This is a genomic window from Sphingomonas sp. (assembly GCF_024508665.1).
Lineage (GTDB): Bacteria > Pseudomonadota > Alphaproteobacteria > Sphingomonadales > Sphingomonadaceae > Sphingomonas.
Map to the genome: position 1 here is coordinate 342,925 of NZ_JANINP010000003.1, position 54,963 is coordinate 397,887.

The 54,963-nt window shown below is 64.4% G+C and carries 61 protein-coding genes (2 of these 61 cut by a window edge); 29 read left to right on the forward strand and 32 right to left on the reverse strand.

Annotation, left to right across the window (positions count from 1 at the left end; genetic code table 11):
- Window positions 1-691: the 5' end (the start) of a glycine--tRNA ligase subunit beta gene (gene glyS / locus Q0L25_RS06845; protein ID WP_296612752.1), read on the reverse strand. Its footprint begins 1,451 nt before the window's first position; only the first 691 of its 2,142 coding nucleotides appear in the window; the start codon lies at window positions 689-691; the stop codon falls past the left edge of the window.
- 44 nt (window positions 692-735) lie between these two features.
- Window positions 736-1,590, reverse strand: coding sequence for a glycine--tRNA ligase subunit alpha (locus Q0L25_RS06850; RefSeq protein WP_296612897.1), 855 nt, complete (start codon window positions 1,588-1,590; stop codon window positions 736-738).
- 217 nt (window positions 1,591-1,807) lie between these two features.
- Between Q0L25_RS06850 and Q0L25_RS06855 the strand changes: the two genes are divergently transcribed.
- Complete coding sequence (locus Q0L25_RS06855) at window positions 1,808-2,710, forward strand: TraB/GumN family protein (protein ID WP_296612754.1); 903 nt, start codon at window positions 1,808-1,810, stop codon at window positions 2,708-2,710.
- A 92-nt stretch (window positions 2,711-2,802) separates the two neighbouring features.
- Window positions 2,803-3,552: a TraB/GumN family protein gene (locus tag Q0L25_RS06860; protein ID WP_296612899.1), complete on the forward strand. Its 750-nt coding sequence runs from the start codon at window positions 2,803-2,805 to the stop codon at window positions 3,550-3,552.
- A gap of 52 nt (window positions 3,553-3,604) precedes the next feature.
- On the opposite strand, the gene Q0L25_RS06865 is transcribed toward Q0L25_RS06860, so the two are convergent.
- Entirely contained in the window at window positions 3,605-3,757 is a 153-nt protein-coding gene (locus Q0L25_RS06865; protein WP_157082297.1) for a ribosome modulation factor, read from the reverse strand.
- Window positions 3,758-3,956: 199 nt separating this feature from the next.
- On the opposite strand from Q0L25_RS06865, the gene Q0L25_RS06870 reads away from it, so the two are divergent.
- The 4 genes from Q0L25_RS06870 (at window position 3,957) to Q0L25_RS06885 (ending at window position 6,523) form a co-directional block, all read left to right on the forward strand.
- Window positions 3,957-4,637: a 50S ribosomal protein L25/general stress protein Ctc gene (locus Q0L25_RS06870; RefSeq protein ID WP_296612757.1), complete on the forward strand. Its 681-nt coding sequence runs from the start codon at window positions 3,957-3,959 to the stop codon at window positions 4,635-4,637.
- A 79-nt stretch (window positions 4,638-4,716) separates the two neighbouring features.
- Entirely contained in the window at window positions 4,717-5,286 is a 570-nt protein-coding gene (gene pth / locus Q0L25_RS06875; RefSeq protein WP_296612759.1) for an aminoacyl-tRNA hydrolase, read from the forward strand.
- 254 nt (window positions 5,287-5,540) lie between these two features.
- Window positions 5,541-6,119: a TIGR02466 family protein gene (locus Q0L25_RS06880; RefSeq protein WP_296612760.1), complete on the forward strand. Its 579-nt coding sequence runs from the start codon at window positions 5,541-5,543 to the stop codon at window positions 6,117-6,119.
- 20 nt (window positions 6,120-6,139) lie between these two features.
- The gene (locus Q0L25_RS06885; protein ID WP_296612761.1) at window positions 6,140-6,523 is read left to right on the forward strand and encodes a putative quinol monooxygenase; all 384 of its coding nucleotides are present in this window, start codon (window positions 6,140-6,142) and stop codon (window positions 6,521-6,523) included.
- On the opposite strand, the gene Q0L25_RS06890 is transcribed toward Q0L25_RS06885, so the two are convergent.
- A complete protein-coding gene (locus tag Q0L25_RS06890; RefSeq protein WP_296612763.1) occupies window positions 6,524-7,117 on the reverse strand; it encodes a hypothetical protein in 594 nt (197 codons plus the stop codon).
- Window positions 7,118-7,369: 252 nt separating this feature from the next.
- Between Q0L25_RS06890 and Q0L25_RS06895 the strand changes: the two genes are divergently transcribed.
- Window positions 7,370-9,070, forward strand: a complete 1,701-nt coding sequence (locus Q0L25_RS06895) for a hypothetical protein (RefSeq protein WP_296612764.1) — start codon at window positions 7,370-7,372, stop codon at window positions 9,068-9,070.
- Window positions 9,071-9,217: 147 nt separating this feature from the next.
- The gene (gene ychF / locus Q0L25_RS06900; RefSeq protein ID WP_296612766.1) at window positions 9,218-10,315 is read left to right on the forward strand and encodes a redox-regulated ATPase YchF; all 1,098 of its coding nucleotides are present in this window, start codon (window positions 9,218-9,220) and stop codon (window positions 10,313-10,315) included.
- Between the two features lie 9 nt (window positions 10,316-10,324).
- On the opposite strand, the gene Q0L25_RS06905 is transcribed toward ychF, so the two are convergent.
- Both Q0L25_RS06905 and Q0L25_RS06910 read right to left on the reverse strand, forming a co-directional pair.
- Entirely contained in the window at window positions 10,325-11,866 is a 1,542-nt protein-coding gene (locus tag Q0L25_RS06905; protein WP_296612768.1) for a DUF6438 domain-containing protein, read from the reverse strand.
- 138 nt (window positions 11,867-12,004) lie between these two features.
- Window positions 12,005-12,403 carry a MerR family transcriptional regulator gene (locus Q0L25_RS06910; RefSeq protein ID WP_296612769.1) on the reverse strand — a complete coding sequence of 133 codons (399 nt, stop codon included), beginning with the start codon at window positions 12,401-12,403 and terminating at the stop codon, window positions 12,005-12,007.
- 43 nt (window positions 12,404-12,446) lie between these two features.
- On the opposite strand from Q0L25_RS06910, the gene Q0L25_RS06915 reads away from it, so the two are divergent.
- The 5 genes from Q0L25_RS06915 to Q0L25_RS06935 are packed head-to-tail and all read left to right on the forward strand — an operon-like array spanning window position 12,447 to window position 16,952.
- Window positions 12,447-13,184: a glutaredoxin gene (locus Q0L25_RS06915; RefSeq protein WP_296612771.1), complete on the forward strand. Its 738-nt coding sequence runs from the start codon at window positions 12,447-12,449 to the stop codon at window positions 13,182-13,184.
- A 9-nt stretch (window positions 13,185-13,193) separates the two neighbouring features.
- Window positions 13,194-13,493, forward strand: coding sequence for a hypothetical protein (locus Q0L25_RS06920; protein ID WP_296612772.1), 300 nt, complete (start codon window positions 13,194-13,196; stop codon window positions 13,491-13,493).
- A 37-nt stretch (window positions 13,494-13,530) separates the two neighbouring features.
- Window positions 13,531-15,144 (forward strand): hypothetical protein, encoded by a 1,614-nt coding sequence (locus Q0L25_RS06925; RefSeq protein ID WP_296612774.1) that lies wholly within the window; start codon window positions 13,531-13,533, stop codon window positions 15,142-15,144.
- Window positions 15,145-15,201: 57 nt separating this feature from the next.
- Entirely contained in the window at window positions 15,202-16,491 is a 1,290-nt protein-coding gene (locus Q0L25_RS06930; RefSeq protein WP_296612776.1) for a nucleotide pyrophosphatase/phosphodiesterase family protein, read from the forward strand.
- A gap of 8 nt (window positions 16,492-16,499) precedes the next feature.
- On the forward strand, window positions 16,500-16,952 hold the full coding sequence (locus Q0L25_RS06935) for a MaoC family dehydratase (RefSeq protein WP_296612900.1): 453 nt from the start codon (window positions 16,500-16,502) through the stop codon (window positions 16,950-16,952).
- 54 nt (window positions 16,953-17,006) lie between these two features.
- On the opposite strand, the gene Q0L25_RS06940 is transcribed toward Q0L25_RS06935, so the two are convergent.
- The 5 genes from Q0L25_RS06940 to petA all read right to left on the reverse strand — a co-directional run bounded on the left by Q0L25_RS06940 (window position 17,007) and on the right by petA (window position 20,917).
- Entirely contained in the window at window positions 17,007-17,435 is a 429-nt protein-coding gene (locus Q0L25_RS06940) for a hypothetical protein (protein WP_296612779.1), read from the reverse strand.
- Between the two features lie 116 nt (window positions 17,436-17,551).
- Complete coding sequence (locus tag Q0L25_RS06945; RefSeq protein ID WP_296612780.1) at window positions 17,552-18,091, reverse strand: adenine phosphoribosyltransferase; 540 nt, start codon at window positions 18,089-18,091, stop codon at window positions 17,552-17,554.
- Between the two features lie 60 nt (window positions 18,092-18,151).
- Window positions 18,152-19,012 (reverse strand): cytochrome c1, encoded by an 861-nt coding sequence (locus Q0L25_RS06950; protein WP_296612782.1) that lies wholly within the window; start codon window positions 19,010-19,012, stop codon window positions 18,152-18,154.
- 25 nt (window positions 19,013-19,037) lie between these two features.
- Window positions 19,038-20,327 (reverse strand): cytochrome b N-terminal domain-containing protein, encoded by a 1,290-nt coding sequence (locus Q0L25_RS06955; protein ID WP_296612783.1) that lies wholly within the window; start codon window positions 20,325-20,327, stop codon window positions 19,038-19,040.
- 14 nt (window positions 20,328-20,341) lie between these two features.
- A complete protein-coding gene (gene petA / locus Q0L25_RS06960) occupies window positions 20,342-20,917 on the reverse strand; it encodes a ubiquinol-cytochrome c reductase iron-sulfur subunit (protein ID WP_296612785.1) in 576 nt (191 codons plus the stop codon).
- Window positions 20,918-21,062: 145 nt separating this feature from the next.
- Here petA and Q0L25_RS06965 point away from each other — a divergent pair, with 145 nt between their 5' ends.
- Both Q0L25_RS06965 and hemF read left to right on the forward strand, forming a co-directional pair.
- Window positions 21,063-21,512: a tRNA (cytidine(34)-2'-O)-methyltransferase gene (locus Q0L25_RS06965; RefSeq protein ID WP_296612786.1), complete on the forward strand. Its 450-nt coding sequence runs from the start codon at window positions 21,063-21,065 to the stop codon at window positions 21,510-21,512.
- Window positions 21,509-22,351 (forward strand): oxygen-dependent coproporphyrinogen oxidase, encoded by an 843-nt coding sequence (gene hemF, locus Q0L25_RS06970; RefSeq protein ID WP_296612788.1) that lies wholly within the window; start codon window positions 21,509-21,511, stop codon window positions 22,349-22,351. The genes Q0L25_RS06965 and hemF overlap by 4 nt, the downstream gene beginning before the upstream one ends.
- Here hemF and Q0L25_RS06975 read toward each other — a convergent pair.
- On the reverse strand, window positions 22,338-23,090 hold the full coding sequence (locus Q0L25_RS06975) for a hypothetical protein (RefSeq protein ID WP_296612789.1): 753 nt from the start codon (window positions 23,088-23,090) through the stop codon (window positions 22,338-22,340). The two genes, hemF and Q0L25_RS06975, sit on opposite strands and share 14 nt — an antisense overlap.
- 20 nt (window positions 23,091-23,110) lie before the next feature.
- On the reverse strand, window positions 23,111-23,929 hold the full coding sequence (locus Q0L25_RS06980; RefSeq protein WP_296612792.1) for a hypothetical protein: 819 nt from the start codon (window positions 23,927-23,929) through the stop codon (window positions 23,111-23,113).
- 152 nt (window positions 23,930-24,081) lie between these two features.
- On the opposite strand from Q0L25_RS06980, the gene lipB reads away from it, so the two are divergent.
- From lipB to Q0L25_RS06995, 3 genes are all read left to right on the forward strand, one after another.
- The gene (lipB, locus tag Q0L25_RS06985; protein WP_296612793.1) at window positions 24,082-24,759 is read left to right on the forward strand and encodes a lipoyl(octanoyl) transferase LipB; all 678 of its coding nucleotides are present in this window, start codon (window positions 24,082-24,084) and stop codon (window positions 24,757-24,759) included.
- 67 nt (window positions 24,760-24,826) lie between these two features.
- Window positions 24,827-25,048 (forward strand): hypothetical protein, encoded by a 222-nt coding sequence (locus Q0L25_RS06990; protein ID WP_296612795.1) that lies wholly within the window; start codon window positions 24,827-24,829, stop codon window positions 25,046-25,048.
- Window positions 25,049-25,229: 181 nt separating this feature from the next.
- Window positions 25,230-25,907: a hypothetical protein gene (locus Q0L25_RS06995; RefSeq protein ID WP_296612796.1), complete on the forward strand. Its 678-nt coding sequence runs from the start codon at window positions 25,230-25,232 to the stop codon at window positions 25,905-25,907.
- Between the two features lie 10 nt (window positions 25,908-25,917).
- On the opposite strand, the gene queE is transcribed toward Q0L25_RS06995, so the two are convergent.
- The 8 genes from queE to Q0L25_RS07035 form a co-directional block, all read right to left on the reverse strand.
- Window positions 25,918-26,559 (reverse strand): 7-carboxy-7-deazaguanine synthase, encoded by a 642-nt coding sequence (queE, locus tag Q0L25_RS07000; RefSeq protein ID WP_296612798.1) that lies wholly within the window; start codon window positions 26,557-26,559, stop codon window positions 25,918-25,920.
- A gap of 2 nt (window positions 26,560-26,561) precedes the next feature.
- Complete coding sequence (gene queC, locus Q0L25_RS07005; protein ID WP_296612800.1) at window positions 26,562-27,245, reverse strand: 7-cyano-7-deazaguanine synthase QueC; 684 nt, start codon at window positions 27,243-27,245, stop codon at window positions 26,562-26,564.
- A gap of 186 nt (window positions 27,246-27,431) precedes the next feature.
- Window positions 27,432-27,848, reverse strand: a complete 417-nt coding sequence (locus Q0L25_RS07010) for a hypothetical protein (RefSeq protein ID WP_296612801.1) — start codon at window positions 27,846-27,848, stop codon at window positions 27,432-27,434.
- Between the two features lie 49 nt (window positions 27,849-27,897).
- Window positions 27,898-28,806, reverse strand: coding sequence for an Hsp33 family molecular chaperone HslO (locus tag Q0L25_RS07015; protein ID WP_296612803.1), 909 nt, complete (start codon window positions 28,804-28,806; stop codon window positions 27,898-27,900).
- A 117-nt stretch (window positions 28,807-28,923) separates the two neighbouring features.
- Window positions 28,924-29,841 (reverse strand): ornithine carbamoyltransferase, encoded by a 918-nt coding sequence (argF, locus tag Q0L25_RS07020; protein ID WP_296612804.1) that lies wholly within the window; start codon window positions 29,839-29,841, stop codon window positions 28,924-28,926.
- A 158-nt stretch (window positions 29,842-29,999) separates the two neighbouring features.
- Window positions 30,000-31,199 carry an aspartate aminotransferase family protein gene (locus tag Q0L25_RS07025; RefSeq protein ID WP_296612806.1) on the reverse strand — a complete coding sequence of 400 codons (1,200 nt, stop codon included), beginning with the start codon at window positions 31,197-31,199 and terminating at the stop codon, window positions 30,000-30,002.
- Window positions 31,200-31,433: 234 nt separating this feature from the next.
- On the reverse strand, window positions 31,434-32,138 hold the full coding sequence (locus Q0L25_RS07030) for a hypothetical protein (RefSeq protein ID WP_296612808.1): 705 nt from the start codon (window positions 32,136-32,138) through the stop codon (window positions 31,434-31,436).
- Window positions 32,139-32,260: 122 nt separating this feature from the next.
- The gene (locus Q0L25_RS07035; protein WP_296612810.1) at window positions 32,261-33,070 is read right to left on the reverse strand and encodes an ABC transporter permease; all 810 of its coding nucleotides are present in this window, start codon (window positions 33,068-33,070) and stop codon (window positions 32,261-32,263) included.
- A 106-nt stretch (window positions 33,071-33,176) separates the two neighbouring features.
- Here Q0L25_RS07035 and Q0L25_RS07040 point away from each other — a divergent pair, with 106 nt between their 5' ends.
- The 3 genes from Q0L25_RS07040 (at window position 33,177) to Q0L25_RS07050 (ending at window position 37,333) form a co-directional block, all read left to right on the forward strand.
- Window positions 33,177-33,848 carry a GcrA family cell cycle regulator gene (locus tag Q0L25_RS07040; protein WP_296612811.1) on the forward strand — a complete coding sequence of 224 codons (672 nt, stop codon included), beginning with the start codon at window positions 33,177-33,179 and terminating at the stop codon, window positions 33,846-33,848.
- A gap of 141 nt (window positions 33,849-33,989) precedes the next feature.
- Window positions 33,990-35,972 carry a DNA topoisomerase IV subunit B gene (gene parE / locus Q0L25_RS07045; protein ID WP_296612813.1) on the forward strand — a complete coding sequence of 661 codons (1,983 nt, stop codon included), beginning with the start codon at window positions 33,990-33,992 and terminating at the stop codon, window positions 35,970-35,972.
- Window positions 35,973-36,022: 50 nt separating this feature from the next.
- Window positions 36,023-37,333, forward strand: a complete 1,311-nt coding sequence (locus Q0L25_RS07050) for a serine hydrolase (protein ID WP_296612814.1) — start codon at window positions 36,023-36,025, stop codon at window positions 37,331-37,333.
- A 4-nt stretch (window positions 37,334-37,337) separates the two neighbouring features.
- Here Q0L25_RS07050 and Q0L25_RS07055 read toward each other — a convergent pair whose 3' ends face one another.
- The 6 genes from Q0L25_RS07055 to Q0L25_RS07080 all read right to left on the reverse strand — a co-directional run bounded on the left by Q0L25_RS07055 (window position 37,338) and on the right by Q0L25_RS07080 (window position 41,467).
- The gene (locus Q0L25_RS07055; RefSeq protein WP_296612817.1) at window positions 37,338-37,604 is read right to left on the reverse strand and encodes a hypothetical protein; all 267 of its coding nucleotides are present in this window, start codon (window positions 37,602-37,604) and stop codon (window positions 37,338-37,340) included.
- A complete protein-coding gene (locus Q0L25_RS07060) occupies window positions 37,577-38,164 on the reverse strand; it encodes a GNAT family protein (RefSeq protein WP_296612819.1) in 588 nt (195 codons plus the stop codon). Before Q0L25_RS07060 ends, Q0L25_RS07055 begins: the two co-directional genes overlap by 28 nt.
- Complete coding sequence (locus Q0L25_RS07065) at window positions 38,116-38,907, reverse strand: LysR family transcriptional regulator (RefSeq protein ID WP_296612821.1); 792 nt, start codon at window positions 38,905-38,907, stop codon at window positions 38,116-38,118. Before Q0L25_RS07065 ends, Q0L25_RS07060 begins: the two co-directional genes overlap by 49 nt.
- Window positions 38,908-39,013: 106 nt before the next feature.
- The gene (apaG, locus tag Q0L25_RS07070; RefSeq protein ID WP_296612902.1) at window positions 39,014-39,412 is read right to left on the reverse strand and encodes a Co2+/Mg2+ efflux protein ApaG; all 399 of its coding nucleotides are present in this window, start codon (window positions 39,410-39,412) and stop codon (window positions 39,014-39,016) included.
- A 22-nt stretch (window positions 39,413-39,434) separates the two neighbouring features.
- Window positions 39,435-40,643, reverse strand: coding sequence for an aminotransferase class I/II-fold pyridoxal phosphate-dependent enzyme (locus Q0L25_RS07075; protein ID WP_296612823.1), 1,209 nt, complete (start codon window positions 40,641-40,643; stop codon window positions 39,435-39,437).
- 212 nt (window positions 40,644-40,855) lie between these two features.
- Entirely contained in the window at window positions 40,856-41,467 is a 612-nt protein-coding gene (locus Q0L25_RS07080) for a J domain-containing protein (protein WP_296612825.1), read from the reverse strand.
- Between the two features lie 37 nt (window positions 41,468-41,504).
- Between Q0L25_RS07080 and Q0L25_RS07085 the strand changes: the two genes are divergently transcribed.
- The 6 genes from Q0L25_RS07085 (at window position 41,505) to Q0L25_RS07110 (ending at window position 45,441) form a co-directional block, all read left to right on the forward strand.
- Window positions 41,505-41,789, forward strand: coding sequence for a BolA family transcriptional regulator (locus tag Q0L25_RS07085; RefSeq protein WP_296612827.1), 285 nt, complete (start codon window positions 41,505-41,507; stop codon window positions 41,787-41,789).
- Between the two features lies 1 nt (window position 41,790).
- Window positions 41,791-42,504, forward strand: coding sequence for a glutathione S-transferase (locus Q0L25_RS07090; RefSeq protein ID WP_296612829.1), 714 nt, complete (start codon window positions 41,791-41,793; stop codon window positions 42,502-42,504).
- Between the two features lie 65 nt (window positions 42,505-42,569).
- Window positions 42,570-43,013 carry an NUDIX domain-containing protein gene (locus tag Q0L25_RS07095; protein ID WP_296612830.1) on the forward strand — a complete coding sequence of 148 codons (444 nt, stop codon included), beginning with the start codon at window positions 42,570-42,572 and terminating at the stop codon, window positions 43,011-43,013.
- Window positions 43,010-43,912, forward strand: coding sequence for a pirin family protein (locus tag Q0L25_RS07100; RefSeq protein WP_296612832.1), 903 nt, complete (start codon window positions 43,010-43,012; stop codon window positions 43,910-43,912). The genes Q0L25_RS07095 and Q0L25_RS07100 overlap by 4 nt, the downstream gene beginning before the upstream one ends.
- Before the next feature lie 60 nt (window positions 43,913-43,972).
- Window positions 43,973-44,467, forward strand: a complete 495-nt coding sequence (locus Q0L25_RS07105) for a DUF2199 domain-containing protein (RefSeq protein WP_296612834.1) — start codon at window positions 43,973-43,975, stop codon at window positions 44,465-44,467.
- Between the two features lie 74 nt (window positions 44,468-44,541).
- On the forward strand, window positions 44,542-45,441 hold the full coding sequence (locus tag Q0L25_RS07110; RefSeq protein ID WP_296612835.1) for an alpha/beta hydrolase: 900 nt from the start codon (window positions 44,542-44,544) through the stop codon (window positions 45,439-45,441).
- 33 nt (window positions 45,442-45,474) lie between these two features.
- Here the strand turns inward: Q0L25_RS07110 and Q0L25_RS07115 are convergent, their stop codons facing one another.
- Window positions 45,475-46,146 carry a TetR/AcrR family transcriptional regulator gene (locus Q0L25_RS07115; protein WP_296612837.1) on the reverse strand — a complete coding sequence of 224 codons (672 nt, stop codon included), beginning with the start codon at window positions 46,144-46,146 and terminating at the stop codon, window positions 45,475-45,477.
- A 222-nt stretch (window positions 46,147-46,368) separates the two neighbouring features.
- On the opposite strand from Q0L25_RS07115, the gene Q0L25_RS07120 reads away from it, so the two are divergent.
- The gene (locus tag Q0L25_RS07120; protein WP_296612838.1) at window positions 46,369-47,664 is read left to right on the forward strand and encodes an MFS transporter; all 1,296 of its coding nucleotides are present in this window, start codon (window positions 46,369-46,371) and stop codon (window positions 47,662-47,664) included.
- A complete protein-coding gene (locus Q0L25_RS07125; protein WP_296612840.1) occupies window positions 47,661-49,301 on the forward strand; it encodes a carboxylesterase family protein in 1,641 nt (546 codons plus the stop codon). The genes Q0L25_RS07120 and Q0L25_RS07125 overlap by 4 nt, the downstream gene beginning before the upstream one ends.
- 83 nt (window positions 49,302-49,384) lie before the next feature.
- On the opposite strand, the gene Q0L25_RS07130 is transcribed toward Q0L25_RS07125, so the two are convergent.
- From Q0L25_RS07130 to Q0L25_RS07145, 4 genes are all read right to left on the reverse strand, one after another.
- Window positions 49,385-50,983: an AMP-binding protein gene (locus tag Q0L25_RS07130; protein ID WP_296612841.1), complete on the reverse strand. Its 1,599-nt coding sequence runs from the start codon at window positions 50,981-50,983 to the stop codon at window positions 49,385-49,387.
- Between the two features lie 74 nt (window positions 50,984-51,057).
- Window positions 51,058-53,331 carry a TonB-dependent receptor gene (locus Q0L25_RS07135; RefSeq protein WP_296612843.1) on the reverse strand — a complete coding sequence of 758 codons (2,274 nt, stop codon included), beginning with the start codon at window positions 53,329-53,331 and terminating at the stop codon, window positions 51,058-51,060.
- Between the two features lie 199 nt (window positions 53,332-53,530).
- A complete protein-coding gene (locus tag Q0L25_RS07140) occupies window positions 53,531-54,496 on the reverse strand; it encodes a polysaccharide deacetylase family protein (RefSeq protein WP_296612845.1) in 966 nt (321 codons plus the stop codon).
- A 333-nt stretch (window positions 54,497-54,829) separates the two neighbouring features.
- Window positions 54,830-54,963 carry the final stretch of a helix-turn-helix domain-containing protein gene (locus Q0L25_RS07145; RefSeq protein WP_296612847.1) on the reverse strand. Its footprint extends 157 nt past the window's final position, so the window shows 134 of its 291 coding nt (coding positions 158-291); its start codon lies off the right edge, out of view; it ends in the stop codon at window positions 54,830-54,832.

Genomic DNA, 54,963 nt, shown 5'->3' on the forward strand with positions numbered 1-54,963 from the left:
CGAGCCCGGCGGCATCGGCGAGCGCGGTGGCGCGGTCGCGGATGATCGCGCGGCGCTGGTCCTGGTCGACGATGACATGGCAGGCGCGCAGCTTTTCCTCGTAATCCGCCGCCGAGCCGATCGTGATCGGACCCGGGTGGTGGAAACGATGACCAAGCGTCACCGCACCCGATTGCACGCCCGCAATCTCGGCCGGAACGATCTGGTCACCGAACAGCGCGACGATGCCGTGGAGCGGACGCACCCAGCGCAGGCTTTCGGTCGACAGCGACGCCTCACCCCAGCGCATCGACTTGGGCCAGGGAAAGGCGCGGACGATCGCCGGAATTGCCTCGGCCAGCACCTCGGCAGTCGCGCGGCCGGGCTTGTCGATCACCGCGAAGAGCACACCGTCGCGCTCGACCAATTGATCGGCGGTCAGCCCGGTCTTGCGGAGGAAGCCCTCGAGCGCCTGAGGCGGCGCGCCGGCGCGCGGGCCCTTGATCTCCTCGCTCACCGCTTCGGTCGCCTCGGGCAGATCGCGCGCGATCAGCGCCAGCCGGCGCGGCGTCGCGAACGTGACGATCGCATCGGCGCGGAGACCGGCTTTCTCCAGCTCGGCGGCGAACAGCCGGGCGAGATCGTCCCGCGCCTTGTCCTGCATCCGCGCGGGGATTTCCTCGGAGCGGAGTTCAAGGAGGAAATCGGTCATATCAAATCCTCCCCGCGAGCGGGGAGGATTTTCGGTCGCCGCCATCACGCCGCCCACCCATTCTTCTCCATCCACGCTTGGCACGACCCCTTCGCCAGGTCGCGGACACGGCCGATATAGGCCTGGCGTTCGGCGACCGAGATCACCCCGCGCGCGTTGAGCAAGTTGAAGATGTGGCTCGCCTCGATCGCCTGTTCGTACGCCGGGATCGGCAGCTTGTGGCTCAGGCAATTCTCGCACTCGGCCGCGGCCTTGCGGAACAGGTCGAACAGAGTCTCGGTATCGGCGACCTCGAAATTCCAGGTCGACATCTCGACCTCATTCTCGTGGAACACGTCGCCATAGGTCATTTGCGGCGTATTGCCCGACGCGTCGTTGAACGCGAGGTCGTACACGCTGTCCTTGTTCTGGATGTACGTCGCCAGCCGCTCGAGCCCATAGGTCAGCTCGCCCGCGACGGGCTTGCAGTCGAAGCCGCCCATCTGCTGGAAATAGGTGAACTGGGTGACTTCCATCCCATCGCACCAGACTTCCCAGCCCAGGCCCCAGGCGCCGAGCGTGGGCGATTCCCAATCGTCCTCGACGAAGCGGATGTCGTGCTTGGTGAAATCGATGCCGATCGCGGCCAGGCTGCCGAGATAGAGATCCTGCAGATCCGGCGGGCTCGGCTTCAGGATCACCTGATATTGGTAATAATGCTGCAGCCGGTTGGGATTCTCGCCGTAACGGCCATCGGTCGGGCGGCGGCACGGCTGAACGAATGCCGCGTTCCACGGATCGGGGCCCAGCGCGCGCAAGGTCGTCGCGGTGTGGAACGTCCCCGCTCCCATCCGCATGTCGTACGGCTGGAGGATCAGACAGCCGCGCTGGCTCCAATAATCATGGAGCGTCAGGATCATGCGCTGGAAACTCAGCGGAGTGCTCACGGATACCTTCGCAGCTGCGGTAGAACTTGGTCCGGGCCTTTGGCGCATGGCCACCACCCGGTCAATGGGAGCAAAGTTCGGCGCCGGTAAGCCCTTGGTCATCGCGGCATGACTACCTATTACAGAAGTGCGCGAGGGCACGGGGCTCTAAAGGATCGTTATGCTGCGTAAGCTGTTGTTTTTACTTGGCTTGACTGCTGCCGGTATGGCGGCGGCGCAAAATGCGGCGCCCAGCGTTTCTGCTCCAAGTCCGGCTCCGGCCTCGACATCCGCTCCCGCGACGGCCGATGCGGACCCGGCCTTGTGGATGGTGAAAGACAAGGACACCACCATCTATCTGTTCGGCACGATCCATGTGCTCAAGCCCGGTCTGTCGTGGTTCGATGACGGCGTGAAGAAGGCGTTCGATTCCAGCGACGAACTGGTGCTCGAAATGGTCCAGCCTGATCAGGCCACGATGCAGAATATCGTGCTGAGCAAGGCATACAGCCTCAGCGGCCCGACCCTGACCGAGCGCCTGCCCGAGACCGAGCGTGGAAATTATCTCAAAGCCATGAATTCGCTTGGGATTCCGCCCGCCGCGTTTGACCGCGCCCAGCCGTGGTTCGCCGCGACCAATTTGTCCCTGCTGCCGCTTATGAAGCTTGGCTATGATCCCAAGAGCGGGCCGGAAACGGTGCTGACGGCGGCCGCGGCAACCGAGAAGAAAGCGATCGAGGGGCTGGAAACGCCCGAGCAGCAAATCGGCTACCTCGCAGGCCTGCCCGAGAAGGTGCAATTGGCCTTCCTCGAATCCACGCTGAAAGAGCTGCCCAAGACCGAAGAGACGATGAACGGCATGGTGGCGGCCTGGTCTCGCGGCGATCCCGATGCGCTGGCCAAGTTCATGAACGATGGGCTGGACGATTCGCCCGAGCTCGCCAAGACGCTGTTGTTCGACCGCAACGCCCGCTGGGCGCAGTGGATCAAGGCGCGGCTCGACAAGCCGGGCACCGTGTTCATCGCGGTGGGCGCCGGCCATCTGGCGGGCAAGCAGAGCGTGATCGATCAGCTCAAAACATTGAAAATCAACGCGAAACGGGTCGCTTACTGATGCCAGGTCGGCGCGGGCGCCTGGCCGCGCTCGGCGCCGTTCTGCTGGCGCTCGCTGGCTGTGGCAAGCCGTCGATCGAGGCACGGCCGGCAATGTGGCGAGTCAGCGATGGCGACACGACGATCTACTTGCTCGGCAGCATCCACCTCCTGCCCCCCAATATAAGGTGGCAAACGCCGCTGATCGGCCGCGCGATCGCCACGTCCGACACGCTCGTACTCGAAAGCTCCCCGGAGGAGACCGTCGACTTTCCGGCAATCGCGCAGAGCGTCAATCTCAAGCCGGTGCGAGATCGTGTTTCCCCGGGGAAACGCGAGATCCTGGACGCGATGATCGCGCGGTCAGGAATCGCTCGGGAGACATTGGATGGCTATAAGGATTGGGCTTTGGCGACAACGCTCGCGACGGGCGACGCAATAGCGGCCGGCGCGACCGCCCGCGACGGTGTCGAGGCGAAACTTTGGAGCGCGTTTAGGTCGAGCGGGAAAACGCGGCTAGCTTTCTATCACGCAAAGGAGCAACTCGATCAGCTCGATGCCCTGCCCGACCCCGACCAAAGGAAAATGTTGGAAAACACTTTGTCAGGAAAAGAGAATTACTGGGAAACGTTGAAGACCTGGACGAACGGCGATATCGCCTCGCTTGAAAAGACGGCGCAGTGCACGCCGCTGGAGGGGAAACTCGTCGGCCAGCCCAACGATCGCTGGGCGCGGTGGATCATCGCGCGAATGAAGAAACCGGGCATTGTGCTGGTTGCGGTCGGATTGGGGCATATGGCGGGGCCGTACGCATTACCGAAACTGCTCGCCGCGCGCAGACTGAAGGTCGAGCGGATCGAGTAGGCCGCGCTATCAGGCCGACGCAAAGCCTCTTACAGTCGGCCTTATTGCGGGCCTATTTGTCGTCCCGGGCTTTCACGCCGTTCTGCCAACCCTGCTGCCAAGCGACCATGAACGCGCCCTTTTTGTATGGCGACGCGGTTTCCGGCCTGCCGCGCTTGCCCGCGGCATAGCCTTCGCTCCATGCTTTATCCTGCGGGCCGGCCATCTATTCCTCCATGTTTCAGCCGCGACAGGGCGGCCCTGAGGCCGGCGATACGGGTTCGGGCGGGCAAACTCAAACGAACCTGCGCGAGAACCTGCCCTTGCCTTCCCCGCCCCTTCCGGCTACAGGCGCGCGCTTCCGTGCATGGTCATCCCTGGAGGCGTGCGCGGAAATCCAAGCAAACCGCATATCGGAGATTACCATGAGCGACCAAATGACGCTCGCCGCCGAGACGCGTGACCGTGGAGGCAAGGGAGCCTCACGTGATCTGCGCCGCAATGGCCGCGTGCCCGCCGTCATCTACGGCAACAAGCAGGACCCCGTCTCGATCCACGTGGAAGAGAAGGAGCTGGTCCGCCAGCTGATGACCGGGCATTTCATGAATTCCGTCGTGATGATCGATGTCGGCGGCAAACCCGTCCGCACGCTGCCGAAGGATGTCGCCTTCGACGTCGTTACCGATCGTCCGCTCCATGTCGACTTCCTGCGCATCGGCGAGCACAGCACGGTGCACGTCAACGTGCCGGTCGTGTTCACCGACGAGGAAGATTCGCAGGGTATCAAGAAGGGTGGCGTGCTCAACGTCGTCCGTCACGAACTCGAACTGGTGGTCGACGCCGCCGACATCCCCGCCGAGATTCAGATCTCGCTGGCCGGGCTGGAGGTCGGTGATTCGGTGCACATCTCGAACGTCAAGCTGCCCAAGGGCGCGAAGTCGGCGATCGACGATCGCGACTTCACCATCGCCACGATCGTCGCGCCGTCGGCGCTGAAGTCGGCCGAGGGCGACAACGAGACCGAAGCCGCCGAAGCGCCGGCCGAGGCCGTCGAAGGCGAAGCGGCTGCCGAAGAAGCTCCGGCCGCGGAAGGCGACGCCGAGTAAGCAATCGCTTCTTGGTCGAAATAACGGGGGCGCCGCGATCCGCTGGATCGGGCGCCCCTTTCGCGTCTAGGGATATTTCATGCAACTCTGGGTCGGCCTCGGAAATCCCGGCGCGCAATATGCGATGCACCGGCACAATGTCGGCTTCATGGCGGTCGACGCCATCGCCGAGGTGCATGGCTTCGGGCCGGTCAAGAAGCAGTTCCAGGGCTGGACACAGGAAGGACGGATCGGGCCGGACAAGATCCTGCTGCTCAAGCCGGCGACCTTCATGAACGACAGTGGACGTTCGGTCGGCGAGGCGATGCGCTTCTACAAGCTCGAGCCCGAAGACGTGACCGTCTTCTACGACGAACTCGACCTCGATCCGTTCAAGGTGCGGGTGAAGCGCGGCGGCGGCGCCGCCGGGCATAACGGCATCCGATCGACCATCCAGCATATCGGCGACGCATTCCGCCGCGTGCGGATCGGCATCGGCCACCCCGGTCACAAGGATCGCGTGACCGGTCATGTGCTTGGAAATTATGCCAAAGGCGAGATCGAACCGCTGACCGACCTGCTCGGCGCACTGGCTGCCGAGGCCGAGTGGCTAGCCAAAGGCGACGACGCGCGGTTCATGAGCGACCTCGCGTTACGGCTGCAAGGATAGAAAATGTCGGCCGCCGATCCGGGGGTCGAATTCATCCAATATCAGACAAGCCTATCCGCCTATCTCGCGGCCCGAGTTCCGGGGAGGGTGAGTCGTGAAGCCAGCATTTGTCGTGACCGCGCTGGCGAGCGGCCTGTTGATCGGGGGCGCCCTGGTCATGACGACGGGCAACGTTCTCCCCGCGACCGTCCCGGCCACCGCCGCCGCCCGATAGGCGCTTGCATCGCCCGGCGGCGCGTGCTTCGCCGTGCGGCGTGACTATCCGCGACCTCTTCGCCACCCGCTTCTATGACGCGCCGCTCGGCGACGACGCGCTGATCGCCGAACTCGGCGAGGCCTGCCGCGGTCTCGCCGACCAGGATCGCGCCGGACGCGGCTGGTCGAAGGAGCATGGTTATCGCGGCTACACCTCCTACGCCTCGCTCAACGACCTGCCGCTCAGGGATCCGCGGTTCGCCGATCTGGTCAAGCTGCTCGACCGCCACATCGCCGCCTTTGCCAAGGAATGCGGATTCGAGCTGGGCAAGAAACTCAAGCTGGACAGTTTGTGGGTCAACGTCCTCAAGCCCGGCGGCACGCATTCTGGGCATATCCACCCGCATTCGATCGTGTCCGGCACGGTCTATGTCGCGGTGCCACCGGGATCGGGCGCGCTCAAGCTCGAGGATCCGCGCTTGCCGCTGATGATGGCGGCGCCCTCACGGCCGGGCACGTTCGTCTATGCCGAGCCGAGCGAGGGCAGCGTGTTCCTGTGGGAAAGCTGGCTGCGCCACGAAGTGATGCCCAACGCCGCCAGACAGGACCGGATCAGCATCAGCTTCAACTATCGCTGATCGCGCGATAAGCTGGCTACATGACAATCGATCGACGCACGATGCTGAGCGTGACCGCCGCGGCCACGATGTTGCCGAGCGCCGCCCTCGGCGCGAAAGGAACTGAGATGTACGGCATGCTGGGACGAATGAAGGCAGTGCCGGGCAAGCGCGACGAGTTGCTCGCGCTGTTGCTCGAAAGTTCGGCCGGCATGCCGGGATGCCTGAGCTATATCGTCGCCAAGGATGCGACAGATTCCGACGCGATCTGGATCACCGAGGCGTGGGACAGCAAGGAGCATCACGACGCCTCGCTGAAGCTGCCCCAGGTCCAGGCCGCGATCGCCAAGGCCCGGCCCCTGATAGCGGGGTTCGATTCGAGAGCGGAGACCGAGCCGGTCGGCGGCATCGGCCTAAAGAGCTGATCAGAAGGCGAACCGCGCGGACATCGTCGCCACGGGATTGAGGCCGAAACCGCCGTCGCGCACGCCGGCTGCGCTCCACCGTCCGGGCCGCGTCGGCATGATCGCGCGATCGCTGAGCGCGCCGCCTTCGAGGCCGAGCACTAATCCCTTCGACACTTCGCGGTCATAGCCCAAGGTCATCGCCGGCGTGGAGCGGCGGAACCCGCGCGACAAGCCGCGTCCGCCGCGAGTCATGTGAGGGTCGTAGAGCAGTCCGTCGGTCGCCCGTTCGGCCGCAATCCAGAAGTTGGATTGCGCGAAATAGCGCGTGCCGACCGACAGGCGGATGCCCGATCGCTCAGTCGGATAGAGATCGATCATACCGCCGATGAAGCGCGGACGGAGCATCTCGTCCAGCGGTGTATTGCCGCCGCGATAGGCGATCTGCGGCCCCAGTCGGGGTGACCTGGTTGGCAGCAGCCCCAGCCTTACCCGAGCCAGGATTTTGGGTGCGGGCTTCAGCGCCGCGGGTCGCGTGTTGCGGGCATGGGCCGGCTGTAGTGTGCACGCCAGCGCGCCGATTACGAAACCGGCACAGATCGCCCTGACAACCATCCTTTTATCCCCCCGAAGCACCATCCGTTTCCCCCCGGCCGGTTCTTCATGGGGAGAGTGACATGCCCTTGGTCCGAACGCAACACATCAGAATAGCTGAGTTTTTGCCGGCCGGAACAAGGGATTACGGCGCATTCGGGGTCACGCTCCAAATGTGACCCGACTCCCCGATGAACCGCGGAGCCAGCACCGATTAAGGAACGCGGCAATATTGTTGTCCGTTCGGGTGGGCATCGATTGGAGTATGATGCCGTGGACAATAGTATTTTCCGTCATCGCCGGCTGGCGACCGCCGCGACCATCGCGCTCGCCGCGGCGTTGTCGGCGTGCGGCAAGGGCAACGACCAGCAGATGACGGCGGCGGCCCCGCCGGCGCTACCGGCGACCCTACCGCTCGACGCGAGTCCGTCCACCGCCTGGCCGACCGCGCCCGAAGTCGCGGCACTGCCCGAGGCGCGGCCGGTGCGCACCGTCCGCGTCGCCAATCCGCGCGATTATTACGGTTATGCCGACGCTGCTTACGATTATCAGCGGGTGCTGGGCGACGCACCGCCCGATTATTATTTCGATTATGACGGCGCCGATCCCTGGGCTTGGGAAGGCTATGACCAATCGGTCGTTTTCCTCGAGCCGGTCGATGACGGCTATCGTTACTATTATTACCGCCCCGGCGCCGACGAACCCTATTTCGTTCGCGATCCTTATTATGGCTATGGCTATGACGACGGCCAATTGGCGGTGGTCTATGATAGTTACGGCGGGGTCGTGCCCTATTCGGATTACGGCGCGCGGCTCGATTATGCCGGCCGCTATCTGGCGCGCGGACGCGATCTGTATCTCGCATCCCGCCGCGGCGATCGGCGCGCGGTCAGCGCCGCCAATTGGGCGGCACGCAGCGCGGCGATTTCCGCCATGCAGGCGCGCTGGTATGCGACTCGGGATCGTCAGCCGCAATGGCGCGACTACAGCAGCCGCGTGAGCGCGACTCAGGCCAATTACTGGCGCGAGGAAGGCATTCGCCGCCAGGCTGACGCCCGCCGTTTCGCGGCATGGCGCGACGATTCGTTCCGCAGCCCGCCACCACCACGCGCCATCCCCGCGACCTGGTCCTCGGCAAGCTGGGCACGCGATCAGAAGCGTTTTCTGCCGGCCAGGGACGATCGCGTGCGTTTGGCCGACGCGCCACACGCCAATCGCGGCGCGCCCAGCATGCCGCAGGGCCTGTTCGGTGACCGCCAGCGGTTCGAGCCGGGCAACCGCGCGCCGAATGCCGTCGCGCCGCGAGCCAACGACCCTCGTCGTCAGGCGATGATCGCAGCCCGCGAGCAACAGCGCCCAGGCGCGGGTCCCATGCGCGCGCTTCGCGAACCGCAGGCCAACACGCCCGCCGGCCGCTTCGCGCCGCGGCAGCAAGGTCAGCCGAACCCGCCGCGTATGGCGGGTCCGCAAGGTAATCCCGATCGCGCCCAGCTCGCAGCTATGCGCGGTGACCATGGGATGCGGGGCAATGGCCCGCGCTTCGGCGCGCAACCCCAGCCCCAGCCGCGTGTCGTTACATCGCGCCCACAGCCCCAGATGGGCCACAGTGGCGGACGCCCGCAAATGGACGCACCACGTCTTGAGCCGCGTGCAGCGACGCCGCGCTTCCAGCCGCGCTTCAATGGCGGCAACGATCGTCCGCGTTTGCAGGCGCCGCGCCCGCAACCGCAGATCACCGCGCCACGGCCGCAAGCACCGCGTTTCGGGGGCGGCAATGGCGGGATGCGCCCGGCTCCGCAAATGAACCGGCCGGCCTTCCAGCCGCGCGCGCCGCAAATGGCCCGCCCGGCGCCGCAAATGGCTCGGCCCGCACCGCAAATGGCGCGTCCGGCACCGCCGCCACGCGCTGCCGCTCCGGCCGCGCCGAGAGGCGGCGGTGGTAATGGCCGCGGCGGTGGCGATCACAAACACTGAGCGCGTCTCGATTTTTGAGGTGCGAGAAGCGGCCCGGGCTGATGCTCGGGCCGCTGTCCTTGCGCACGTCGATCGCCCCATCCTTGCCAGCACGCGACCGGGCGAGTAGGCGCCGGGCCTTCCCCCGAGAGCTTGAGGACGATTTACATGGGTTTCCGTTGCGGCATTGTCGGCCTTCCCAATGTCGGCAAGTCGACCTTGTTCAACGCGCTGACCGAGACGGCGGCGGCGCAGGCGGCGAATTATCCGTTCTGCACGATCGAACCCAATGTCGGTAACGTCGCGGTGCCCGATCCGCGGCTGGACAAGCTCGCCGCCATCGCCGGTTCGCAGAAGATCATCGAGACCCAGCTCGCTTTCGTCGACATTGCCGGGCTGGTGCGCGGCGCCTCCAAGGGCGAAGGGCTGGGCAACCAGTTCCTCGGCAATATCCGTGAGGTCGACGCGATCGTCCATGTTCTGCGTTGCTTCGAGGACGGCGACGTCACCCATGTCGAAGGCAAGGTCGATCCGATCGCGGATGCCGAGACGGTCGAGACCGAATTGATGCTCGCCGACCTGGAGAGCCTCGAAAAGCGCGTGCCCAATTTCGCCAAGAAGGCGGCGCAGGGCGACAAGGAAGCGAAGATCGCCGCCAGCGTGCTCGGCCAGGCGCTCGACCTGTTGCGTGACGGCAAGCCGGCCCGGCTGACCCAGCCCAAGGACGCCGAGGAAGCGCGCGTCTTCTCGCAGGCGCAATTGCTGACCGCCAAGCCCGTCCTCTATGTCTGCAATGTCGAGGAAGCCAATGCGGCGCACGGCAACGCGCATTCGGCGCGCGTGTTCGAAAAGGCCAAGGCCGAGGGCGCCGAGGCGGTGATCGTCTCCGCCGCGATCGAGGCGGAGATCGCGACCATGCCCGTCGAGGATCGCGGCGAGTTCCTGGCGGAGTTGGGGCTGGAGGAAACCGGCCTCGCCCGCGTCATCCGCGCAGGGTACAAATTGCTCCACCTCCTCACCTTCTTCACCGTCGGGCCGAAGGAAGCACGCGCCTGGACCGTCCACGCCGGCGCCACTGCGCCCGAAGCTGCCGGTGAGATCCACACCGATTTCGAAAAGGGCTTCATCCGCGCCGAGACGATCGCCTACGACGATTATGTCGCCCTGGGCGGCGAAAGCCGCGCGCGCGAGGCCGGCAAGCTCCGCGCCGAGAGCAAGGGCTACGTCGTCCAGGACGGCGACGTGATGCACTTCCTGCACAGCTAGAAGCCGGCGCTACTTCATTCCGTGCGCGTCGAGCCAGGAGAGCGTGCCAGCCATTTGATGCTCGGCCGCGATCTGGCGCAGCGTTTTGCCGTCCTTCTTGCCCGACGGGTCGGCGCCCGCATCGAGCAAACGCAGTACGATTTCGTCGGTCCAGCTATCGAAGGCAGGCGATAGGCCGTCTTTGCCTTTCACATCGGCGCGCACGCCTGCGGCAAGCAGCATCTCCACCGCCGTGGGGCTTTTGACTCCGTAAAATAGCGTTTTGCCGTATGAGCCGCCGGCTTCGGCATTTACCCCAAGTGCGACTAATCCGCGAAGGTAGTCGAAGCGCTCCGCCCCCAATTCCTCGCACCGCCAGGAATCGCCGAGCGCTGCTGCCAGGGCGGTCGGCGCAGCGAAATTGTCGGCTGACGCTTCGGGCGAGACATGTCTTGGATCTATTCCCTCCGCGACCAGCGCACGGACGACCCCGATATCGCACCCGCCGGCGCCGCTAACGAACGCAGCCTGCAGCGCGTCACGACCTACTTTTGCCGCCCAGCCGCGATCAATGAGCGCCTGTGCAACGCGCGGCCGCCCCTGTTCAACAGCGCGGAGCAGTAATATCGCGCCTAGCGGCGCTGCGACCATCCCCTTCCGCTCGGGTGTGTAGACGCGGTCAAGCGGCAAGCCGGCGGCAATCAAATCCAGGACCAGCGGGTCGCCGCCCTGCGCGACCGCGGCCACCGCAAGATCGGCGGCCTGATTGCCGACGGGGTCGAACCCTTCGGCACGTAATGCGGCCAGCGTCTCCCCATTCCCTTTAACCCATCGCGCCGTTCCCGCGGCATCGTCGATCGCTTTCTCGAGCATTTTCGCCTCAGGCGGCATGCCAGCGGCAACGCCGACATAGTCCGTCACCGTCAGATCGTTCTTGCCGCTGGCGAAGCGAATGATCTGCGTCGGATTGTCGGTGACAGGATAGAAATAATCTTTCTTCAGACCAAAAAACCGAGCGGTGCGAAACTTCCCGATCAGCGCGTCGAGCGCCGCACGATCTACCTTCGCCCGATGCACCCCCTCGATCAGCACGCCGCGACCGGGTGAAAAGCGCCGATGAATACCGGCTACTGGATCTGCTGGCTCCTCACGCGTGGAGAACATGACGTTCCCCGCACCGTCGATGGTGACTTTATAATCCGGACACGAGCCAAAGCAGGCGGAGCGCGTCAACTCGATCTTGAGGTGATCGTAATCGATTGCGGGGAAGGGTGCGTCGGGCTCCGCCCACACCGGCTTCAACCTCGGCAGGATCTGTATCCTCCCCGTTGCTGTGATCGGACGGCCGGCATAGACGAAGGGTCGGAATTTCCATTGGCGCGCCGCGGCGAGTACCGCGCTCGCGTCATCGGAGGCCGTGTTGCGATAGGACGGTCGTGCGTCGATGACATCTCCCCCGGGCGATATAACGACGTCGATCGATGAGCTGGACATGGCCGCGTCTTCGGGACGATCGACCTCAACCACGTCCGCACCGGAAAGTTTGTGCGACGCGATCGTTTCGTCGGCCATGCCCACCGTGGCCGTCCGCTCCGCCGGAGCTGCTACCAGAAACCCAACCAGGATCGTAGCTGCTCGCATCATCCCCCTCCTATAAATGATACAATGTATCAAGAATAGAGAATTGCGTCGCGCCGTCAAATGGCAGGACTAGCCATGATCGAACGCCATCAGGATGGGGCACGGTCCCGCATCCGAATTGGCGCAATCATGGGCCAATCGGGCGAGCGCCGCGCGTGCTGCCGCCAGTTCCTCGATCTTCGCATCCAGCGCGGCGATCCGCTCGGTCGCGAGTTCGCGCGCCCGGGTGCGATCATCGGTCGCGTCGAGCTCGAGCAACTCGGCGATCTGGTCGAGCGTGAACCCCGCGCCCTGCGCCGCCCGGATGAACCGAAGCCGCTGCACATCCGACGCGCCGTAGCGGCGGACGCCACCATATGTTTCGTCGCGAGGCGGCTCCTTCAGCAGGCCGCGGCGTTGATAATAGCGGATGGTCTCGACGCCCACGCCGCCCGAAGCGGCCAATTTACCGATCGTCATTCCGGCCATGCTTGACTCCGTACCATGGTACGGAACCTATATGGGAAGCGTCATGGAAAACGCAAAGCACGCAACGCTCTATCGCATGGTCATGCCCGAGCATGTCTGTCCCTATGGCCGCAAATCCAAATGGCTGCTCGAATCGCACGGTTACCAGGTCGACGATCACTGGCTGCGGACGCGCGAGGAGACGGACGCGTTCAAGGCCGAGCACAAAGTCGCCACCACCCCACAGACGTTCATCGATGGCCGGCGGATCGGCGGCAACGACGACCTCCGCCGCTTCTTCGGCAAACATGTGCCGGCCAAGGACGAGACCAGCTATCGCCCGGTCATCGCCGTGTTCGCGATGACCGCGCTGATGGCGCTCGCCGCCAGCCAAGCCGCGACGGGTTCGCCGTTCACGGTGATGGCGGGCGAATGGTTCATCGCGTTCAGCATGTGTGTCCTCGCCATCCTCAAGCTGCAGGACGTCGAGCGCTTTTCGACGATGTTCCTCAATTACGATCTGCTTGCCCAGCGCTGGGTACCGTACGGCTACATCTATCCGTTCGCCGAAGCGCTGGCTGGCGTGCTGATGGCTGCCCATGCCGCGACATGGCTGTCGATTCCCGTCGCCTTGTTCATCGGCGGCATCGGTGCGGTGTCGGTGTTCAAGGCCGTCTATGTCGACAAACGCGCGCTCAAATGCGCCTGCGTCGGCGGGTCGAGCAACGTCCCGCTGGGCTTCGTATCGTTGACCGAGAATTTGATGATGGTCGCGATGGCGATCTGGATGTTGGCGCGTTAGAACGTTGCCATGCTGCTTCGGCTGATCCTCTTCGTCATGCTCGCATTCGGCACGCCCGCCATGCCGGCTGGCGCGCATGATGGCATGCAGCCGATGGCAATGGCCGGACACCCTATGCCCGGCCCGGAGCACAAGGCACCCATACCGCAGCAGCATCTCTGCGTCGGTTGTGTCCCGATCGGGGATTGGAACGCCGTAAGGGTGCTGCCGCCGGTATCCATCCCTGCTCCCGCGCCGCTCTCCCGCATCGCGGTGCTGACAATATTGCCCGATAAGGCCCCCATCCCGCCTCCGCCCAGGATTGAGTGAAGCCCTCAACGCTTCCCCTATTCCACGGAGATTTTCGATGATCAGCACCAGATGGCTCGTGGCCGCAGCGGCGGTCGCGATGCTGCCCGGCATGGCGGCCGCCCAGAGCATGGGCGGCATGTCGATGCCCGGCATGAAAATGCCCGCCAAGCCGGCGGCCAAGCCGAATACCAAGGCCAAGGCCGCCAAGAAGCGGGCACCCGCGCACAAGTCGAGGCGCCGCAGGGCGGCACGCGCGTCCGGGCCGAATCCCGCTAACAGTGATTCCATGCCCGGGATGGAGATGGGGCCGCCAACACCCACCTCTCCGCCACCCGGCTCGCCGATGCCCATGACGATGCCGGGGATGGATATGTCTGCCCCACAGGCGTCGCCATCCATGCCCGCCGACAAGCCCGCACCTGAACAGCCGCCCGCGGCCATGCCGGGCATGACCATGCCGATGCCCGCGCCTGGCGCGCGCGCCGGCGACGGGAAGATGGCTGCGATGCCGGGGATGGACATGTCCGGTGCGCCGCAACCCTTTGCAAAGGGCTCCGGCACCTCGCGTCTGCCGGGTGCGGAGGGGATGATGCATGGCCTCCACCTCGCGAGCGGGGACTGGATGGTGATGCTCCACGGCTATGCCTGGGGCAGCTATACCAATCAGTCGGGTCCGCGCGGCCGCGACGAGGCGTTCGTCACCTCGATGGCGATGATCGACGCGGAGCGAGACTTCGGCGCCGCGCGATTGACATTGCGGTCGATGCTGAGCCTCGACGCTCTCATGGGGGCGAAAGGCTATCCCAGCCTGTTCGCGACCGGAGAGAGCGCCGATGGCGTGACCCCATTGGTCGATCGCCAGCATCCGCACGATCTCTTCATGGAGTTGGCGGCACGTGTCGACGTGCCGTTGACCAAGGGATTGACCGGGTTCGTCTATGGCGGTCCGGTCGCCGAGCCGGCGCTTGGACCCTCCGCCTTCATGCATCGCGCCTCGGCGAAATATTTGCCGCTTGCGCCGATCACGCACCATTGGTTCGACAGCACCCACATCACCTTCGGCGTGGTCACCGCCGGGCTTTACGGCGACCATTGGCAGATCGAAGGATCGGGGTTCCGCGGGCGCGAGCCGGACCAGCATCGCTGGGACATCGAAACGCCCAAGCTCGATTCGTTGAGCGTGCGCGCCAGCTGGAATCCGTCTCCTTATTGGTCGGCCCAGGCCAGCTATGGGCGGCTGAAGAGTCCCGAAGCGCTGGAGCCCGGCCAGGACGAAGCGCGGACGACCGCCACCGTGCAATATGCGCGCGGCGGCTTTTCCGCGCTCGCCGGGTTCGCGGTCAAGAACCGTCTGCCCGGACGCGCGCTGACCGCATGGCTGGGAGAAGCCAATTGGGATATCAGCGCCCATCACAGCGTGTTCGGGCGAATTGAGAATCTGGCCAATGACGAGCTGTTCCCCGATCCGCTCGATCCGTTGCACGACCGCAAGTTCCGGGTGACGCGCGCCGAACTCGGTTACGCCTATCGGCTCAAGCTGGTCGGCCCGCTCGAGGCCGCGATTGGTGGTAGCGGGTTCCTGATCGCCAAGCCGTCGGTGCTCGACACCGCCTATGGCAAATCGCCGGCGGGTTGGACGGGCTTCGTTAAACTGAGCCTCGGCGGATAGCTTGCGCGCAGGCTGGCGGCCCGGCATGGCCAGCGCGGATCGACCAAGGAGTCGTTGATGCGCTGGATCGTCCGGGCCGCCATTCTTGTTGTTGCTGCGTCACTGTCGGTTCAGGCTTGGGCGTCATCGCCGCAAAGCATCCCGGCCAGCGCCGCCTCGCCAACCCAAACCGAGACGAAGGCGCCGGTCACGATCCTGGTGTCGATCGACGGCTTCCGCGCCGATTATCTCGATCGGGGCGTCACTCCCAATCTCAGCGCGCTCGCCGCCGCCGGGATCAGCAGCGCGATGCGGCCGAGCTACCCGTCCAAGACGTTCCCCAATCATTGGACCTTGGTCACGGGACTGCGCCCCGACCGCACCGGCATCGTCGCCAACAAGATGCTCGACGCGTCACGGCCGGGCGACACTTTCACCATGGCGTCCGACGACCCGTTCTGGTGGAACGCCGCCGAACCCATCTGGGTAACCGCGGAAAAGGCCGGGGTCCGCACCGCTACCGCCTTCTGGCCCGGATCGAACGTCGCCTGGGGTGGCGAGCGATCGAAGGACTGGCCCAATCCGATCACCGGCGGCACGCGGCCCGAGGACTGGCTGCAGTTCAACCAGGCGCTCACCGATCGCCAGCGCGTCGACAGCGTCATCGACTGGCTGCGCCGCCCTGCCGAGACGCGCCCGCGCTTCGTCACGCTCTATTTCGACGAGGTCGATACGGCTGGCCATGAATATGGTCCGGACGACCAGCGCACGACCGACGCGGTCGCCAATGTCGACAAGGCGATCGGGAGGCTGCGTGAGGAACTCGCCAAGCTAGGTCAGCCGGCGAATCTGGTGATCGTCGCCGATCACGGCATGGCGGCGATTTCTCAGGATCGGCTGATCGTGCTCGATAGGTTCAGCAATTCCGACGATTACGACGTGGTCGAAGATGGCGTCTATGCCTCGATCAATCCCAAGGCCGGCAAGGAGGCAATGGTCGAAAAGGCGCTGCTCGGCGCCCATGGCCCGCACCTCACCTGCTATCGCAAGGCCGAGGTGCCGGAGCGCCTCCATTACGGGAGGAACCCGCGCGTGCCGGCGATCCTGTGCCTGCCCGACGCCGGCTGGACGGTCGTCGTCCATCCGCCCAAGCACAAGGTCGAGGGCGGCGCGCACGGCTATGACAATGACGCACCGGAGATGCGGGCGCTGTTCATCGCCAGCGGACCGGCGATCAAGCCGCTGGGCCGGATTCCGACCTTCGACAATGTCGACGTCGCGCCGCTGCTGCGCGACCTGATCGGTCTGGCGCCCGGACAGGGTCTCGACGGCGATGACGCACCGTTCCGGGGAGCATTGGTAAAATGAGCGACGATCTGAAATATTTCGAAGACTTGGTGGTCGGCACCAAAGCGAGTTTCGGCCGCTATGAAGTGACGCGCGAAGAAGTCGTCGAGTTCGCATCCAAATACGACCCTCAGCCTTTCCATCTGTCCGACGAAGCCGCGGCCCAGACCCATTTCGGGCGATTGTCGGCAAGCGGTTGGCACACCGCCGCAATGGCGATGCGGATGGCGGTCGAAAATATGAAGGACCAACGCTCGGCAGGCCTCGGCTCGCCGGGGTTAGACGAATTGCGCTGGTTGAAGCCGGTCTATCCAGGCGACACGCTGCGCTGCGAGACCGAATTGCTGGAGAAGCGCGTGTCGCGGAGCCGCCCGGAAATGGGCATCACCAAGGGGCGGACCACGGTCTTCAACCAGCATGACCAAGCGGTCATGACCTACATCGCCAACGGGCTGATCCGCACGCGACCCGCAGAGGAATAGGCCGACACCCCCTCCCTACAAGGGAGGGGAAGCTCCGGGCTTCAGGCTTGATCGTCAGTGCGGACGGCGGCCGCCGTCATTACCACGACCACGCCAATTACCGCCCCCATTACCGCGCCAGCGATAGCCGTCATTACCGCCGGCTCGCGGGCCGCGCTGGAAGCCACGCCATTCCTCGCCGCGGTTGGAGCCGCGCCATTGGCTGCCGCGATTCTGCCAATAATATTGCTGGCTGCCGGTCCAGCGGTGCGGACGGCGATAGCGATCGTACACGTAATAGCCGCTGCCCGGATAATAATAGCCGTTATACCAGCCATAATAAGGCACGCCGTACCCGCCGTCGTAGAAATCGCTGTAATAGTCGCCGTAATAGCCCGGCGAACCATAGCCGACGCTCACGCTGCTATAGCCGTATCCGTCATCGACGCAGCCGCCCAGCGAGAGCAGCGACGCCGCACCCAACATCATGATGCCGATCTTCATTGAAACGCCTCCATACACCGGAGCCGCGGCAAGAACGCGCCGCTGCCACTAACCAGACAGAACGATTCGGAGGCGAAATCAGTTCCTGAAGGACCGTTTCAGTCCGATCGGACCGGTCAGTGCCCTTCGAAAGCGAATAGCGAGGTTACCTTTACCCCATCGCCTTCCAGCGCGGCGGCACCGCCGAGATCGGGCAGGTCGATGACGAACTGGACCTGATCGACCACCGCGCCAGCCTTGCGCAACAAACGGATGGCAGCCCGCGCCGTACCTCCCGTGGCGATCAGATCGTCGACCAGCAACACGCGCTGGCCGGGGACCAGCGCGTCCTCGTGCATGGCGATGCGATCGGTGCCGTATTCCAGCGCATAATCCTCCGCGATCGTCACGCCGGGCAGCTTGCCGTCCTTGCGGATCAGCAGCACGCCGGCGTTGAGCGGTACAGCGAGGGCGGCGGCAAACAGGAACCCGCGCGCCTCGATCCCGGCAACGAGATCGACCGGGCCGTCGACCGCCGACGCCATGCGCCTGATGGTTTCGGCCAACCCTTGCGCATCGAGCAGCAAGGTCGTGATGTCACGGAACATGATCCCGGGCTTGGGAAAGTCCGGGATCGTGCGGATCAGTGCCTTGAGGTCATCATTGGCGTGGGTCATCGCGAACTCCGCGCGGGATGACGATGGAAAGTGACGCGGCCGCTTCCGGCCGCGCCCCGATCAATGCTTCACGTCGCGCCAGACGTTCCGGTAGGCGCCGAAGGCCAGCAGGCTAGAAGCGAGCAGGAAGATCACCGCCATGAAGCCATATTGGTGCCGCGTCTCCAGATTGGGATCGGCGGTCCACACCAGGAAAGCCGCCACGTCGCGCGCCATGTTGTCGACCGTCGGCTTGGTGCCGTCGGAATATTGCACCTGGCCTTCCGACCGGAGCGGCGGCGGCATCGCGATGTTGAGGTTCGCGAAATACGGATTGAAGTGCAGCCCGTTCGGCGTTTTGGCGTCCGGGAATTCCTTCAGCAGCGCCGCCGGCTGATCCTGATATCCGGTCAGCAGCGAATAGACATAGTCGGCACCGCCGTGGCGGGCGCGCGTCATATAGCTGAGATCGGGCGGGATCGCGTTGTTGTTGGCTGCACGCGCGGCGATGTCATTGGCGAACGCCAGCGGGAAATGGTCGGCCGGCACACCCTTGCGAGTCGCCACTTCACCCGTGTCGGGATTGATCGACGGGATGTTGTCGAAGCTCGCGGCGATCGTCTTCACCTGGCCTTCGCTATAGCCGAGGCCGGCGAGGTCGCGGAACGCGACGTACTTCAGCGAGTGGCACGCCGAGCAGACTTCCTTATAGACCTGGAAGCCGCGCTGCAGCTGCTGCTTGTCGAACTTGCCGAACACGCCCGCCGAGCTCAACCCCGCATCGCGCGGATGCTTGTGAAACTCGGTTTCGGCCGTTTTCGGCGCGCCCGTCCAGATCTTGGGCGTGCTGTCGGACACGACGCCCGATACGGTGATGACCAGTGCGATCGCGAGCACGCCCGCAAACGCCAAACCGACCAGAGCTGCAATCCAGCGAACCATCTGTCTTATATCCCCTATAGCTCGCTCAGTGCGCCAGCGCGGTTTCGGCCGGGCTCGTCCCGCCTTTGCCCGCCAGCACAGCCTCGGTGATCGAATTCGGCAGCGCCACCGGCCGCTCCGTCCGCGCGATCCACGGCAGAATCACGAGGAAGTGCAGGAAGTAGTAAGCCGAGCAGACCTGGGCGACGATCACGTAGAGCGGATCGGCGGGCGAACCGCCGCAATAGCCCAGGATCAGCACGTCGAGCACGAGTACCCAGAAAGCGATCCGTGCCTTGGGCCGGTAGTTGTTCGAGCGGATCGGCGACGAGTCGAGCCACGGCAGGAAGAACAGCAGCAGGATCGACCCGAACATCGCGAGCACGCCCCACAGCTTGGCCGGCAAGATGAAGTCCGAGGTGAACGAGCGCAGGATCGCGTAGAACGGCCAGAAATACCATTCGGGGACGATGTGCGCCGGCGTCTGCAACGGATTCGCCGCGATGTAATTGTCCGGATGGCCCAGCATGTCTGGGAAGAAGAAGATCAACGCCGCGAACAGGAGCAGGAAGACGCCCAGTCCGAAGCCGTCCTTCGCCGTGTAATAGGGATGGAAGGGCACCGTGTCCTGCTCACCCTTGACGTCGACACCGGTCGGGTTGCCCGACCCCGGAATGTGCAGCGCCCAGATGTGGAGGATGATAACCGCCGCGATCACGAACGGCAGCAGGTAGTGGAGCGAGAAGAAGCGGTTGAGCGCGGCATCGTCCGGCGCGTAGCCGCCGAGCAGCCATACGCGGATCGTCTCGCCGATCCCGGGGATCGCGGAGAAGAAGCCGGTGATGACCTGCGCGCCCCAGAAGCTCATCTGGCCCCAGGGAAGCACGTACCCCATGAACGCGGTCGCCATCATCAGCAGGAAGATGACCACGCCGAGCAGCCACACCATCTCGCGCGGCGCCTTGTACGATCCGTAATAGAGACCGCGGAAGATGTGCGTGTAGACGACGATGAAGAACATCGACGCGCCGTTGGCGTGCGCATAGCGCAAGAACCAGCCGGCATTGACGTCGCGCATGATCGTGCCGTTGATCGACGAGAAAGCGGTCGCGGCGTCCGAATGATAATGCATCGCCAGAACGATGCCGGTGACGATCTGGATCGCCAGGGCGGCGCCGGCGAGAACGCCGAAATTCCAGAAATAATTGAGGTTGCGCGGCACCGGATAGCCGGCGCCCACGGCGTTGTACGCCAGGCGCGGCAACGGCAGCTTCTCATCGAGCCAGCGCATGAACGGCTGTTTCGGCTCGTAGTGATTGGCCCAGGGGAAACTCATCTTCTTCTACCCCCTTAACCGACCAGAATCGCGGTCGGCGACGTGAACTTGTACGGCGGCACGGCGAGATTCTTCGGCGCCGGTCCCTGACGGATGCGCCCGGCCGTGTCGTATTGCGAGCCGTGGCACGGGCAGAAATAGCCGCCGAACTTGCCGCGATTGTCGCCCTCGTTGATGCCGAGCGGGATGCAGCCCAGATGGGTGCAGACGCCGAGCGTGATCAGCCAGTTCTCATGCCCCGGCTGGGTCCGCTTCTCGAGCGTTTCGGGATCGCGCAGCTCCGACAGCGGCACCGCATTGGCCTCGGCGACTTCCTTCGGCGTCAGGTTGCGCACGAACAAAGGCTGTTTGCGGAACGTCGTGATGACGCCCTGGCCCGGCTGGATCTTCGACAGATCGACCGTGGTGGTCGATTCCGCGAGCACGTCGGCCGACGGGCTCATCTGGTTGATCAGCGGAAACAGCACCGCGACCGCGCCGGCGGTGGCGGGAAACGCCACGGCGGCAATGTTCAGGAAGTCACGGCGACGCGGATCGCTCACGCTATCGGGCGACTCACCCTCCGGAATCACATCGTCAACGGTCGCCATTCACCTGCCCTTGCACTTCAAATCCGGCGGCGGAACGCTTGGGGAGCCAGCCTTTAGGAGGCCGCGCGCCCGCCAGAACCCTTCCGTCCCCACGGAAGTTGCGCGCCTGATAGACACGGGCATACCGCTTTGCCAACGGGTTTTTATGCGCATCGCTCTTCACCAGCCCGACATTGCCGGAAACGTCGGCACCATCTTGCGCCTGGCGGCCTGCCTCGGCGTGCCCGTCGATCTGATCGAACCGATGGGATTCGCCTTTTCCGACCGCGCCTTGGCGCGCGCCGGAATGGACTATGCCGCGCAGGCCGAGGTCACGCGTCACGCCGACTGGGCGGCATTCGAAGCAGGGGTCACCGGGCGCATCGTCCTATTGTCCACCATGGGCGCGGTGCGTCTCGACGCGGCAGAATTCCAACTCGACGATATCCTGCTGCTGGGATCGGAAAGCGCGGGCGTGCCGCAATCGGTCCATGATCGCGCCGATCTCAGGGTCATGATTCCGATGCGGCCCGGCTTTCGGTCCTTGAACGTTGCGATTTCCGCCGCCATCGCGCTCGGCGAAGCATTACGACAGACGAAGGGATGGCCCGAATGAAGGAGCTGGACGTCGAACAGGCGACCGCTAAACAGTGGTTCGAGCAGCTCCGCGACCTGATCTGCGCCGAATTCGAATCGATCGAGCACGAGGCCGGGTCCGACGCGAGGTTCGACTATACGCCTTGGGACCGCATCGATCCGTCGGGCGCGGATGGTGGCGGCGGCGTGCGCGGCGTGATGAAGGGCAAGGTGTTCGAGAAAGTCGGCGTCAACGTGTCGACCGTAGGCGGCGCGTTCGAAGGCGAGTTCGGCAAGACGATCCACGGCGCGGCCGAGGACCCCACCTTCTTCGCGACCGGAATCAGCCTGGTCGCGCACATGGCCAATCCGCACGTTCCCGCCGTCCACATGAACACGCGCTTCCTGGTGACCACCAAGCGTTGGTTCGGCGGCGGCGCCGACCTCAACCCGCCATTGCCCGTGGCGGCGGACACCGCGGACTTCCACGCAACGCTCAAGGCCGCGTGCGATCGCCACGATCCCGGCCATTATCCGCGCTTCAAGCAATGGGCCGACGATTATTTCTATATCCCGCATCGCAAGGTGCATCGCGGCGTCGGCGGAATTTTCTACGATCATCTAGAAGGCGATTTCGCCGCCAATTTCGCCTTCACCCAGGATGTCGGTCGCGCGTTCCTGGACGCTTTTCCGCGGATCGTGCGGCGACGGATGGGCGACGCGTTCACCGACGCCGACATGGCCGCGATGCGCGAGTGGCGCGGCCGCTACGCCGAATTCAACCTGGTCTATGACCGCGGAACGTTGTTCGGCCTCAAGACCGGCGGCAATATCGACGCGATTCTGATGAGCCTGCCGCCGGTCGCTACCTGGTCCTGAGCCGACGATATGCGGCGACTTGGACCAGCGACATGGCGATCCCGCCTAGGCCGGTGATCGCAGCAGCCATCGCGTCGACCAGCGCGCGCGCGATCGGATTGGGCGCGTGCGCCACCATCCAGGCGTCGATCTGCTCGAACGGCCAGGTCGCGATCGTCATCGCCAGGATTACCGTCATCACCGAAGCGGCGAGCGCAAGCGTGTTGCCGCGGGTCAAATGCAGACTACGCGTGATCGCCTTCAAGGCGCCGACGGGCGCTTCGGCCAGCAAGGTTGGCGCCAACGCAATCGTCCGCGCCAATACCCAGAAGACGATCACGAAAAACGCGACCATCAGCAGCGGCAATGCCTGCGCCAGCAACAGGGCCGCCGCGATCGGCACGGCAATGATCAGCCCCGCAAGCAGCAACAGCGGATAACGCCGCGCCGCAGCCATCAGCGCCTTGCCCGTCGGCGGGCGATCGCCCGCCAAATACAAGGCGACGATCGCGAATTGGCCGAACAGCACGACGGCTTGCGCGGCGACCTGCCAGCCGCCGTAACTGAGCATCCATTGCGTGAGACCCTGTTCATAGGCCGTCATCGTGACCGAACCCGGCACGGCTTCGCTTGTCCCGGGCGGCGCGGGCATATCGGGAATGAACATCGCCATCGCTAGCGCGGGCAGGAAGATGAACAGCCCAGCCACCGCCGTCTGCACGTCCCAATCGCGCCGCCATAATCGCCAGGCATCGCGCATCAAGCCAGGAAAAGTGACTTTCACACGCCCTCGCGCGCCGACGTCGCCGCCAGATAGACTTTGGCCATGAAGCTCGACTGGACGACATAATAAGCCGTCGTCACCAGCCCCCCGAGGATCGCGACGATGATCGACCCGATCGAGATCGGCCCGGCGCTAGGGTCGAGAAAGCGGAACAGGGTACCGAACACCGACGTCACCGCGATCGAGGCGACGCCGACGACCAGTCCAAACAGGAGCACGACGCCGAGCAGCTTCCAGGCAATTCCCCGGCTGAGCGCGAACGACCGCCGCAATGCGGCGACCACGCCGCCTTCGGCCGCGACCACCGCGACGAGCAAGGTGCTGAACCTGACCGACACGAACACCGCGAAGATCAGCCAGGCCAGCCCGTAAAGGACGATGAACCCGGCCATGGCCGGCGAAATGTCGGGCTTCGGTGCGGCGGTCGCGCTGGTCAGCGCGGCCAGATCAACCCCGCTCGCGACCATCGCGAGGATAATCGGCAGGAACAGCAAGACGAGCACGGCGAACAGGATCAGAATCGCCAGCAGATAGTGGAGGAAATGGCGCGTCGCGGTCGATTGCGCAACGCTGCGTCCGGCATCGGGCCGCAGCGCCAGCGCGGCGATGGCGAGCTGGCCCCACAACATCGGAAGCAGCAAGGCCAGCATGATGCCTTGCCCCAGCCCCGGCGCAACCGCCGCGCCGGCAAGCTTGATCGCGCCCGATATCGATTGTGGCACAAAGATCGTCAGTAAAGCGATCGGAACCACCGCGCCCAGATTATCGCTGAGGAATTCGGTGGTACGATCCCAGACGTTTCCCATATTGACCATATGCGGCCCCCGATTTCCCACATACCGACCCAGTCGCCGGCCCGAGGACGCCTGACTAGGGCGTGTGCTCACGACTGGCAACGCCCTCACCCAAGCATCCTGGGGCGGCCGGCGACTTGCGCCATGTCGGTGCGCGGGAGTAGCCCCGCGCGATGATCCCCGCCGATATCGAATGGCGCGTCTCGGCCGAGCAAGTGCCTTATGCCGATAGTCTCGCCGCCATGGAGGCTCGTGCCGCCGCAGTCGCTGCGGGCGATGCGCGGGAGCTCGTCTGGCTGCTCGAACACCCGCCGGTCTATACCGGCGGCACCAGCGCCGATCCCGCCGAACTGATCGACCCCCGCTTTCCCGTCGTGCAGACCGGGCGCGGCGGCCGCTACACCTATCACGGCCCCGGCCAGCGCGTCGGCTATCTGGTGCTCGACCTGAATCGCCGGGGCCGCGATGTCCGCTGTTTCATCCATGAACTCGAAAATTGGCTCGTCGCGACGCTGGCGGATTTCGGAATAGCGGCACGAGCCGAGTCGGGGCGCGTCGGTATCTGGACGGGGCACGGTGCCGCCGAAGCGAAAATCGGCGCGATCGGGGTGCGTGTGAAGAGGTGGGTTACGCTGCATGGCTTCGCGATCAACCTCGATCCTGATCTCGCACATTTTGGCGGAATCGTGCCTTGCGGTCTGGCCGACTATGCCGTGACCAGTGCGGCAGCGCTTGGAAAAACCATTTCGGTTGAGGCATTTGACACGGCATTGGCGGCTCATCTGCCCGACTTTCTCGATGCGCTTTCCGCGCACGAAAAGCGGCTTGAGCAACATCGGATTAGTGTCTAATGTCCCCCTCGATTTGGGTGATAAGGCCGGAAAAGCCGACCAAATCCACTATCTAGGGAGCTTCCAAATGCGTTCTTTCATCTCGAAGGCCGTGATCGGCACCATGATCGCGGGCGCCGCCCTGGCGGTTTCGGCCTGCAGCAAGACCGAAACCACCACCAATGTCACCGACATGAACGTCACTGACGAAACCACCACCGACAACATGACTGCGGTCGATGGCGGCGCCATGAACGGCACCGACATGATGTCGAACGACACCACGACCACGACCAACACGACGATGTAATTCGTCTGGTCGTCCGCCTTCCGGCGGATGGTTAGGTTTCGAGGGGCCGTCCGTTCGTCGGGCGGCCCCTTTCGATTCGTGGTGACCCTTCGGCGAATCCAAGAGGCAAGGAAACCTCTTGGGCGCGCAGAAAAATCACCGTAGGAAAGGGCCGGCGCAGGGGGCGCGAGAAGGGACGAGGATGACGATCGTGCGTATCATGGCGGGCCTGTCGCTCGCCGCCGGCGTGTTCGCCGGATCACCGGCATCGGCGCAGTTTTTCCTGAAATCCTATGATTTCAGCAGTAACGCGGTGACTGGTGTCGAACCCGAAATGGGCATGCCGATGCCTGGCGCGACGCCGGCGGAAGTCCGCGCCGGACTGGTATGGAACCTCCGCGCCGCGCTCAACGTCGCGGCGCTGCAATGCGATTTCGCGCCGATGCTGCTCACGGTCGACAATTACAACGCGATGCTGCACGACCATACGGCCGAGCTCAAAAGCTCGCTCGACACGATCAACGGCTATTTCGTTCGCAGCGCCAAGACCAAGGCCGCGGGCCAGGCCGCGTTCGACCGCTTCAGCACACGCACCTATTCGGCTTTCGCCACCGTCGCCGCGCAATATGGCTTCTGCCAGACCGCAAGCAAGATCGGTCGCGAAGTGATCTTCGCGCCGCGCGGCCAGTTGGGCGAGGTCGCGACGCGGTACATGGGCGAGCTGCGCAACAGCCTGGTCCCCTATGGCGAACAGCAATTCCCGCGGGCCTTCTATTCCCGGACCTATCTGTTCCTGCCCGACTTCCAGCCCGACTGCTGGCGAAAGGGCCGCTATAGCGCGACCTATTGCGGCAGCAGCGCCAAGAAGAAGAAACGCTGAGGTTAAAGCCCTAGCGCAGGCCCAACCGCTTGTGCGCCTGAAGCGTCAGGCGCCAGCGCGGGCGCGCCATGACCAGGGCGATTGCCTCGGCCTCGCTCCCGGCATTGCCTTCGGCCGATCCAGTGTCGAGCGGTTGCGCGAGCAGATGGGCGAAATCCCAGGATTCCAGCGCATCAAGGTTGGTACCCGGCTGGGGCCAGACCAGTTTCAGCTCGTCGCCCGATCGCTGAACAACCTCGCTGCCAGCCTTGGGGCTGATACAGACCCAATCTATTCCGGGATGCACGGCAAGCGTACCGTTGCTTTCGATCGCGATGGTGAAGCCGGACGCGTGCAGCGCGTCGACCAGCGCGTCATCTACCTGCAGCATCGGCTCACCACCCGTGAGCACGCAGAATCGCTCCTCGCGCCCCTCGCCCCAGAAACTCGCCGCGGCCGCGGCAAGGGAGGCCGCATCGGCGAAGCGCCCGCCGCCTTCGCCATCGGTGCCGACGAAATCGGTGTCGCAGAAACGGCAGATCGCGGCCGCGCGATCCTGTTCGCGCCCCGACCATAGATTGCATCCGGCGAAGCGAATGAACACGGCGCGGCGCCCCGCATTCACGCCCTCTCCCTGGAGCGTGAGGAACATTTCCTTGACCGCGTAGCTCATCGTCAGGCGGCGTAGCGCGTCGGGTCGGGAATACCGGCTTCCTCGAAACCCTTGGAGCGCAAGCGGCAGCTGTCGCACAGGCCGCAATGCACACCGCCAGGCGCGGGATCGTAGCACGACCAGCTCATACCGAGATCGAGTCCGAGCCGCGTACCTTCGCGAACGATATCCGCCTTGCTCATGTGCTGTAGCGGCGCGTGGACGCGGAAACGGTCGCCCTCCACCCCTGCCTTGGTCGCGAGCGCCGCCATGTCCTCGAAGGCGGCGACGAATTCCGGGCGGCAATCGGGATAGCCCGAATAATCGAGCGCGTTGACGCCGATCACCATGTCGCGCGCGCCCGCTGCCTCGGCCCACCCGAGCGAAAGGCTGAGGAAGATGGTGTTGCGGGCGGGCACATAAGTGATGGGAATGTCGGCGCCGACACCTTGCTTGGGAACGTCGATCTCCGCGGTCAGCGCCGAACCGCCGAACGCGCGCAGGTCGAGGGGCAGCACGACATGGCGTTCGGCGCCCAAGGTCGTCGCGATGCGGCGGGCCGCCGCCAGCTCGATCTGATGACGCTGATTATAATCGATCGAGAGCGCGAGCAGGCGATATCCCGCCGCCTTCATCGAGGCCGCGGCGACCATTGAATCGAGGCCGCCCGAGATCAGCGCGACCGCCAAAGGCGATGTGTTTTCCATAATCGGGCGGGAGCTAGGAGGTTAGGGTCTCTCCCGCAAGCGGAAGAGGGGCGGACGAGGGTGCAGACGTAAAAGAAGAGGGCCGCCTTGCGGCGGCCCAGTCTGGACGCTTCCAGCGTCTTTCAGGGAGGAAAGCGTGCCCGAAGAGCACCTCTCCGCTATAGAGCAGGGACCCTAAACGCGGGCTTAACGGACCGGAGGCAGCGCGCACGCACCCGTACGCCGCCCCTCGTAGACCACGTCGAACGGCTGCCCCGAGGGATCGATGCCCTGGGTATCGAGGCGAATCAGGGAGGGGTTTTCCAGCGTGATCGTGGTGCGGCCGTAGCCACGGCCCTGACAGGTGTAATGGATCGTGACGTGATCGGGCGCATCGTCGATGGTGAAGCGCGTGCATTGCACCGCCGGGTGGAACAGCTGCACCATCTGCAAGGGATTGTGCATGCAGATCTGACGCGGCGTGTCAGCCCGGCCGATCTCGTGCAATTGCCATTGCCCCAAGGTCAACCGATCGAGCGCAGCCGGCCCCGCCGCTACCGCGACACCGGCGCCCAGCCCCGCCATAGCCGCAAACGCGGCCAAGATGATGGTCCCCTTCCCCATGCCCACTCCTGTGCCATTCAAATGTGGCGATGGACGGGCAGTGTTACAACTACAGGGCGGCGGATTCCGCCGGCACCGGAAACGACTTCGCGCAAAATGCGCAATCGACATGGATCATGCCGTGCTCGTCGGCCATCTCGCGCCGATCTTCGGTCGTGAACTTCGCGAGCACGCCCGCGATATAGGCGGCGTCGCAACGGCATCCCTTACGGAAATCCGACCGCGTCTGGACGCGCACTTCCTCTTCTTCATTGAACAGGCGCCAGATGAGGGTTTCCAACGGGATCGCGGCGTCGGTGAGTTCATCGGCCCCCATCGTCCGCCCCAGGATTGCAACATGCTCCCACTCGGGATGGTCGTGCCGTACATGCAGCCGCTCGCGTCCGATCTCACCTTCCGGCAAATGCTGGAGCAGCAGCCCGCCGGCGACGTGACGGCCGGCATTGTCGCGCGTCACGCCGAAACCGATCAGCGTCGGGATCTGTTCCGACTGGGCGAAATAGCTTTCCGCGGCTTCGGCCAGCGTTTCGCCGTCGAGCGGCACGATGCCCTGATAGCGTTCGCCGGTTTCCGCCAGATCGAAAGTGATCGCCAGATATCCCTCGCCGAACAAGGCGAACAACGTCGGGTCTTCCGGCGCCTCGGCCAGGCGGTCGGCATCGTATTGGACATAGCCACGCAAGTCGCCGCCGCGATAATCGCATACCAACAGCTTCACTACGCCGGCCTGCGTCTGCGCCTGGATGGTCAGTTGTCCCGATGGATCCTTGAGCGTCGAGCCGATCAATGCTGTCAGGGTCAGCGCCTCGGCGAGCAACCGTTCGATCGCCGGCGGATAGGCATGCGCGGCAAGGATTTCGTCGAGCACCGGTCCCAGGCGCACCAATCGGCCGCGCGCATGGCGGGCAGGAATAGTGAAGCCGATCGTCTGGTCGAGGTCGGTAACGTCTGCGGTCATAACAGTCCTTCGTCACCCCGGCGAAAGCTGGGGTCTCTGGCGTTCAGCGCTGCGCCAAATTGCATGAGATGCCGGCGTGCGCCGGCGTGACGAATGTGGGGAGAGCGTCGCCCACGATCAACCGATCTGCCCGAAGCACCAGCGCAGGATCGATTTCTGCGCGTGCAGCCGGTTCTCCGCTTCGGGCCAGATCAGCGATTGCGGCCCGTCGAGCACCTCGGCGGTCACTTCCTCGCCACGATGCGCGGGCAGGCAGTGAAGGAATTTCGCTCCCGGCTTCGCGCCCGCCATCAACTCGCCGGTGACCTGGAAAGGCATCATCGCCGCGAGCTTGGTGTCGGCATGCTCCTGTCCCATCGAGATCCAGGTGTCGGTAACGACGATATCGGCGCCTTCCACCGCTTCACGCGCTGTTCCCACCACCCTGGCACGCCCGTTCGCCAGAGCGACCTCCGCTTCGGACGGCTGAAAGCCTTGCGGGCAGGCCGCGACCACATCGAACTGCATCAGCCCGGCCGCCTCCATCATCGAGGTCAACACGTTGTTGCCGTCACCCAGCCACGCGACCTTGAGCCCCGGCAGCGAATAGCCGGCCTCGATCACCGTCTGCAGGTCGGCGATGATCTGGCAGGGATGCGAATAGTCGGTCAGGCCGTTGATCACCGGCACGCTGGCATAGGCCGCGAGTTCCTCGACCTTGGCGTGGTCGTCGGTCCGGATCATGATCGCGTCGACATAGCCCGACAGGATGCGCGCGGTGTCGGCGACGGTCTCGCCACGGCCAAGCTGCATCTGGCCGGCATCCGTGACGATGCTGGTGCCGCCCAATTGGCGGATCGCCATGTCGAAGCTGAAGCGGGTGCGGGTCGAGTTCTTCTCGAACACCATCGCCAGCACATGGCCGGCGAGCGGGGCGTCGGCATCGACCTTGCCCCTGGGCCAGCCAGCCCGCGCCGCCTTGCGGTCGAGCGCATCCGCAAGGATTGCCGCGACGCCGCCCGGACCGGCATCGGCGAGGTTGAGAAAGTGCCGCAACTAAAATTCCTCCCCGGCACGGGGTGGGGGACCGCTCGCGTAGCGAGTGGTGGAGGGGCCCCTCCACCCGATCATCGCTTGAGGCGAGCCCCCTCCACCAAGCCGCTGCGCGTCTTGGTCTCCCTCTCCGTAAACGGGGAGGATCTGATTTATAGCTCTCACGCCGCCTGCGTAGCGGCGGCGTAGGTCCGCGCGCCCTCGCTCAGCCGCTCGATGCATTCGGCGATGTGGCTTTCCTCGATCACCAGAGGCGGCAGGACGCGGAACACGTTCTCGCCCGCAGCGACCGTCAGCAGCCCATGATTGTCGCGCAGATGTGCGACGAAGTCGCGGCTGACCGCCGGCTCCTTCATCTTGATGCCGAGCATCAGGCCTTTGCCACGGATTTCCTCGAACAGGGTATCGTGGTTCGGGATAAGCTGCTCGAACGCCGCGCGCAGGCGGTCGCCCATCGCGGTGACGTGATCAAGGAAGCCAGGCTCGAGCATCACGTCGAGCACTGCCTGGCCCGCCGCCATCGCCAGCGGGTTGCCGCCATAGGTCGATCCGTGGGTGCCGATCACCATGCCCTTCGCCGCTTCCTCGGTCGCGAGGCAGGCGCCGAGCGGGAAGCCGTTCCCGATACCTTTGGCCACCGTCATGATGTCGGGCGTGATGCCGTAATGCTCGTAGGCCCACATCTTGCCGGTCCGGCCATAACCGCACTGGATCTCGTCGAGGATGAGCAGCAAGCCATGCTCGTCGCAGGCCTTGCGCAGGCCCTGGATGAATTCGGGCGTGCCCGCGGTCATGCCGCCCTCGCCCTGCACGGTCTCGACCAGGAAACCAGCGGTCTCGTCGTCGATCAGAGCCAATGCGCCTTCGAGATCGTTGAACCTGGCATAGTTGAAGCCCGGCAGCAGCGGCTCGAACCCATCGCGCATCTTGGGCTGGTCGGTGGCGCTGATTGCGCCGAGCGAGCGGCCGTGGAACGCGTTCTTGAACGTGATGAGCTTGTAGCGTTCGGGATTACCGTTGACGTCATGATAGCGGCGCGCGGTCTTGATCGCGCACTCGATCGCCTCGACCCCGGAATTGGTGAAGAACACCGTGTCGGCGAAGCTGTTGTCGACGATACACTGCGCCAGCGCCTCGCCTTGCGGGCTGCCATAGAGGTTCGACACGTGCATCAGGGTCGCAACCTGATCCTGCACCGCCTTGATGAAATGCTCGTTGCTATGGCCCAGCGCGTTGACCGCGATGCCGGCGGCGAAATCGAGATAGCGCTCGCCGCGTTCGCCGATCAGATAGCAGCCCTCGCCTCGGACCGGACGCACCCCGCACCGCGGATAGACGGGCATGAGCGGAGTGATGGTCACGGCGATGGCCTCCTTTAATTGCAACAAAAGCAAAAAGGGCGGCCCATCCGGACCGCCCGGAGCGGGCATTTACTTGGTAGCGCCATGGAGCGTCAACACCGCCGGACCGAACAGGTCATGACGCAGGTTCGAAACGTCATGCCCAAGGCGCATGGCAAACGAAATCGCTTGCCCGTCGATCCAACCGAAGATGGCTAACCGCCAGCGGCGGCCCGAAACGGCGGCCGCTGCCGATCAGTTGTTACGCGGTTGGTAGATGCCGTCATCGGACGGCGGCATAGTGTCGTCCTGCGCGTTGGAATCGTTGGAATTCTGGTCGTCGGCCGGCGGCGCCGTTGACGCGCCATAGGCGTCGCCAGCTGGCGGAACGCGGTAGGAATCGTAATTCTCGGGCGCGGCCCGGTCGGAATCGTAGGACGGTGATGTACGATAGGGATCGTTCGCGCGGGGCGCATTGCGATAGGAATCGTCCGGGGCGGACGAATAAGACTGGTCGTCATCGTCATCAGGCGCGCGGCGAGTGCTACCGTAGCCATTCCGTGGCGTCGCGCCATAAGCGGGGGGATAGTCCGTCGATCGGCCGCGATACGCGTAATCATCGTTCGAGTCGCCGCGTGCTTCACGTAGATCACGCAACAGCGCAAAAGTGCGCCGGGTCACGTCGCGGCGCATATCGCCATCGTCGTCGCGTTGGGCACGGCGATCGAGCCGCGCCAGTTCGTCGGCTTGCTCGCGCAAATTGCTCGCCTGATCGTCGGAAATCTCGCCACGGCGCTGGGCGGAATCGATCATCGAGCGGATCTGATTCGGCCGCGGCACTGCGTTGCGGACATAGCCGTTGCCGTAATTGCCGGAATAATCAGGATCATAGGATTGCGCCGTCGCAGGCGCCACGCTCAGGGCGGCGAGGCTCGCCGCCGATATCAGCAGAATGCGCATTATACCGGAACTCCACAGGGTGGGATCATAACGCGCAATAGCGGGGCGATGTTGCGTGCAGGCTGAATGGCAAGGTCAGCCAGCGTTCAGTCAAATCCGATCGGCTGGACCCGACGACCCCCTCAGGATTTGATCTTCCAGCCTTTGTTGAGCAGCCAATAGCAGGTAAGCGCCAGGACGACGTCCAGACCGAACACGACCGCGCTGCCGATCAGCACCGGTGAATCGGCGGTGCCGAGGAACCCGTAGCGGAAGCCTGAAATGATATAGAAGAACGGGTTGCCGTGGCTGAACGCGCGGAACGCCGGCGCCAGGCGATCGACCGAATAGAAGGTGCCCGACAGCAGCCCCAGCGGTACGATGACGAAATTGGTCACTGCCGCGGCATGGTCGAACTTGTCCGCCCAGATCGAGGTCAGCACGCCCAGCAGCGACAGGAACGCCGCCCCCAGGAAACCGAACCAGATCACGGCCCATAAATGCTGCGGCCAGACACCGATGCCGTAAAGCGCCATCGCCGCCCAGACGATGAAGCCGACGATGAAAGCGCGGGTCATCGCTCCGCCGACCAAGGCGGCGAGCAATTCCATCGTCGATAAAGGCGGCATCAGATAATCGACGATCGTCCCCTGGATTTTGCCGACCAGCAGCGAGAAACTGGCATTGGCAAAGGCGGGGCCCATCATTCCCTGGCTGATGATCAGGCCGGGCGCGATGAAATCGCCGAACGGAATGTCGACGCCGCCGACCTGGACAGGACGTTTGGCGCCCGTCGCGACGGTGAAAACGACCAGAAACAGCAGAGTCGTGGCGGCCGGCGCCCAGATCGTTTGCAGGTGCACCTTGAAGAAACGGCGCACCTCCTTCACATAGAGGGTTCTCAGGCCACCCCAGTTCACGCTCCGGATCACCGGAACGCCGGGGGGTGCCATAACAGTGATTTTCTCACCGGGAGTGGTGGGCGCGTCCATCGGCCACGCAGGTAGGCGCTGACGCGATGCCCCGCAACCATTGCGGTGATGTTTTGGAAGGAATGTAATGAGCTGGACCGACGACCGCATCGATACGCTCCGCACGATGTGGGAAAAAGGCATGACGGCGAGCCAGATCGCCGAGGCGCTGGGCGATGTCAGCCGCAACGCGGTGATCGGCAAGGCCCATCGCCTGGGCCTGCAATCGCGCCCGTCGCCGGTGAAGCCCAATGACGACGGAGCGTCGGTTACCCCTGCCCCGGCGCCGGTCAAGAAGGCCGCGCCGCCCGTCGCCGAGGCGCCACGCCCGGCGCCGGCTCCTGCGCCGGCTCCAGCGGCACCGCCCGTCGCGGCGGCAATCCCCGCTACGCCCGCCGCCCCTGCTCCGGACGCTCCGCCCCAGCCGATCCTGCGCTCGGTCGGTCCGGGCGGCTTCGTGCGCCAGGCGCCCGGCGAGCAGCAGCCGCCGATCGCGCCCGCGCCGCCGCGCCGCCTGGTTCCCGCCAAGCCGTCGCCCGAAATCGCCGGCAAGACCAGCCTGCTCGACCTCAACGACAAGATCTGCAAATGGCCGCTAGGCCATCCCGGCGAGCCCGATTTCCATTTCTGCGGCGAGAAGGTTAACCCCGGTTTCCCCTATTGCGTCGCGCATTGCGGCCATGCCTATCAGGCGCAGCTGCCGCGCCGCGATCGCCGCCCGCCGCCGCCGCTGCCGTTCGGCGGCCCGCGGGTTCGCTGACAGCGCCAATCCGAACAGCGCCGCCGGGCTTCCCGGCGGCGTTTTTCATTGGGGCCATCGGGTACCACCGGCGGCAGCTACCCACAGCAGAAACGCCCGCTGCGCTTGCCGAGCGCTTCGCGTGTCCTCTATACGTTCTCCATGTCAGAAGACCTGTTCGCTTCCTCCGGCAAGCCCAGCACCGACTATGACGCGTCCTCGATCGAAGTCCTCGAAGGGCTCGAACCCGTTCGGCGGCGTCCGGGCATGTATGTCGGCGGCACCGACGAGCGGGCGTTGCATCATCTCGCCGCCGAAGTCCTCGACAATGCGATGGACGAGGCGGTGGCCGGGCATGCCACCCGGATCGAGGTCACGCTCGATGTGGGCAACCGCCTGACCATCGTCGACAATGGCCGCGGCATGCCGGTCGACCCCCATCCCAAATTCCCCGATAAATCGGCGCTCGAGGTCATCCTCTCAATGCTCCATTCGGGCGGCAAGTTCACCGGCAAGGCCTATGCGACCTCGGGCGGTCTGCACGGCGTCGGCATCAGCGTGGTCAACGCGCTGAGCGAGGAGACGGTGATCGAGGTCGCGCGCAACCGCGAATTGTTCCGCCAGCGTTTCTCCAAAGGCCAGACGCTCGGACCGCTCGAAAAGCTCGGCCCGACGCCGAACCGCCGCGGCACCTCGGTCGCGTTCACTCCCGATCCCGAGATTTTTGGCCCGGAGCTGCATTTCAAGCCGGCGCGGCTTTACAAGCTGGCGCGGTCGAAGGCCTATCTGTTCGCCGGCGTCGAGATTCGCTGGAAATGCGCGCCCGAAATCATCACCGACGAGACACCGGCCGAGGCGGTGTTCCAGTTCCCGGGCGGCCTGGGCGACCATTTGAAGGAGCAGATCGGCACGCGCGAATGCGCGACCGCCAATTTCTTCACCGGCAACCAGGATTTCCCCGGCGAGCAACAGGGCCGCGTCGAGTGGGCGGTGGCCTGGCCACTCTGGTCCGACGGTTCGTACAGCTGGTACTGCAACACCATCCCGACTCCCGATGGCGGCACCCACGAAGCGGGTCTTCGCGCCGCACTTGTCCGCGGCATCCGCGCGTTCGGTGAGCTGGTAGGGCAGAAGCGGGCCAAGGACATCACGGCTGACGACATCATGACCGGCTGCGAGCTGATGCTGTCTGTGTTCATCCGCGAGCCGCAATTCCAGAGCCAGACCAAGGACCGGCTGACCAGCCCCGAGGCGGCGACGCTGGTCGAGCGCGCGGTGCGCGACCATTTCGACCATTTCCTCTCGGACAATATGGACCGCGGCAAGGCGCTGCTGGGCTATGTCCTGGAGCGGATGGACGAGCGCCTGCGCCGCAAGCAGGAGCGCGAGGTCAAGCGCAAGTCGGCGACGTCAGGCCGTAAACTTCGCCTGCCCGGCAAGCTGACCGATTGCTCCGCGGACGACCCCGCCGGCACCGAGATCTTCATCGTCGAGGGCGATTCGGCCGGCGGCTCTGCCAAGCAGGCGCGCGACCGCAAGACCCAGGCGATCCTGCCGATCCGCGGCAAGATCTTGAACGTCGCATCGGCGACCAGCGCCAAGATCTTCGCCAACCAGGAGATTGCCGATCTGGTCCAGGCACTGGGCTGCGGCACGCGCAAGGATTGCGAGCCCGACAATCTGCGCTACGAGCGCGTGATCATCATGACCGACGCCGATGTCGACGGCGCGCATATCGCGACGCTCCTGATGACCTTCTTCTTCCAGGAAATGCCCGACATCGTGCGGCGTGGGCATGTCTATCTGGCGCAGCCGCCGCTCTACCGCCTGACCGCCGGGACCAAGAGCCTCTATGCGCGCGACGACGCGCATCGCGCCGAGCTCGAGGCGACCGAATTCAAGGGCAAGAAGGTCGAGGTCAGCCGGTTCAAGGGCCTCGGCGAGATGAATCCGGGCCAGCTCAAGGAAACCACGATGGATCCCGCCTCGCGCGGCCTGATCCGCATCACACTGCCACAGGAATATGAAGAGCGCGCCGGGGTGAAGGACCTGGTCGACCGCCTGATGGGTACCAATCCTGCGCACCGCTTCGCGTTCATCCAGGAAAATGCCGCCAGATTGGACGAAGAAGCGATCGACGCTTAACGGCGCTTCCGGCAAATCGGGCCGGGTTTTCTATGGAGGTGCGGTTCAACATGCGTATCCTCGCCCTGCTCGCGCTTATTCTTGCTGCCGTCCCCGGTCCGGTGGGCGCCCAAACGACCCCGGCGCCGGTCGCCCCGGCCGCCGATCCGTCGCTGACCGCGCGATCGCGCGAGTTGATAGCGGTCGTCGCCGGCAGCGGCGATTTTAACGGCTATTTCGCCCCGAGCTTCCATGCCGCCATCCCGAAGGAAAAGTGGGACGCGGTCGTGGCCTCGATGACCGGCCAAATGGGGAAACCGCTAGCGATCGACAGGCTGACCCCGGTCACGCCCTTCTCGGCTAATCTGCGCGTCCGCTTCGAGCGCGGTGTGGTCAATGCTCAGATCGCGATCGACCCGGCGCCGCCGCATCAGGTGGTTGGGCTGTTATTCACCGGCTCGGAAATGGCGGGAGATACGCTCGACAAGCTCACCGCCGATATTCGTGCGCTGCCCGGGACCACCGGCCTGGGTATCTATGCGCTTGGCGAGGATGCACCCCGGTTGATCGCCGGAATCGCGTCCGACAAGGCAATGCCTCTTGGTTCGGCATTCAAGCTATGGGTGCTCGGCGAGTTGGCGCGAGAAGTGGGTGCGGGCGAGCGCAAGTGGAGCGATGTGCTCCCGATCGGGCCGGCATCACTGCCCTCCGGCATTACGCAAAACTGGCCGACGGGCAGCCCGGTGACGATCCAGACGCTCGCGACCCTGATGATCTCGATCAGCGACAATACCGCCACCGACACATTGGTGTCGCTAGAAGGGGAACGACTCGACGGCTTCGTTGCCCAAGTCGGTGTGCCCGGCCTCGCGCCGATACTGACCACGCGTCAGATGTTTGCCCTGAAGCTTCCCGCCAATGCCGACCTCGCGACACAATGGGCGGCAACGGGGGCGCCCTCGGAAAGGCGCAAGTGGCTCGAGACAAACGCGCCGCGGCTTCGGACCGCACCGATCGATCCGATGATGTTCGCCGGAAGACCCACCAAGATCGATACGCTCGAATGGTTCGCCAGCCCCGCCGATACCGCCCGCATGTTCGATTGGTTCCGCAAGGAGGGTGGCGAGACGGCTTTATCGTTGCTGGCGATCAATCCGGGCATCGACCCCACCACACGTGCCAAGTTCGACTATGTCGGGTTCAAGGGTGGGTCGGAACCGGGCGTCGTCACGCTCAATTTCCTGGTCAAGCGTAAGGACGGACGCTGGCTCGCGATCGCGGGCGGCTGGCATCGCGGTGACGCGGGGGTCGAGGAGGCCAGGTTCACCATGCTGATGACCCGGGCGCTGGTGCTGTTAGCTGATGCACCGTTGCTGAAATAGCGACCTACTGCCCTCGCATTCGCCGCGCGTGATAGGCGGTCCGCAGCGCGATCGCCGTCAGCATCAACAAGGCGCCCCAGGCTATGACGATCATCGGAATCAGTTCGGGAATGGCCGGCCACGCCCAGGTACGCAGCGCGGCGATTATTGTCCCGACTATTATGATCGCGATGCCGCCCCAGCGCACGCCCCTGGCGAACCCGCGCAGTTCACGACGATAGGCCGCCAGTTCGAGCGGGTCTTTCAGGTTCGGGGGCGGGCGGCCTTCCATTCGTCCTCCAGCAATCCCCAGATCAGACTGTCGCGCACGCCGATATGCGTCTCCCATTCGGCACGCAGCCGCGCCTCGAGCGTGAAACCGAGACGTTCGAGCACCGCCTTGGATGCTTTGTTATCCGGGTCGGTATCGGCGAACACACGCCTCTGCCCTTCCGCGAACAACAGGTCGATCATCGCCGCGACGGCCTCAGTGACGATGCCCCGACCCCAGAAAGCGCGCTTCAAGACGTAGCCGATCTCGGTCACCTTGCCCTGGCGCTTTTCGTAGCAGGCGACGGTGCCGATCGCGGTGTCGTCGCCTTTCAGCGTGACCGCCCAGGCGCGCCAGGTTGGATCGGCAATGCCCTTTTCGAGCCGAGCGCGGCTTTCGTCCAACGTCATGGTCGCCGGATGCGACCCATAGGTATTGGCCTCGGCATCCGAATACATCGGGTGCAGCGCCTCGGCATCCTCGATCCTCAGCGGGCGAAGGATCAGCCGTTCGGTTTCCATCACCGGCAGGCTCACCCGCCCAGTGCCTCCACCAGCGCCTTCACCTTCTTCTGCCGCCATTGCGGCAAGGGCGCGACAAGCCAATAGCCCAGGCGGTATGGCTTGGCCTCGCCGACCGCAACGATCCGGCCCGCCGCTATGTCGCGCCGCGCGAGCAATTCGGGGACCGTTGCCCGGCCCAAGCCTTCGGCCGCGGCATCGATCGCCAACCCGGCATCGGCAACACGTACCAGCGACACCGCATCGTCGTTGAGACAGCCCGGCCAGGAAATCCGCGTATCGGCGCCCCCGCCCGGCCGCTGCACGGTGATCATGCCCTCGGATTCGAGCGCTTCGCCCTCATGCTCGCCCGGTCCCTCGCCCCAGCGGATCGCGAGGTCGAGATTGGCCTGAGTGAAATCGAGTTCCTCGTCGGCCGCGATCAGCATGAAGCGCATCTCGCCATCGGCCGCGCTGATCTCGGCCAGCCGCGGCATCAGCCAGCAATGGAGCACATCGCGCGGCGCGGCGATGGTCAGCGACTTGGACGACTGGCCAGCCTGCATCGCGCGGACTGCTTCCTCGAATTGCAGGAAGCCCTGGCGCAGCGCGTCGAGCCCAGCCTCACCTTCGGGGGTCAGTTCAAGGCCCTTGGTCGTACGGCGGAACAGCACCACTCCCAGCGTGTCCTCCAGCGCGCGAATCTGTTGCCCGACAGCGGCCGGCGTCACCGCGAGTTCGTCGGCGGCACGAGTGAAGGAGAGATGGCGAGCCGCGGCGTCGAGCACGCGCAGGCCGTTTAAAGGGAGATGGGTACGCTTCATTCGACGTCGCCCCGGCGGAGGCCGGGGCCGCTATGTTGCAAAGGGAGTCGCGAGCCACCAGCGGCCCCGGCCTCCGCCGGGGCGACGGAATATATCTCTTCCATCCTCACACCCCCACCGCCGGCGCGAGCAGCGCGAAGCGCGGAATGTCGACGTCAAACGCCGAGCCGTCCTCGGCGATCATGTGATAGCTGCCCTGCATCGCCCCGGTCGGGGTCGCCAGAGGGCAACCCGAGACATAATCGAAGCTCGCGCCGGGGGCGATTACCGGCTGTTCGCCGACCACGCCTTCGCCTTCGACCGAATGGCGCGCACCGCGGCCGTCGGTGATCACCCAATGCCGCGTCAGCAGCTGGATCGTAGCCGGGGACTCGTTCTCGATCCGCACGTGATAGGCCCAGAACCAGCGGCCGCGATCGGGTTCGGACTGTTCGGGCAGGAAGCTGACCGAGACGCGCACGATCACTCCACGCGTTTCCGCGACATTGGGGAACAGCGCCTTCATCGCGTCGCTCACCACCCGCTCCTCACAAACTGACCGCCTTCAGCGCGCGATCGAGGTCGTCGATCACATCGTCCGGATCTTCGAGCCCGACGTTCAGCCGCAACATGCCCTCGGTCACGCCCATTTCCAATCGCCGTTCCTCGCTCACCCCGGCATGCGTGGTGGATGCGGGATGCGTCATCAGTGAGCGCGAATCGCCAATATTGTTCGAAATGTCGATCAATTCGAGCGCATCGAGCAGGCCGTGCGCCTGGCTGCGGCCGCCCTCGAGCTCGAACGCGAAGATCGGCCCGGCGGCCTCCATCTGGCGCATCGCCAGATTGTGCTGCGGGTGGCTCGGCAGCCCAGGGTGAAGGATTCGCGGAACGCGGCCTTCGATGAAGCGTCCGACCTTGAGCGCGTTCTCGCTCTGACGGCGCGCGCGAAGGTCGAGCGTCTCGAGTCCCTTCAACACGACCCAGGCGTTGAACGGCGACAAGGTCGGCCCGGTATTGCGGGTGAAGGAAAGCAAGGTGTTCTCGATGAACTCCGCGCTACCGCACACCGCGCCAGCCAGTACGCGGCCCTGCCCGTCCATCAGTTTCGTCGCCGAATAAGCGACGACGTCCGCGCCGAAATCGAGCGGGCGCTGCAGCACCGGAGTCGCGAAGGCATTATCGACCACCGAGACGATGCCGCGTTCCCTGGCGATGCCACACACCGCTTCCAGGTCGACGACGTCCATCGTCGGGTTGGCCGGCGTTTCGAAGAAATAGACCTTGGTCTCGGGTCGCGTCGCGTCGATGAATTGCTGAGGATCGCGCGCGTCGATCACCGTCGTCTGGATGCCAAACTTGGGCAGCAGAGTATCGACCAGCCAGCGACACGATCCGAATGCCGCGCGGCCGGCGACGACGTGATCGCCGGTCTGCAGCTGGCACAGCAAAGCCGCGGTCATCGCCGCCATGCCCGTCGCCATCGTGCGGCACGCCTCGGCGCCTTCGAGCAACGCGATGCGCTCTTCGAGCATCTGCACCGTCGGGTTCTGCAGGCGCGAATAGGTCATGCCGACCTGTTCGCCCGCGAACCGCGCCGCGGCGTCTCCCGCGCAATCATAGGCATAGCCCGAGGTCAGGAAGAGCGCTTCCGATGTCTCCCCGAACTCCGACCGCGCCGTTCCGCCGCGCACCGCCTGAGTGGCCGGGCGCCATTGTTGGGTGATCGAGCGGTCCTGTCCGGTGCGGCGTTTCATGGGTTTTGGCTTTGCGGCGGGGATGGGGGCGAGGTCAAGTTCTGCCAGACTAATTCCTCCCCGGCACGGGGAGGGGGACCGGCCGCGAAGCGGACGGTGGAGGGGGCCCGCGACCAACGAGCACAGTCGAGGAGGCCAGTGATGAAGGGCCCCTCCACCCCGCGACTACGTCGCGCGGCCCCCCTCCCCGTGCCGGGGAGGATTTTCAGGGGTCAGGCAAACGCCGGCGCGCTTTTCAGATGCTGATACGCCGCGATCACTTCCTGCAGCGCCTTTTCCATGCTGCGATCGCCGCCGTTCCGATCAGGGTGGAATTTGCGCACCAGTTCCGAATAACGCTGCCGCAAGCCGCGGCGATCGGTGTCCTGGTCCAATCCCAGCACGTTCAGCGCGCGGCGATCAGCGCCCGACAGCGGCTTGCCGTCCTGGCGCTGGCGTTCGCTCGCCACGCGCTCGCGGAAGCGCGCGCCGATCGCGTCGAGCGGGTCGCTGAAATCGGCCCAGCGCGGCGGACGATCTGCACCATTGGCGGCGAAGGCGCGCGTCTCGCGCTCCCAACCGGCGTAGGGCCGCTGCGCCTCATGGATCTCGTCGGGGCTCATGCCGTTGAAGAAATTGTACCGTGAGTTGAACGCGCGGACATGGTCGAGGCACAGCCAGCGATACTCGGCTGGTCCGTCGCGCCCCGGCGGCGTGCCCTCCAGCGGCGGCGCGCGGAACTCGCCCGGCTGGTCGCATCCCGGCTCCGCGCACACTCTCCCAGTCCCCGCCACACGGCCGTGGAAGCGGGTGTTGGGTCGGTCGTGCGGGGGCGTGCGAGCCACGGTGTCTCCGGGAGAAAAAAGGACCTATATAAGAACGATGACCGACACCGCTACCGGCCCGCTGGCCGAAATCATCGCCGCTCGTCTGAGCGAAAACCTCACCCCGTCGCGGCTCGAGGTGATCAACGACAGCCATCACCATGCCGGCCACATGGGTGACGACGGCACCGGCGAATCGCACTTCACCGTCATCGTCGAAAGCGAGCGCTTCGCCGGCTTGAATCGGGTCGCACGGCAACGGCTGGTGAACCAGGCGCTCGCCGATCTGTTATCCTCGCGCATCCACGCGCTCGCGATCCGGGCGCGCGCACCGGGAGAGTGACATGGAGCCCTATCGTCTTTGGTATTGGCCCTCGATCCAGGGGCGCGGCGAGTTCGTCCGGCTGGCGATGGAGGCCGCGCACATCCCCTATGTGGATTGCGCGCGCGACGAAGGTGTTGACGCGCTGATCGACGACATGAAGGGACATGATCGTCGAGGGCCGTTCGCTCCGCCCTATCTGTCGATGCCTGGATTCACCGTCGCGCAGGTGGCCGACATATTGTTCTTCCTTGCCAGCCGCCATGACGCCGTCGGCCCGGCCAACGAAGCCGACCGGTTCTGGGCGCAGCAACTCCAGCTGACCGTCACCGACATCGTCGCCGAAGTGCACAACGTCCATCATCCCGTCGCGCTCGACGACTATTACGATGGTCAAAAGCCCGAAGCTGCGCGTGCGGCCAAAGGTTTCCGCGAGAAGCGCATCCCCAAGTTCCTCCACTATTTCGACAGGGCCGTCCGACACAACGAGGGCGACTGGACGGTGGGCACGCGCTGGAGCCATGTCGACACCTCGCTGTTCCAGCTGATCGAGGGACTGCGCTACATGTTCCCCAAGAGGATGGAGGCGGTCGAAAGCGACTATCCCGCTTTGGTCGCGCTCCACGACCGCGTCGCCGAGTTGCCGGGGATCGCGGCCTATCTGGAAAGCGACCGCCGCATCGCGTTCAATACCGACGGCATTTTCCGCCATTATCCGGAACTCGACGCCGCCTGAGGCAAACGCAGCGTTTCCTTGAGGCCCCTCCCGCTCGAGGTCGCGAGCGGTTAAGGATTGCCGCGATGGTCCAACGCATTCCCCGCCCCGCCGCGCGCATCCTGCTGATCGACCAGGACGATCGGTTGCTGATGTTCCGCTTCACGCCCGAGGACGGGCGCCCACCATTCTGGTGCACCCCGGGCGGCGCGGTCGATCCGGGCGAGAGCTATGAGGAGGCGGCACGGCGCGAATTGTATGAGGAGACCGGCATCGTCGCCGATCCGGGCTCCGAAATCCTGCAGCGGACGGCCGATTTCCTGACGATCGAGGGAGTCGAGGTGACCGCCGACGAACGCTATTTCCTGGTCCGGACCGAGGCGCGCGAGATCGACGCCGCCGGCCATACCGAGCTCGAGCAACGCGTGATGCAGCATTGGCGCTGGGTCGCGCCACACGAGCTTCCCGCGCTGGGTGAGCAATATTTCCCCGAAGACCTGATCGATATCCTGGCAGAGGTGACGGCATGACCAACGACGACCTGATCGACCGCATCATCACCCCCACCACGCACGATCTGGGTGGTTTCAAGGTGCATCGCACGCTCCCGTCCAAGCCGCATCAGATGGTCGGCCCGTTCATCTTCTTCGACCAGATGGGTCCGGCGCATCTCGATATCGGCACCGGTATCGACGTGCGCCCGCACCCGCACATCAATCTGGCGACGGTCACCTATCTATTCGCCGGCGCGATCGACCATCGCGATTCAATCGGGACCTTCGCGCGCATCGAGCCCGGCGCGGTCAACCTGATGACCGCGGGCCACGGCATCGCCCATTCGGAACGCTCGCCCGGCGACGAACGCGCGCATGGACCCGAATTGTCGGGCATCCAGACCTGGATCGCGATGCCCGAGGACAAGGAAGAGATCGACCCGGCGTTCGAACATGTCGCCAAGACCGAGCTGCCGCTGGTCGAGGCGCACGGCGCCACCGCAAGGATCATCATGGGCGAATTATGGGGCCAGCGCGCGCCGACCACCGTCTATGCCGATACGATCTATGCCGACATCCTGCTTGCCCCGGGCGCGAGCATGCCGATCGATCCCGGCGCCGACGAGCGCGCAGTCTATCTGGCGATCGGCGAAGCCGAGATCGACGGCATGCCGATGGCAATCAACACGCTCTACGTGCTCAAGCCCGACGTGGCGATGACCCTGCGCTCGGCCGGCGGCGGCCGGGTGATGCTGTGTGGCGGCGAGGCCTTCACCACCGAACGCCACGTCTGGTGGAACTTCGTCAGCTCCCGCAAGGACCGTATCCAGCAGGCCAAGGAAGACTGGAAGGCCGGCCGTTTCGCCAAGGTTCCGGGTGACGACAAAGAATTCATCCCAATTCCGGAAATCCCCAAAACGGCGACATATCCTTGAATCTCGAGTAACGGTCGGCCGATAGCTGGGGCGGGCAGATCGCTGCAAAGACCGGTTCAAATGTTTCGATTCAAATGTTCACAATGTGACGAATGGCACGAAGGCATGCCCAGTTTCGCGACTGATGCGCCGCCCTATTATTACGATGTGCCCGAAACCGAACGCGCCGAACGGTGCGAACTCACATCCGACACCTGCATCGTGGACGACGAATTTTTCTTCGTGCGCGGTTGCGTGGACATACCAGTGCACGGCGAAAGCGAACCGTTCAGTTGGGGCTTGTGGGTATCGCTGAGCCGAAAGAGCTTCGAAGAATTCACCAGTTTGTTCGGCGTGCCTGCCCGCGACGACTATGGGCCTTATTTCGGTTGGCTATCAGCCTATCTCGCGGTCTATCCGGACATCGAGAACCTTAAAACGCAGGTCCATATGCGCAACGACGGTGTACGGCCATTTATCGAGCTGGAGCCCACCGACCATCCCTTGGCCATCGAGCAACACGAGGGCATTTCGGTGGAGCGGGTCGCCGAAATCTATGCAGCTTATATGCACTGAGCTGTGTTGCCTTTCCTTTCCCTTGTCGAATGAACGGTATGGCGGCAGGGTCGCCGCAACGACAGGAGAGAGCGATGGCGGATTTCGAGATGCGGCGGGTGGCGTTGCCCACCGGAGTCGGGCTTGACGTAGCGGTAGCGGGCCTGCCCACCAATCCGCCAATCATTCTCCTCCACGGCTTTCCCGAGTCGCATCGCACCTGGCGGCATCAGATCGCCGACCTCGCCGAGGATCATTTCGTCCTTGCTCCCGACCAGCGCGGGTTTGCGAAATCGTCCAAGCCCGAAGGCGTCGAAAATTACACGCCCGACAAGCCGGTCGCCGACATGATCGCGCTGGCCGACCATTTCGATATCGAGCGTTTCACTCTGGTTGGGCACGATTGGGGCGGCGCGATTGCGTGGATGGCGGCGCTCAACCATCCCGACCGCGTCGCACGGCTCATCATCATCAACGCGCCACATCCCTTCGTCTTCCAGAAGTCGCTGTTCGACGACATGGCGCAGCGCGAGGCGAGCCAATATATCCGCGCGTTCCGCAACACCGATCTCGAAAAGCATATCGAGTCGATCGGGCTGTCCGCCTTCTTCGACGGCAGTTTCATGCGCCACACCGACTTCGAGAAGGTGAAGGACGAAAAGCCGATCTATCTCGAGCAATGGGGCCAGCCAGGCGCGATGACGGCGATGCTCAACTGGTATCGCGCCAGCGCAGTGCAGGTCCCGGCGATGGACGAGACGCCCGAGCGACCGGCGTTTCTGGATGGGCCCTTCCCGCCGCTCAAGATGCCGACCCTGGTGATCTGGGGTTTGGGCGACAAGGCACTGTTGCCGGTGCAGTTGGAGGGTCTCGAAGCGCTGGTGCCCGATCTGACGCTCAAGAAGCTGGAGGGCGTGGGACATTTCGCGCCCTGGGAAGCCCCCGAGAAGGTCACCGGCGCAATGCGCGAATGGCTTGCCGACCACGGCGGTTGAAATCAGGCGCGGCGAATGCGCCCCCCGGGGGAGTCAGTTGCAGATCGCGCGGAACCCAGCAGCCATGAACTTGGCCATGCGGTCCTTGATCGCGGCGAAGTCGTCCGACCGCGCCGCGCCGCCTGACAATTTGTCGATCCGGCCGGTACGTGCGAGCGTGAGCATCAGCGCGCCGGTCACGAAATGATATCCCCAGAAGATGTCGGCCTCGCCACAATCAGGGAGCGCCTTCTTGAGCAGATCGATCAGCCGCAGCACGACGGGATCGAAATGCATGTCCATCAATTCGGCGCCCCATTCAGGCGTGTTGGCGACCTGGGCACCTAGCTTGGCGTAGTTCCGCCACCCTTCCCCGCCATTGCCGTAAAGATCGAGATCGGTGTCGAGAAAGGCGTGCAGCGCGCCCTCCACCGTGGGCTTGCCGCCGCATGACGCCTCGTAATCGTCGAGCACCTTCATCCTGAGCTCGCGCGTCACGGCGGCGCGGCGCGCGAATACCGCGTCGAACAGCGCCTTCTTGTCCGCGAAATAGTAATTGAGCAGGGTGTGATGGACGCCGACTTGCTTCGCGACATCCTTCAGCGTGGTGCCGTAGAGACCGTGCTGAGCGAACAACCCCTCGGCCGCGTCGAGAATCTGCTCCATCGTTTCCGCGCGCTGTTCGGCCTTGCGCGACCGGCGTGGCGGTGGGGTGGTCTTGGTCACGATCATGGTCCTTCCAGCCTCGTCCATCAGCGTCAAGCGCTGGGGTCACGTCTACAATATTCACTCTTGTGATAATGTATATGTTGACACTTGCACCGGCTTCCCGTCATCATGCGGAACAAGCGGGCAAAAAGCCGGGGAGAGGACATTGGATTTTCTGACGGCACTCTGTCCGCCGCGCGGCCACGCTAGGCTTGGCACACCGCCCCGGCGGGTCCGGTAATGGCGACGACACTGACAACGACGCCGTCCCCCGCCCCCGCCACGTCGGCACGGGCATGGCTCATGCTCGGCACGCTGACGTTCGTCTATGTGCTCAATTTCCTCGACCGCCAGTTGCTCGGCATTCTGGCCAAGCCGATCCAGGACGATCTGCATATCACCGATGGCCAGCTCGGGCTGATCGGCGGGCTCTATTTCGCCTTTTTCTATTGCTTCATCGCGATCCCGATCGGCTGGCTTGCCGATCGCTCCAACCGGATCACCATCGTCGCGCTCGCCTGCGCGATCTGGAGCGGCGCGACCACCGCCTGCGGCCTCGCGGCGACCTATCCGCAGCTCGTCGTCGCGCGAATGACGGTGGGCTTCGGCGAGGCGGGCGGCGTGCCGCCCTCATACGCGCTGATCACCGACACGTTTCCGCCAGGGCGCCGCGGCATCGCCTTCGGGATCTACAATCTCGGCCCGCCGATCGGCGCCGCCTTGGGAATCGCGTTCGGCGCCTCGATCGCCGCGTTTTTCCATTGGCGCGACGCGTTCATCGCGATCGGCGCGGTCGGTGTCGTGACCGCGGTTCTCGTCCGGATATTCCTGCGGGAGCCGGAGCGCGGGGCGACCGACCTCGTCGTGCAGGACGTCCCGACCAAGGCGCGTTTCTGGCCGACCATCGGCATGTTCTTCACCCATCCGGTGCTGATGCTCGCCGCGCTGGGGAGCGGTGCGACCCAGTTCGTGACCTATGGTCTGGGCAATTTCGCGGTACTGTTCCTGATCCGCGAAAAAGGCATGACCCTGCAGGAGATAGCGATCTGGTACGCGCTGGTCGTCCTCATCGGCATGTGCACGGGAATGCTTGTGTCCGGTCGCGTTATCGACCGCTTCACGCGCCATTCGCGGCGCGTCTATGCCATCGCCCCGGCGCTGTCGTTGGCCATCGCGATGCCATTCTATGCGGCATTCGTGTGGTCACCGGGTTGGCCGCTCGCGCTCGTCCTGCTGACCATCACCATGTCGTTCAACTACACGTACCTCTCCTGCTCGGTGGCACTGGTGCAGGAGGAAGTGCGGCCTGACCAGCGCGTGCTGTCGGGCGCGCTGCTGCTGCTCGTGATGAACTTCATCGGCCTTGGCTTGGGACCGACCTGGGTCGGCGCGGCGAGCGACTGGTTCAAGGCCGCGGGCGACATACATTCGCTGCGTACCGCGCTCTACACGCTGCTTCCGGCCTATCCGATCGCAATCCTGCTCTTCTTCTGGCTCGCCCGGGTGATCCGGGCGCAGGAAAGGACCCCGGCATGACTCACTTCCGTTCGCTGACCGCACTCGGCGCGCTGCTTTTTGCGGTGCCCGCCATGGCTCAGCAATCCGCGCCGGTGGTCGATGCCCCGTCGGGTGCGGTGCGCGGCACGACGGAGGGCGATCTCAACGTGTTCAGGGGCATTCCCTATGCGGTACCGCCGGTCGGTGCGATGCGCTGGCGCCCGCCCGCACCGATGCAGCGCTGGAAGGCGGTGCGCAAGGCGACGGCGTTCGGCCCTGCCTGCGTGCAGCCCCAGGGAAAATCGGCCTCGGTCTACTCGCCCCCTGCGCCCTTACCGGTCAGCGAGGACTGCCTGACGCTCAACATCTGGGCGCCGAAGAACGCGAAGAACGCCCCGGTCTTCTTCTGGATTCACGGTGGCGCGCTGGTCACGGGATCGAGCCGCGAGGCGACTTATGACGGCCGCCGGATGGCCGAACGCGGCGTTGTCGTCGTGTCGATCAATTACCGCCTCGGCGTGCTTGGCTGGCTCGCTCATCCGGGGCTTACGGCGGAATCCCCTCAGCATGTGTCCGGCAATTACGGCCTTCTCGACCAGATCGCGGCGCTGGGCTGGGTCAGACACAATATCGCGGCGTTTGGCGGCGATACGAAGAACGTCACGATCGCAGGCGAATCCGCCGGCGCGCTCAGCGTGATGTACTTGCTCGAATCGCCGCTCGCGCGCGGGCTCTACAGCAAGGCGATCGCCGAGAGCGGCTACATGATCTCGATGCCCGAGCTGAAAAAGGCCGTCTATGGCGCGCCGTCGGGCGAAGCAGCCGGACAGATGCTCGGCGGCGCACTCCAGGCGCCGGATATCGCGGCACTGCGCGGGATCGACGCGCAGACCATCACCGACAGCGCAGCCAAGCTCGGCTACGGCCCTTGGGGCACGGTCGACGGGCTCGTCCTGCCGCAACAGATGGTCGAGGCGTTCGACCAGGGCAAACAGGCGCCGGTGCCGCTGCTCGCCGGATTCAACCAGGGCGAGATCCGTTCGTTGATGATGCTCGCACCCAAGCCGCCGGCCACGGCCGCCGAATATGAGGCGACGATCCGCGACCGTTATGGCGACCTTGCCGATGCCTTCCTCAAAATCTACCCTGCGGCCGACTACAAAGAGAGCATCATCGCCACGACCCGCGACGGGCTCTATGGCTGGACCGCCGAGCGGATGGCGCGCAAGCAGACCGCGATCGGCCAGCGCGCCTATCTCTATCTGTTCGACCACGGCTATCCGGCGATGGACAGCGCCGGCCTCCACGCGTTTCACGCCAGCGAATTGCCTTATGTGTTCGGCACGATCGACACGCTCGGTCCCAATTGGCCGAAAATCCCCGACACGCCCGAGGAGCACGCTTTGTCCGATGCGATGCTCGATTACTGGACCAGCTTCGCCCGCGACGGGAATCCCGTCGCTGCCAAGGCTCCCGCCTGGCCGGCCTACGGCGCCACCGCAAACTACATGCATTTCACCGCGGCGCCCGAGCCGAGCAAGAACCTGATGCCCGGCATGTATGCGCTTAACGAGACGGTGATGTGCCGCAAGAAGGCGAACGGCAAGATCGGCTGGAACTGGAACGTCGGACTGGCCGCGCCGAAGATTCCGCCGAGAACGGACGGGTGCAATTGATCGACTAGCGCCCGGCGATTTCGTGTTGAAGGTCTCGCTCGGCAGAGGCCGGATAAGCGCATCGGTCGGGCGCGACGTGACTTTTACCGCCCCATCGCCACGGCAGCGATCTTCCCCGCCTCGTAATCCGCGCGCAGCCGGTTCTTGTCGATCTTGCCGGAGGCCGCGAGCGGCATCGTGGCGATTTCGGCCACGCGATCGGGAATCCACCAATCGGCGACCTTGCCGCGCAGCAGGTCTAGCAGCACGCGCGCGTCGGCCTTGCCGTCGCTTTCGACGATCAGCACCGGCCGTTCGCCCCATTTGGCATCGACTCGTCCGATCACCGCGACATGGCGCACCGCCGGATGCGTGCCGACGATCGTTTCGATCTCGTTGGGATTGATCCACTCGCCGCCCGACTTGATCAAATCCTTGGCACGGCCACAGATCGTCAGGTTGCCCGCCGCGTCGATCATCGCAAGGTCGCCTGTGTCGAAATAGCCTTCCTCGTCCAGCGCGTCGCTCTCGGCCCGAAAATAGCGGTCGATGACGCTCGCGCCCTTGACCTTCAAATGTCCCTGGACACCGCGCTGCTCCGGCAAGGTCGCCCCATCGGCGTCGGTCAGCTTGAGATCCAGACCGATCGGCGGCCGCCCCGATCCGCGCGCGGGGTCGGTCGTGCCGGGCGCGGCGATCGTGCCAACCGGCGACAATTCGGTCATTCCCCAGCTCGTCTGCACTTCAGCGCCAAGCAGGGTCTCCAGTCGCCGGATCAGCGCATCGGGGCAAGACGATCCGCCGATCACCACGCGCTTCAGGCTGGGCAAGTCGATTCCCGTCGCCTCGACATGGTCGGCGAGCGCCAGCCATACCGTCTGCACGCCCACTGCCACGGTCACGTCCTCGCCGCGGATCAATCGCGCCAGGCTCGCGCCGTCGATCACGCGCCCCGGCAGCACCAGCTTAGTGCCTGCGGCCGGCGCAGCAAACGGCAGCCCCCAGCCATTGGCGTGGAACATCGGCACCGCAAGCAGCAGGACGTCGCGCGCCGTCAGCGCGATCGCATCGGCCTGAAGTGCGCGCACCGTGTGGAGGTAATTGGAGCGGTGGGTATAGACGACGCCCTTCGGGCTGCCGGTGGTGCCGGACGTGTAACACAGACCCGCCGGCAGATTCTCGTCGAACCCGCCCCACACCGCCGCGGCACCGTGCGTATCGAGCAGCGCGTCATGACCCCAAATCCTTACATCCATCCGGTCGATCGCCGCGCTGTCGAACGCCGGATTGTCGAGCACGACGACATGCTCGATCGATCGGCACATTGCGACCAGTTCACGCGCGAGCGGTATCAGGTCGGCGGCTACTGCCAGTACCCGATCCTCGGCTTCGTCGATCATCGCGGCAAGGTGCGCGGCGGTCAGCCGAGGATTGAGCGTGTGGCAGACCAGGCCGATGCCCATGGCGGCATAATAGAGTTCGAGATGATGCGGCGTGTTCCAGGCGAGCGTCGCGACGCGATCGCCCTGGTTCATGCCAAGCGCTGCGAGCGCGCCCGACATCCGACTGCTGCTCTCCCTGAGTTCGGCATAGGTACCGCGCGCGATCACCTGCCCCGCCTCGGCGCCGACGACCTCTCGATCATGGAACCACTTGGCGGCGTGATCGAGAAACTTGTCTACCGTCAGGTCGTAAGGTTGCATGACACCATGAGAGAAAGCGGGAGAAGAAAGGCCGGACGTCGCGGTTGCGCGCGGACGCCCGGCCAGGCTGGGAATCAAAAGGTCTTGAGTATTTTGACGCCGTATTGGCGTGGGGCTCCTGCGAAATAGAGCCCGCTATTGAGCGCCGCGACATAATGCTGGTTGGTCAGGTTGGTGCCGTAGGCCGTAACGGTCCAGCTACCTTTGGCGTACGCAAGCTGCGCATTGAGAATCTTACGCGCATCGAGCCGATCGCCGAGGTTCGGATTCTGGAACAGGGTCGCCCATTGGTTGCCGACATAGCCGAAATTGGCACGGGGCGTGATCGAGCTGCCGTCGGGCAGCTTGAACGTGTACTCGCCGCTGACGTTGAAGGTGACGTTGGGCGCATAGGTCTGGCGCCGGCCGGCCAGGTTGATGCAGTTGGTGGCTGCGGCTGAGCCGCCCTTGATCGGGTCGCACGCCCCGGTGGCGGCGATGCGCGGATCGCTGGCGTAGAACGAGCCGAGTTCGCTGTGCAGCACGTTGACGCCGGCGTCGAACTTGAATCCGCCGACATTGACTTCCGCCTCGGCCTCGAACCCGTAGATCTTGGTGCTGTCGGGAACGTTCAGCTCGATCCCGAAGGTCGGGAAAGTCGGGTAGCCGATGATGACCTGGAAGTTCTTATAGTCGTTGTAGAAGCCGGTGACCGTCGTGCGGACGTGGCCGCCGGCCCAATTCGCTTTCCAACCGGCTTCGTACGAGGTGATCGTCTCCGGCTTGAACGGCGCCGGTAGGCCCAGGCCGACCGGGACGTTGAGCCCGCCCGGACGGAAACCGGAAGCGACGAAGCCATAGAGATACTGGTCGCGATTGATCTTCCAGCCGAGCGATGCCTTGTACGAGAAATTGTCCGACGACACCGACTGCACCTGGCTGATCGGCAGCCCATATTGCAGCACATTGACATAGTTGGTCGAACGGCTGGCGGTATAGCGCCCACCCAGTTCCAGCTTCAGGCTCGGCGTGATCTGGAAACCGACCTGGCCGAACGCGGCAAGATTGCGCTCTGGATTGCGGCCCGCCAGCTGATACAGGCACGCGGGAACCGTCGTGACCGGATAGCAGACATTGATCGTGAAATTGCTGAACGGCTTCGGGAAGAAATAGGCATTCCACATTCCGAACCCGCCGATCAACCAGGTGAAGCGCTGATTGTCGGGCGAGATGATGTTGAATTCCTGGCTGAACTGGGTCTCTACGACCTTGTCGAAAAAGCTCCAGTTCTTTACCGTCTTCGTGACCGGATCGACGATGTTCGATGCGGTACCGTCCAGGTCGGCGCGGTATAGCGTAGTGCCGTTCTGGAACCCGGTGACCGACCTGAACTTGATGCCGCCGGTCGTGTCATACTCCAGCTTGAGCACCGAGCGGACGAAGGTGTCGCGAGCATCCTGAGGCGCATTGAGCTGAATGTCGTAGAGGTCGCGCTTATAGGCCGGATAGGCATTGCTGTGCTGCCAGAACGGCGAGGCCGGATAGGCGCCGGAATCGAGCGCGTCGAAATCAGTCTTCCACAATGCCGAGAATTGGCTGCTCGGCTTCCACAGGAAGCTCACGCGACCAGCCAGATATCCCATCTTGCCGCTGTCATAGGGGTAGGCGGTGCCGCCCGCGCCGTGGACGTTAAAGAAGCTGTCGCGGCGCTCGGCGAATAATGCGACGCGCGCGGCAAACGTGTCGCTGATCGGCAGGTTGATAGCACCTTGCATGCCGGCGTCGTTGTAATTGCCGTAATTGGCATTGAAATAGCCGTGAATTTCGCCGCCGACGATCGGGTCGTTGGTATTGACGAACACCGCGCCGCCGGTCGAATTCTGGCCGACAATCGTGCCTTGCGGGCCGCGCAGCACCTGGATGTTGGCAACGTCGAAATAGGGCTCCATCTGGAAATAGCCTGGAAAGGTCGGCACGCCGTCGCGATAGGTGATCACGCCGGTCGTGGTCTGGGTGTTGTGTTCCGCCTTGCCGATGCCGCGGATATTGAAGTCGTTGCCTTGGCCGAAATTGTTCACCACCACGCTGGGCATCGCGAATTGCAGCGCATCGACATTGGCGACGCCCTTGTTGCCCAGATCGGTGCCACTCAGCACGGAGGCCGATACCGCGGTCGTCATCAGGTCTTCGCTGCGGCGCTGCGCGGTGATGACGATGTCGCCGGGCAAATTGCTGTTGTCGGTCGCTGCCTGGCTTTCGTCCTGCGGCGCGGCTGCCGGCGTGGATTGAGGAGCGGTTTGAGCGGCAGCGCCGCCGCTCCAGGTAAGAGCGAGCGCGGATGCGCCCAGCCACAACGCACGAACCTTCATTGCATCCCTCCCACAGATCACATCGCGCTCTCCGGCGCCGGTGCCGAGGAAACTGCCGCAAAGCGCGCCCCGTTGCAATATTAATTCACACAATAGTGAATTTAGATTCAGAGGAGGCGTCCGGCCGACAGCGTGATCGGTTGCCCCCTCGATCAACGCGGCAAGGCCACCATAGGGTCGAGTTCAGGGTATCGGTCGGTCAGCGCCGATCGTTGTCGACCCGATCGTAAGCGGCCTGAATATCGGCGGGCGGGTCGTCGTCGCCTTCTTCGGGCAGATCCTTGTGTTTGACCGCCGCCCAGCGCTCGAGCCAGTCCATTCCCTCTTTTTCTGCGACGATGTCGGGCGTGCGATAAGCGGGGTCGCGCATCGCGCGATCGAGGCTCACCGGGCGCAAACGAAAACGCCGGAACAAGGACGCGAGATCGTCGACCGAATCCGCATTGAGCCGCGTGCAATGCAAGAGCATGACTTGCGCGATATCGCGTCCGAACAGGATGCGTCCGCTCCGGATCGACCATTCGATCCGGCGGGCAGTGTAAGCAAGATATTCGGCCTTGATCCGTCGTTGGCGCGCGACATCCTTCCGCGCGATGGCATCGTCATAAGGCTCGGCGAACTCCCAGTCATCCGCATCGATCGTGACCGGTGCGATGCGGTAGCCGTGCCCGGCAAGCCAGCCGTCGATCGTTCGCTTGACCGACATCGGAAAGCCGGTTTCGAGATAGGGATGCCGGAACCAGCTCAGGCGCCGGTGATATGGTCGAAGAAGAGCATTGGTAACCGGCTCGCCGCGAGCCACGTCGGCAATATAGGCCTCCGCGCCAAGCGTGTTGGGGGATTCGTGCGAAAATGTGTGGTTTCCCAGGACCATCCCGGCATCGAGCCAACGCTTGAGATTGGCGATCTGCCGATCGCGGTTCAGTTCATCCAGCTTACCCTCGTTGACGAACCCGGTCGCCGGGAAATGATGGCGCTTCAGTCCTCGTAGGATCATCGCGTTGAGATAATCGACATAGGGTTGGTCGTTGAGAATGGTCAGCGCCGGAAGGTCGTCGAAGGTGAGCGCGATCCTGCCTTCCCGTGCCCGCGCGGAGGCCGGTTGGCTCACGATCAGGACGGCGACCGCCAACATCGCCCTCAATAGCGACGCCGTCGTAGCCATTGTCGAGCCGCCGCCGCGGCGCCCATGATTGTCACTTACCCAATTCAACGGTCGACAAGAGGGATCGCTCGCCATCGGCTCCCCCGCCGACGTGTCAGTTCGATCCCGCAACGGCTGCAATGGCTCACGTCGAAGCCCGACCCCGACGTCGAGTTGCCCCAGTTCATATGATCCCGATCCGGTAGATGTCGGCCGAACGAACAAAGAAGCTTGTCGATTGCCATTGGATATCCAATCCGATGTGCCGACCATCCTTATACCCCAAGATATAAGCTCATGAGCACTCAAAACCGTTCAGATCGGGGATGCTCTGCACGACGGTCGAACCCCGCGTCATTCATCCCGTCGAACCAATTCCTTAGCGAGCGCCAGCGCCACCCATTTCTTTGATAGCCCCACGCTCTGGGCATAGGCTCTCGCCATGGCGAAGGACAGATCGCGCGATGGCAGCCTGTCGAAGTCCGAAT

Coding starts and splice junctions, on each gene's coding strand:
- Q0L25_RS07060 (WP_296612819.1), bottom strand. CDS start 38,164: ATGGCGGCAGAAGAAGGTGAAGGCGCTGGTGGAGGCACTGGGCGGGTG.
- Q0L25_RS06885 (WP_296612761.1), top strand. CDS start 6,140: ATGACAATCGATCGACGCACGATGCTGAGCGTGACCGCCGCGGCCACG.
- Q0L25_RS07095 (WP_296612830.1), top strand. CDS start 42,570: ATGGTCCAACGCATTCCCCGCCCCGCCGCGCGCATCCTGCTGATCGAC.
- Q0L25_RS07090 (WP_296612829.1), top strand. CDS start 41,791: ATGGAGCCCTATCGTCTTTGGTATTGGCCCTCGATCCAGGGGCGCGGC.
- Q0L25_RS07105 (WP_296612834.1), top strand. CDS start 43,973: ATGTTTCGATTCAAATGTTCACAATGTGACGAATGGCACGAAGGCATG.
- hemF (WP_296612788.1), top strand. CDS start 21,509: ATGAAGGAGCTGGACGTCGAACAGGCGACCGCTAAACAGTGGTTCGAG.
- Q0L25_RS07130 (WP_296612841.1), bottom strand. CDS start 50,983: ATGCAACCTTACGACCTGACGGTAGACAAGTTTCTCGATCACGCCGCC.
- Q0L25_RS06940 (WP_296612779.1), bottom strand. CDS start 17,435: ATGAAGATCGGCATCATGATGTTGGGTGCGGCGTCGCTGCTCTCGCTG.
- Q0L25_RS06945 (WP_296612780.1), bottom strand. CDS start 18,091: ATGACCCACGCCAATGATGACCTCAAGGCACTGATCCGCACGATCCCG.
- Q0L25_RS07140 (WP_296612845.1), bottom strand. CDS start 54,496: ATGGCTACGACGGCGTCGCTATTGAGGGCGATGTTGGCGGTCGCCGTC.
- Q0L25_RS07050 (WP_296612814.1), top strand. CDS start 36,023: ATGCGTATCCTCGCCCTGCTCGCGCTTATTCTTGCTGCCGTCCCCGGT.
- lipB (WP_296612793.1), top strand. CDS start 24,082: ATGATCCCCGCCGATATCGAATGGCGCGTCTCGGCCGAGCAAGTGCCT.
- Q0L25_RS06965 (WP_296612786.1), top strand. CDS start 21,063: ATGCGCATCGCTCTTCACCAGCCCGACATTGCCGGAAACGTCGGCACC.
- Q0L25_RS06995 (WP_296612796.1), top strand. CDS start 25,230: ATGACGATCGTGCGTATCATGGCGGGCCTGTCGCTCGCCGCCGGCGTG.
- Q0L25_RS07010 (WP_296612801.1), bottom strand. CDS start 27,848: ATGGGGAAGGGGACCATCATCTTGGCCGCGTTTGCGGCTATGGCGGGG.
- Q0L25_RS07015 (WP_296612803.1), bottom strand. CDS start 28,806: ATGACCGCAGACGTTACCGACCTCGACCAGACGATCGGCTTCACTATT.
- Q0L25_RS07125 (WP_296612840.1), top strand. CDS start 47,661: ATGACTCACTTCCGTTCGCTGACCGCACTCGGCGCGCTGCTTTTTGCG.
- pth (WP_296612759.1), top strand. CDS start 4,717: ATGCAACTCTGGGTCGGCCTCGGAAATCCCGGCGCGCAATATGCGATG.
- Q0L25_RS07040 (WP_296612811.1), top strand. CDS start 33,177: ATGAGCTGGACCGACGACCGCATCGATACGCTCCGCACGATGTGGGAA.
- Q0L25_RS06990 (WP_296612795.1), top strand. CDS start 24,827: ATGCGTTCTTTCATCTCGAAGGCCGTGATCGGCACCATGATCGCGGGC.
- Q0L25_RS07075 (WP_296612823.1), bottom strand. CDS start 40,643: ATGAAACGCCGCACCGGACAGGACCGCTCGATCACCCAACAATGGCGC.
- Q0L25_RS07055 (WP_296612817.1), bottom strand. CDS start 37,604: ATGGAAGGCCGCCCGCCCCCGAACCTGAAAGACCCGCTCGAACTGGCG.
- Q0L25_RS07135 (WP_296612843.1), bottom strand. CDS start 53,331: ATGAAGGTTCGTGCGTTGTGGCTGGGCGCATCCGCGCTCGCTCTTACC.
- queE (WP_296612798.1), bottom strand. CDS start 26,559: ATGAGCTACGCGGTCAAGGAAATGTTCCTCACGCTCCAGGGAGAGGGC.
- petA (WP_296612785.1), bottom strand. CDS start 20,917: ATGGCGACCGTTGACGATGTGATTCCGGAGGGTGAGTCGCCCGATAGC.
- Q0L25_RS06890 (WP_296612763.1), bottom strand. CDS start 7,117: ATGGTTGTCAGGGCGATCTGTGCCGGTTTCGTAATCGGCGCGCTGGCG.
- Q0L25_RS06860 (WP_296612899.1), top strand. CDS start 2,803: ATGTGGCGAGTCAGCGATGGCGACACGACGATCTACTTGCTCGGCAGC.
- Q0L25_RS06975 (WP_296612789.1), bottom strand. CDS start 23,090: ATGCGCGATGCCTGGCGATTATGGCGGCGCGATTGGGACGTGCAGACG.
- queC (WP_296612800.1), bottom strand. CDS start 27,245: ATGGAAAACACATCGCCTTTGGCGGTCGCGCTGATCTCGGGCGGCCTC.
- Q0L25_RS06980 (WP_296612792.1), bottom strand. CDS start 23,929: ATGGTCAATATGGGAAACGTCTGGGATCGTACCACCGAATTCCTCAGC.
- parE (WP_296612813.1), top strand. CDS start 33,990: ATGTCAGAAGACCTGTTCGCTTCCTCCGGCAAGCCCAGCACCGACTAT.
- Q0L25_RS06910 (WP_296612769.1), bottom strand. CDS start 12,403: ATGGCCGGAATGACGATCGGTAAATTGGCCGCTTCGGGCGGCGTGGGC.
- Q0L25_RS06905 (WP_296612768.1), bottom strand. CDS start 11,866: ATGGCCGACGAAACGATCGCGTCGCACAAACTTTCCGGTGCGGACGTG.
- Q0L25_RS06850 (WP_296612897.1), bottom strand. CDS start 1,590: ATGATCCTGACGCTCCATGATTATTGGAGCCAGCGCGGCTGTCTGATC.
- Q0L25_RS06915 (WP_296612771.1), top strand. CDS start 12,447: ATGGAAAACGCAAAGCACGCAACGCTCTATCGCATGGTCATGCCCGAG.
- Q0L25_RS06930 (WP_296612776.1), top strand. CDS start 15,202: ATGCGCTGGATCGTCCGGGCCGCCATTCTTGTTGTTGCTGCGTCACTG.
- Q0L25_RS07030 (WP_296612808.1), bottom strand. CDS start 32,138: ATGCGCATTCTGCTGATATCGGCGGCGAGCCTCGCCGCCCTGAGCGTG.
- Q0L25_RS06925 (WP_296612774.1), top strand. CDS start 13,531: ATGATCAGCACCAGATGGCTCGTGGCCGCAGCGGCGGTCGCGATGCTG.
- Q0L25_RS07035 (WP_296612810.1), bottom strand. CDS start 33,070: ATGGCACCCCCCGGCGTTCCGGTGATCCGGAGCGTGAACTGGGGTGGC.
- Q0L25_RS06870 (WP_296612757.1), top strand. CDS start 3,957: ATGAGCGACCAAATGACGCTCGCCGCCGAGACGCGTGACCGTGGAGGC.
- Q0L25_RS07110 (WP_296612835.1), top strand. CDS start 44,542: ATGGCGGATTTCGAGATGCGGCGGGTGGCGTTGCCCACCGGAGTCGGG.
- Q0L25_RS06920 (WP_296612772.1), top strand. CDS start 13,194: ATGCTGCTTCGGCTGATCCTCTTCGTCATGCTCGCATTCGGCACGCCC.
- apaG (WP_296612902.1), bottom strand. CDS start 39,412: ATGAAGGCGCTGTTCCCCAATGTCGCGGAAACGCGTGGAGTGATCGTG.
- Q0L25_RS06865 (WP_157082297.1), bottom strand. CDS start 3,757: ATGGCCGGCCCGCAGGATAAAGCATGGAGCGAAGGCTATGCCGCGGGC.
- Q0L25_RS07120 (WP_296612838.1), top strand. CDS start 46,369: ATGGCGACGACACTGACAACGACGCCGTCCCCCGCCCCCGCCACGTCG.
- Q0L25_RS07100 (WP_296612832.1), top strand. CDS start 43,010: ATGACCAACGACGACCTGATCGACCGCATCATCACCCCCACCACGCAC.
- ychF (WP_296612766.1), top strand. CDS start 9,218: ATGGGTTTCCGTTGCGGCATTGTCGGCCTTCCCAATGTCGGCAAGTCG.
- Q0L25_RS07065 (WP_296612821.1), bottom strand. CDS start 38,907: ATGAAGCGTACCCATCTCCCTTTAAACGGCCTGCGCGTGCTCGACGCC.
- Q0L25_RS07085 (WP_296612827.1), top strand. CDS start 41,505: ATGACCGACACCGCTACCGGCCCGCTGGCCGAAATCATCGCCGCTCGT.
- Q0L25_RS06955 (WP_296612783.1), bottom strand. CDS start 20,327: ATGAGTTTCCCCTGGGCCAATCACTACGAGCCGAAACAGCCGTTCATG.
- Q0L25_RS06950 (WP_296612782.1), bottom strand. CDS start 19,012: ATGGTTCGCTGGATTGCAGCTCTGGTCGGTTTGGCGTTTGCGGGCGTG.